Below are 57369 nucleotides of genomic sequence, written 5' to 3' on the forward strand. Positions count from 1 at the left end.
CAATACACGGGGCCGCCGGGGCTGCCCGGGTTCAGGTGCTCGCGTTGCAGCAGCGTCCACGGTTGGTACTCGGCCGGGCTCCAGTCCGGCAGTTCGCTGGCACCACCACCGAGTAGACCCAGCAACTGCTGCCAATGACGCAGCGCCGCCGGATCGGCGTTGTCGACTTCGATCGCATCGAACAGCGGGTGCGCGCCGTGCTGGCGCAGCCATTGGTCGAGCTGGTGGCCGAATCCGCAGAAGTGGCCATAGCTGCGATCACCCAGAGCCAGCACGCCGTAGTGCAGGTGCTGCAGCGGCGGCGGTATGGTCATCACCCCGCGCAGGAAGGGCAGGGCATGGTCGGGCGGGTCCCCTTCGCCGGTGGTACTGGCGATGAACAGCGCGCGCTGGCTGCTGGCCAGCAGCGCCGTGTCCACTTCGTGCAGGCCGCGCATGCGTACCGGCAGGCCGGCAGCGCGCAGGGCCTCGGCGCTTCGCTCGGCCAGCTCACGCGCGAAGCCGGTCTGGCTGGACCAGACCAGCAGGATCGGTGGGGTGTCTCCGGTTGCGGCATCGTCGCGCGGGCGCCCGCGCCACCACAGTGCCGCGCAGGCCAGCGCATACAGCACCGTGGCGAGCACCGCGATCTGCGACTGCCGCGCCGGTGGTGCGCCCCGCCACCACGCTTCGCCGAGATGCAGGCGCAGCAGCGCCCAGCCGATCACTGCCAGCAGGAGCAGAACCAGTGCGTTGCCGAGCCACGCGCGCGACGGACGGGTGCTCATGCGCCCTGCTCGTCGAGCAGTTGCTGGAAGGCGCTGCTGAGAAATTCCCGTGGACCATCCGCTGCGCGTTGCAGGTAGCGCGCAGCCAGTCCTTCGCGCTCGGCCAGTGCCATGCCCGCGTCACGGCCGAGCACGGTCAGTGCCGTGGCCCAGGCATCGGCGTGCATGGCGTCGTCGGCCACCACGGTTACTGCCGCGGCTACCTGGCGCACCGGCATGCCGGTACGCGGGTCGAGACTGTGGCTGTAGGCCTCGCCATCGGCCTGGTACTGGTGCCAGCGATCGCCGGAGGTGGCCACCGCCTTGCCGTCCAGCGCCAGCACCCGTGGCGGGGTATCGGTGTGCGCGTCTTCTTCGGGTGCGGACTCCACCAGCACCCGCCACGGCTGGCCGTCCGGCTTGCGGCCGTAGCCGGCCAGTTCGCCGCCGACTTCGATCAGCGCAGCAGAGATACCCTGTCCACGCAGCCAGGCAGCGACGTGATCGACGCCGAAGCCCTTGGCGATAGCAGAGAGATCCAGTTCCAGCCCGCCCGGTTGCAGCAGCGCATCGTCCTGCCACTGCAGGCGCTGCCAACCGCAGCGATCACGCGTGGCCTGCAGGGTAGCGTCGTCGGGCTGGCGGCGTTCACCGGCATGTGCACCGAAGCCCCACAGTGCGACCAGCGGACCGATGGTGGGATCGAAGGCGCCGCCACTGGCGGAAGCGATGGCCTGTGCGCAGGCCAGAACGTGGCGGGTCTCGGCCGGCAACGCGCACCATTGGCCAGCGTCGGCGCGGTTGTAGCGGCTCAGATCCGAACCGCGCTCCCAGGTGCTCATCTGCGCGACCACCTCATCCAGCCGCGCCTGGATGCCGGCATGCAGCGGATGCAGGTCGCGCTGGCGCGACGCGACCAGCGACACGTTCCAGGTGGTGCCCATGGTGGTGCCACCGAGGCGGGCGATGTCGAGCAGGGGATCGGTCATGGTGGTGTGCTGCAGATGCGATGCCGGGTCTGCCCGGCATCGCGGTCCACGTCATTACTGCGGCAGCACTTCCAGCGTGGCGACGTAGCTCAGGCGGCGCTTGGCGGCCTGCTTCACCGACGTCTTGTTGTCCTCGGTGCCGGTCTCCAGCCAGTACATGCCGGCTTCCGGCCAGGTCACCTTGATCTCGCCCTTGGCATCGCTGGTGACCTTCAGCTCGTCCTGCGCGTTGCGGTAGCGGGTGCCGCCGCGCACGATCTCGAACTCCAGGCCGGCGGCCGGCTTGCCGTCGATCAGTACGCGGAAGGTGGCTTCCTCGCCGGCGAACAGATCGTTCGGGTGGCCGACGGTAACCAGCTCGATGCCGCGGTTGGTCGGCTTAAGCGCAGTGTCGTTTGGTGCGCCGTTGGTTACAAATGTTTCCACGCGGCCCACCGACTGGCTCACTTCCAGCTTCTTCGCGTCCTTGGGAAGTTCGCCGAAGGTGGCGGCGGTACCACGCCAGCGCTTGCGCTCGCCGTTCTGCTCGTAGGTGGCAAACAGGCCGTCATTGACCGACGCGATGCGGTAAGTGCCCTGCTGCTTCAGCTCGACATCGAACACGCTGCGGTACTTGCCGGTGGCGGCGTTCTGCGCCTGCACGGTGCTGCCGTCCGGCGCGGTGATCACCACCGACTCCAGGCGCAGCGGCACGTGATTGAAATAGAACAGGTCATTGGAGACCGCACCGTCGACGGTGATCCACGGCGCGTTGCCGGCGATCACGGTCTGCGAGGGCAGCAGCCAGGCCTTGTGGGCCAGGGCCGAGAACGGAAGGGCAGCGGCCAGAGCGGCGGCGAGGACGAGCGTGCGCTTCATGCGGAAGACTCCAGGGGTGGTGGTGGGGTCGGATCCCTTCCGCAGGAAGGGCTCTGACCCCGGTCAGGCGGTTAAGGTTTGACGGCGAGGGTGACCTGGCCCAGTTCGGTGGCGCCCTGCGCGCGGCCGTTCTGTGCGGCGGTGGCCGGCCAGGTGAAGGGGATCTTCAGCAGTTCACGGCCGCCGACTTCGCGCACCGCTTCCACCACCAGGGTGTAGTTGCCCGGGGCCAGCTGCTTCAGGGCCGGCTGCTTGTCGTTGAACGACAGCGCGTGCTTGCCGGCCGGGCGGGTCGGGCCGGTCACGCCGTCCACCGGCACCTGCAGGGTGCGGCCGCTCTTGCGCCACCACTGGCGCAGGTCGGGCAGCCACTTGGTGCCATGGCCTTCGCTGTTGCTGGTCTGCTGGTACCAGACCGACAGGTTGGCCGCGACCTTCTGGTCGGCGCCTTCCAGCCACACCGCCACATACGGGCGGTGGTACTCGGCCACGTTGAGCTTGGGCACTTCGACGTTGATGTCGAGGGTGGTGGCGTAAGCCGGCGAGGTGGCCAGCAGGCCGCTGAGGGCGATGGTCAGGGTGACGCGCATGGGGCGGCTCCGGAAACGAAGGAAAGTCAGTGGATCAGCAGCAGGGCGATCAGCAGCGGGATCATCAGGCCGAGGCCGACCAGCGGCCAGGTCATGCGCCGCTGCCGCGCATGCAGGTGCAGCAGGAACAGGCCGGTGATGCAGAACACCAGGCAGGCCACGGCAAACAGGTCCAGGAACCAACCCCACGCCGGGCCGGCATTGCGGCCCTTGTGCAGGTCGTTGAGGTAGGACACCACGCCGCGCGACGTCGATTCGTACTCCACCGCGCCGGTCTCGCGATCGATGCTCAGCCAGGCGTCACCACCGGGGCGCGGCAATGACAGGTAGATCTCTTCGGCCGACCACTCGGCCGGACGCCCACCGATGGCGATGCCCAGCTGCGTGTCCAGCCATTGCCTGGCCGGGCGCGGAATCGGTGCGTTGCCGTCCTCGCGCGTGCCGAGCTGGCCCAGCAGATCAGCCGGCAGTTCCAGCTGCTGGTTCTGCACCTGCGGCTTGGCTTCGATCTTCGCCGCATGGTTGAGGGTCAGGCCGGTCACCGCGAACAGCAGCATGCCGATCAGGCACACCGCCGAGCTGATCCAGTGCCACTGGTGCAGCGTCCGCAGCCAGAAGCCACGGTTCTGTTGCTGCTGCACGGTGGAAGAGGCAGGACGGCTCACGGCACGGTTCGAGGCGGACGGGGACTGCCCATTACATCATTGATGAGAATAGCTCGCAATTGCGTGTCGTTCTGTATCCCACCGCCGGATCGACGGCGGGATACGGCAGATCCACACCATGCGTGGATGAAGTGGTGCCGACCAAGGTCGGCACCCACCGGGGCAATGCCGGCCAGCGACCGGCACTACCGGTGCGCGGCGATCAGAACTTCGCGTTCAACGAAATCCAGTAGCTGCGGCGCTGGTCCTTGGTCGCGTAGTCGTCCACGCAGCTGAACTCGCTGGGATTGAGCAGCAGGCACGACTGTGAAACGAAGTCCTTGTCGAACAAATTGTTGACACGTGCGTTGACCGTCAGCCACGGCGTGGCCTTCCAGCTGCCGCCCAGGTGGAAGATCGTGTAGTCCTCGTAATAGCGCACGTGGCGGGTGCCGGCACTGTCGATGAGGGTGTCGCGATAGCGGTCGTAGCGGCCCTCGCCGATCAGCGACAGGCTGACCGCTTCGTTGATCTGCCAGTTGAGGCTGGCGTTGGCCATGTGCTTTGCCGGCGTGGTGCCCGAGATCGGGCGTCCCTTGTCGGGGCCGCTGGTCTGCTCGCTCTTGGTCCAGGTGTAGTTGCCGCGCAGCTGCAGGGTGTCGAGCAGGTCGACATGCGCGGCCAGTTCGGTACCGCGGGTCTCGGCCTTGTCGATGTTCACGCTCTGGGTGAAGGTGCTGTAGCCCAGCGCCGCCCAGCCCGGGCCGATGTCTACGCAGTAGCCACTGCCGGCGCGGGCCACTTCGCAGTTCGGGAAGGTGCCGCCGCTGGCGATTTTGTCCTCGAACTTGTTGAAGAAGCCGGTCACGTTGAAGCCCCAGCGCTGGCCTTCGTAGTAGGCGGCCAGCTCATAGTTGGTGCTGGTTTCAGGCTTCAGGTTAGGCGAGCCCACCAGCGGCAGCACGCCCTGGCCACCGAAGCCGGTGATGCCCGGGAACAGCTGGTCCGGACGCGGGGTCTTGTAGCCGGTGCTGACGCCACCCTTGAAGGTCCACGCGTCGCTGGCGTTCCATACCAGGTAGCCGCGCGGACTGACGTGGCTGCCGAACACGTTGTGGTCGTCATAGCGCAGGCCGAAGGTAGTGGTGAGGGTATCGGTCAGCGACCAGTTGTCCTCGGCGAACAGGGCCCACATGCGGTGCTTCTGCTTGGTGTTGCTGCGGTAACCGGCGCCATCCATGCCGAACACGCCGTCGATCATGTCGGTGTCGTTGTACTGGCCGCCAACGGTCAGCTTGTGCGCGCCGAAGTCGAGGTCGAGCATGGTGTCGAGCACGTAGCCTTCCAGTTCCATGGTGCGCAGCGGACGCGGCAGGAACGCCTGCAGCCGTGCCATTTCACTTGGATTGAGGGCAGTCAGCGCATTGCCGCGGCCAGCCGCACAATTGTTGGCGGCACCGGTGCGGCGGCAGACGTCATTCCACAGCGTCTGCAGGTTGGCGCGTTCGTCCAGGGTCAGCGGCAGCGAACGGCCCAGGTTGCTGCTCTTGCTGTGGGTCAGCGAGGTCTGCCAGGTACCGAAGCTGTAGCGGCCCTGGTGGGTCAGCGACAACTGGTCGCGCTCGTAGCGCTGGTAGGCGGTGTAGCCCACGCGCGGCTGCACCACGCGGCGGGTGGCCGTGCCGCTGCCGTTCGGGTTGGGGATGACCGCATTACCGACGCGCCACAGGCTGGCCAGGCTGTCGAGGGTGCCGGTCTGGCCCTCGCTGTTGTCGTACTTCTGCCGCGACACGTCGTAGTCCAGCCACAGTTCGTGATCGTCGTTGACGTGGAAGTCCAGGCGTACGCCGGTGTTCCAGTTGGTGTTGGCCACCGACTTGCCGCCGCCACCGAAGCCGATGCTGCGTTCCCACAGGCTGCCGTCGGGCAGGGTCAGCGCCTCCCATTCCGGATTGGAGGCCTTGGCGTCGTAGTAGCTGCCGCGCACCGCCAGGCTCAGGCGGTCCTTCAGCAGCGGGCCACTGAGGTACAGGTCGGTGGTGCGTGCATCACCGAACTGGTCGTCCTGCTGCACGGTGAAGCCCTGGGTGATGGCGCCGTGCCAGCTGTCCTGGTTGCGCCGGGTGATGATGTTGATCACGCCACCCATTGCATCCGAACCGTACAGCGTGGACATCGGGCCGCGCACCACTTCAATGCGCTCGATGGCATCCAGCGGCGGCAGGTAGGCGAACTGGCCACCGCCGAAGTTGTTCGGATACAGCTGGCCGACATTGCTCTGGCGGCGGCCGTCGATCAGCACCAGGGTGTACTCGGAGGGCAGGCCGCGCATCGAGATGGTGGCACGACCGTTCTTGTCGCTGGCTTCCAGGCCGACGTCGATGCCTTCAACGTCGCGCAGCGCGTCGACCAGGTTGGTGTACGGGCGCTTGCTGAGTTCTTCGCGGCTGACCACGCTGATGCTGGCCGGTGCATCGACCACCTTCTGCTCGAAGCCGGAGGCGGTGACCACCACCTTGTCCAGCGTCTGTGGCGCGCCGGAAGCGTCACCGTAGGCGAGGGCAGGGGTGGCCATGGCCGCCAGCACGGCGCTGGTCAGCAGGGTACGGGACAGGGACGAACGGACACGATGGCGCTGGGCCATGGCAGTAACCTCGAAGGATGCAGGGTGGTGCGACGCCGTGCGCGAAGGGCGCGGCAGGCACGGAAGGCCCGGTCAGGGGCGGCAGGGATGAGGCAGGCAGCGGCGTGCAGGCGCGACCGCGCGGGCGGTCACGTCGGGCCGTGGATCAGGCGAGCGGCGGCGCCTGGCCGCGTTGCTGGCGACGCCCGGGCGCATCGGCCCAGGGCGTGTCCGGAGCGGCCAGCGGCCAGTCCGGGCGCACGCCGGGCATGGCCGGCGTGGCGGGTACGAGTTCCAGCTCAGTGCGCAGCCAGTGGCTGGCCAGCAGCAACGGCGGGCGTGCCTTCTCGGCTGATTTCACCGGAGCGGCAGCACAGCGGCGTAGCTTGGCCGGTGCCTCTTCCTGCAGCGGCGCTTCGCCACCGCGCTCTTCCAGCGGCATCTGCACGGCCATTCCGGCCTGGCCGTGTGGCAGCAGCGGCAGGGTGCCCAGCAGCAAGGCCAGCATCGCCACCCACGCCAGCAGGCTGGCCAGCGCGGGACGCTGGCCGCGCATGGCGGTGCCCATCTTGCGATGGATGAGTGGACGAGGGCGAAGCGGGCGCAGCAAGCGGGGGTCCCCAAGGGTCTGCCGGCAGCGGCCGGCATCAACGGGGCGTGATTGTAATGAGAGCTGTTAGCCGTTGCAAATGAGAATGATTGCCAAAATGTCGCAGGCCGGCCGGATCCGGCTCAGACCTCGCTCCAGCGCCGCAGCAGGTTGTGGTACACGCCGGTCAGCTGCAGCACCGCCTCGGCGTCGCCGCCGGTCTGCCGCAGGCGTTCGATCGAGCCGTCCATTTCCCACAACAGGCGCCGCTGCACGTCATCGCGGACCATGCTCTGAACCCAGAAGAACGAGGCCACGCGCGCGCCGCGGGTGACCGGGTTGACCCTGTGCAGGCTGCTGGATGGATACACGATCAGGTCGCCGGCCGGCAGCTTCACTTCGTGCTCGCCGTAGGTATCGCTGATGATCAGCTCGCCGCCTTCGTACTCGTCCGGCGCGGACAGGAACAGGGTGCAGGAGATATCCGAGCGCAGCTGTTCGCCGTTGGCCAGGTTCATCACCGCGCCATCGACGTGGAAGCCATAGGTGCCGCCGCCGCTGTAGCGGTTGAAGCGCGGCGGCAGGATCTTCAGGGGCAGCGCGGCAGCAAAGAACAAGGGGCTGCGGCTCAGCGCGGCCAGCACGTCCCTGCCCAGCTCCGCCTTCAGGGGAGATGCATCGGGTAGCTGCAGATTGTGCTTGACCATCGCGCCCTGTGCACCGACGGTCTCGCGACCGTCGGTCCAGTCTGCAGCGTCGAGTTGCCTGCGTGCCTGCGCCACGTCCTGGGGTGAAAGCACGTCGGGAATGTGCAGCAGCATGACGGTTCCTTCGTTGACGCGGGGGAGAGGGCTCCCCCGCGCGCTGCATCAGAAGCGGATGTCCGCGCTGAGCAGGAAGGTGCGCGGGGCACCCGGCGTGTAACGGTAGCCGCTCTTGTTGATGCTCGCCACGTACTGCTTGTCGAACAGGTTGTAGCCGTTCAAGCGCAGCGAGATGGTCTCATTGATTGCCCAGGACACGACCGCGTCGTACACCACATAGGACTTGGTGAACGACGGGGTGCCCACCGCGCCGTCGGTGCCGCGGTGCATGCCGGCGGCATAGCGCACGCCGCCGCCCACGGTGATGCCGTAGGGCAGGGTGTAGCTGGTCCAGCCGGTGAACGTGTCGTCCGGGGTATAGGTCAGGTTGGTGGTGCCATCGGCTGCCACCTTGGCACCTTCCTTTACGTCGGTATCCAGGTGGCTGTAGCCGGCGCTGACCGACCAGTTGTCGGTCAGCCGGCCGACTGCGGAGAGCTCCACGCCCTTGACCCGCTTGCTGCCGGTCTGGGTCGGGTTGCCGGCATCGTCGAGCACGGTGGTGTTGATCTCGTTGTCCACGTCGGTCTGGAACAACGCAAGGTTCACTGCCAAGGCGTCATCCAGGAACGCCCACTTGCTGCCCACTTCGAAGGTCTTGGCTTTCTGCGGGTCCAGCTTGGGGTTGTCGGCACTGCTGGCCGAGCTGCTCAGCTGGAAGTTGGCGCCACCCGGGGGTTGTTGCGAGATGGCGTAGTTGGCGTAGACGCTGACGGTATCGCCGACCTTGTAGAGGGCACCCAGCTTCCAGTTCAGCAGCGTATCGGACGCGTCCAGCGTCGGGTTGCGCAGCACCGTGCCGGTGGGATTGCTGCCACACGCCGGGCCGCCGCGGCCACCACACACCGATGCGCTGGCGTACTCGGTCTTGTAGTGGTCCGCACGCACGCCAGCGGTCAACAGGAAGCTTTCGCCGAAGGACAGGGTATCGAACAGGTACACCGAGGAGGTGGTGGTCTTGCCGTGTGCATCGGCGCCGTTGTGCGCCCAGGTCAGCCCGCCCACGATCCAGTCAGGATTGTAGAGATTCGCTGCGGCCCAGGTGGTACCACCGGTGGCGGCCTGGCCATGACTGTCCAGCTCTTCGCGGGTGAATTCCAGGCCGGTGCTCAGCGCATGGCCGACGCTGCCGGTGCTGAAGTCCGCACGCAGGTTCAACTGGTCGGTGAGGATGGTGTTGCGCTGGTCCTTGAAGGTCGGCAGGCTGCGCGCGATCGTGTAGGTCGAGAGATCGGCCGGATTGGTGTAGCTGATGTTGCCGGTAGGGCGGCCATTCGCTCCGCGAACGCCGGTGCCCATGAAGGCCGTCAGCAGGTAGTCCTGCTCGGTGCGGCCCCAGCGCGCGGTGTTGGTCAGGCGCAGGGTGTCGCTGAAATCATGTTCGAAGCGGAACGTGGCCATCTTCGCGGTCACGTCGTCATGGTCGGCGCGGGTGCCGTAGAAGTTTTCCGGATCGACCGGATGCCCGGCAAGCGCTTCCAGTGTCGGCTGCGGCGTCCAGCCCGGCAGGCCCAGCGTGGGCACGCCACCATCGGGCACGTTGTCCTGCTTCACGTACAGCAGGTTGAGGTAGTAACGGGTGGCGGTACCCAGGCCGAAGGCCAGCGACGGTGCGACGCCCCAGCGCTTGTTCTGCACGTGGTCGCGGCCCGGCTGGTCGCTGTCCTGCCACACGCCGTTGATGCGCAGCGCGCTGGTGGCGCCCAGCGACTGGTTCCAGTCGGCAGTTGCGCGGCGCTGCTGGTCGCTGCCCAGCGAAAGGCTGGCCGACGTCGCGTCCTGCAGGTTGGCCTGCTTGCTGACCAGGTTGATCGCGCCGGTAGGCGCCGAGCGGCCATTGTCGGTGCCGGCCGGCCCCTTGGTCACCTCAACCTGTTCGATGTTGAACACATCGCGCGAGATCGAGCCCAGGTCGCGCACGCCGTCCACATACAGGCTGTTGGAGGTGTCGAAGCCGCGCATGAACAGCGCATCGCCGGTGGTGGTGTTGCCGTTCTCGCCGGCATAGAAGGTGCTCACGCCCGGGCTGTTGCGCAGCGCTTCGGTCAGCGTGGTGGCGCCCTGCTGGTTGAACAGGTCGCTGGTAATCACCTGGATGGTCTGCGGCGTGTCCTGCAGGCGCTGGGTGAACTTCGGCGAGGCCACCTTGTCGGCCTTGTAGCCGCGAACGGCGTGCACGTCGACCTTGTCCAGTGTGCGGGCGGTGTCGGTGGCTTCGGCGTGGGCCAGCGCAGGCAGCGCGGCCATGCTGAGGCCGGCAGCGAGGCTGGCGGTGGCCAGCGGCAGGGTACGAAGCGGCGAAGCGTGCTTGCGGCTCTTGATCGGGTTCATGGGCGTCTGCAGAGAAGGAACAGGAAGGAGCCGCCGGCGCAGGCAGCGCGGCAACAGGACGGGAAAGAGGAATGCAGTTCAATGGCTGCGCAGCGCGCAGAAAAGCGTCAGACCAGCTGCGCAGGCGGTGCGTGCGAGGGAGGCTGGCGACGATCGGTCTCGGGCACCGGCGGATCAGGCATCGCCGGCGTAGGAGCGTATGCGGGGTCATGCTCCGGGCGCTGCAGGCACAGCTGCCGCAGTGCCGGCGGTTTGTCACCCCGGCTCCCTTCTGGCTCGGATTCCGCGCGCTGTATCGCGTGCTCGTGCGGCAACGCGTGGGGGGGCGAAGACGGCACTGCATTCTGGGCATAGGTGCCGGGAGCATCACCTGTCGACGTGCTTCGGCCTTCCTGCAATGCCGACCATCCCAGCAGCAGCGTCAGCAGCGCAGCCACGAGCAGCGGCCACCCTTGGCGGGCGAGCTGGCACAGCGTGGCGGTGGGCGCGGGCGAAGCCATGGCGCAGGCGGAGTCGTGACGAAGATGTTACTTAGCATAACATCAACGATAATGATTCGCATCTGCGTGACGGGCGCTCGATTTTGGATGGCCCTGAGTGCGCCTGGACGGCGCTTCAGGGCCGGTCGGTCGACCCGCCCCAAGGGTGGTCGCCCTGGATCTCAATCGCGGTCGTCGCGTGTCCAGATCGCGTCGTGCTCGCGCTTCACCGGGAACTTGGGCACCGGGCTATAGGCCGGTGCGCACAGGGCACGGCCATCGCGCACGTCGAAGCGCGCGCCGTGCAGCACGCACTCCACGCTGCCCTCGGTGGTGTTGAACTCGCCCGAGGAGAGCTCGAACTCTTCATGCGTGCACTGGTCTTCCAGGGCGTACAGCTCGCCGTCGAGGTTGAACACCACGATCGGCGTTCCGGTCACCTCGTCGAACACACTCTTCATTTCACCCGGCAACAGCTCGGCGCCGGCACAGACAAAGGTCCAGGCCTCGCTCACGTGGCGGCTCCGGCCAGCGGCTTTTCCAGGATCTCGAAGCGCAGGTCGTCGCGCTTGGGAATGCCGAAGCGTTCGTCGCCATACGGGAACGGCTTCTTGATGCCGGTACGCTGGTAGCCGCGGCGTTCATAGAAGGCGATCAGCTCGTCGCGCACGTCTATCACCGTCATCTGCATCACCGGCACGCTCCATTCGCGCGCGGCAAGCGCTTCGGCAGCCTCCATCATCTGCTTGCCGACACCGCCGCCCTGTTGGGCCGGGTCCACTGAGAACATGCCGAAGTAGCCCTTGCCATCGACATCGGCAACGTGGGCGCAGGCCACCAGCTTGCCCTCGCGCTCGGCCAGCAGGATGGTGGAGCGCGGGCGGTCGAGGTCGCCCTGGATGCCGTCGGCATCGATGCGGGCGCCGTCCAGCAGGTCGGCTTCGGTGGTCCAGCCAACGCGGCTGGCGTCACCACGGTAGGCCGAGGTGACCAGGGTGATCAGGGCGGGGATGTCGGCCGACGTGGCGGCGCGGAAGGTCAGGGTGCTCATTGCCCCATTCTAGGTGGGGCGTGGGCGGGCGCAAATGGGGGCGGGGTCAGATCCCTTTGTGCAGCAAAGGGCTCTGACCCCTCAGCCCCAGGAAACGCTCATGCCACGCCCCCGAAGGATCGATGCGCCCGGATACCCGCAACATGCCGTTCAACGTGGCAACAATCGCCGGCCCGTGTTCTTCACGGATGACGACCGCGTGGCCTACCTGCGTCTGCTGTGTCATCACGCAGGCCAGCAGCACTGCCGGGTCCACGCTTATGTGCTGATGGACAATCACGTCCATCTTCTGGCAACGCCTGATGTCTGCGGCGGGCTGTCACGGATGATGCAGGCCGTGAGCCGGACCTACGTACGTCGGGTGAATGATCGGCAGGGCCGCACCGGCACGTTATGGGAAGGGCGCTTCCCCTCCACGCTGGTGGATACGGATCGCTATCTGCTGGCCTGCCAGCGCTACATCGAGCTCAACCCGGTTCGGGCGGGGAAGGTGGCGCATCCTGGTGACTATCGCTGGTCGAGCTATCGCGCGAATGCGCAGGGCAGGGTGAACGCATTGCTCGTGCCGCATCCGGCCTTTGAGTTGATTGCCACCGATGCGGATGAGCGGTGCAGGTGCTACGCCGAGTTCATCGAGCAGGGTATCCCTGCGCAGGATCTCTCTTCGATACGGAAGGCGGTGCAATCGCAGCGGCGGATGGCGGCAACGTTGATGGGGTCAGAGCCCTTTCGCGAGGCGAAAGGGATCTGACCCCGGTCTGCGGGCTCAGCCCAACAGCTTGCGCACCTTGGTCAACGCGGTCATGAAGCGCTCGATCTCGGCGTGCGTGTTGTAGAACGCCAGCGAGGCACGGCAGGTGGCGGCGACGCCGAAGTACTGCAGCAGCGGGTGCGCGCAGTGCTGGCCCGAGCGCACGGCCACGCCTTCCAGGTCGAGCAGGGTCGCCAGGTCATGCGCATGCGCGCCGTCGATCAGGAACGAGACCACGGCGGCCTTCTCCGGCGCTTCGCCGATGATGCGCAGGCCGTCGACGCGGCGCAGCTCTTCGGTGAAGTGTGCCAGCAGTTCGGCTTCGCGCGATTCCACGTTCTCCTGGCCAAGCTGCTGCAGGTAGTCGGCGGCCACGCCCAGGCCGATGAAGCCGGCGATGTTGGGGGTGCCGGCTTCGAATTTGTGCGGGGCATCGTTGAACACGGTGCCGTCGAAGCTGACTTCCTTGATCATCTCACCGCCGCCGAGGAACGGCGGCATCGCGTCCAGGTGCTCGCGACGGGCCCACAGTGCGCCGGTACCGGTCGGTCCGCACATCTTGTGGCCGGTGATGGCGTAGAAGTCGCAGCCGATCGCGGCGACGTCGACCTTGCGGTGCGGCACCGCCTGCGAGCCATCGACCACGGTGATGATGCCGCGCTTGCGCGCTTCACGGCAGATCTCGCGCACCGGATTGACCGTGCCCAGCACGTTGGACACGTGGGTGACAGCGAGCAGCTTGACCTCGGGGGTCATCGCCACGCGCAGCGCGTCCAGGTCCAGCGCACCATCGGGGGTGATCTCGGCCACGCGGATGGTCGCGCCGGTGCGCTGCGCAACCAGCTGCCACGGCACGATGTTGGCGTGATGCTCCATGCGTGTGATCAGGATCACGTCACCGGCCTTCAGCCGTGGCAGTGCCCACGAGTACGCCACCAGGTTGATGGCGAAGGTGGTGCCGCTGCACAGCACCAGGTCGCTGGGGCGCACGTTGAGGAAGCGCGCCAGCTTGTTGCGTGCGCCTTCATAGGCATCGGTGGCTTCGCTGCCCAGTGCGTGCACTGCGCGGCTGACGTTGGCGTTGTAGCGGCGGTAGAACTCGTCCACCGCGCCGATCACCTGCACCGGCTTCTGGCCGGTGTTGGCATTGTCGAAATAGACCAGCGGCTTGCCGTGCACTTCGCGCATCAGCAGCGGGAAGTCGAGGCGGACGCGGTCCCAGTCGGGGCTGCCGGTGCGTTCTTCGATCGGTCGCGGCGAGGACAGGTTCATGCCACACCTGCCTCGGCCAGCGCCTTGTCCAGGCGGCGTGCCAACTGCGCGCGCAGCGCTTCGGGCAGCACCTTCAGCGGCTCGTGGCAGAACGCGGCGCTCAGCAGTGCCTGCGCCTGCGCCTGCGGCAGGCCGCGCGTGCGCAGGTAGAACAGCGCATTGGCATCGAGCTGGCCGACGGTCGCGCCGTGCGCTGCCTTCACCTCATCGGCGTCGATCACCAGCGTCGGCTGGGTGTCGATCTCGGCGTCGGGCGACAGCAGCAGGTTCTTGTTGGACAGGTTCGCATCGGTGCCGTCGGCGCCTTCGCGGATCTGGATGCCGCCATGGAACACAACGCGGCTGCGGTTGGCCGCAACACCGCGCCACAGCAGCTCGCAGTTGGTATCGCGCGCGATGTGGTCGATGCCCAGGCGGGTCTCGACGTGGCGGCGGCCATTGCCGAGCAGCACGCCATTGGCGGTCAGGTGGGCGTTGTCACCTTCCAGGCGCACGTTCAGTTCATGGCGGCTGAGCGCGGCACCCAGTTCCAGGTCGACGCGGTGGTACTGCGCGTCGCGGGCCAGCACCGCATCGGTGCGCAGGAAGCTGGTCTGGCGCGCGCTGCCGGCCTGGACGCGGGCATGCTGGAGTACCGCGTCGCGGGCGACGTGGGCATGCAGCACGGTGTTGTCCAGATGGGCGGCATCGCCGACGCTGAAGCGGTGCTCGACCACGCCCAGCTGTGCGCCGGCACGCAGTTCGATCAGGTGACGGTGATGCCAGGCCAGGTCGGTGTCGCCGGCCACGCTGGCGAACACCAGCTGCAGGGGGGCTTCGACCTGCACGCCTTCGTCCACGCGCAGCACCACGCCTTCATCGGCCAGGGCGGCGTTGAGCCGGGCGAAGATTTCTTCGCTGCGCTCGTAACGGCGGCCGAGGAAACGAACGGCATCCTCACCGTCCGCCAGCGCGGCCGACAGCGGCTGCAGCTGCACGCCGGCCGGCAACGCCTGCACGTCGCTCAGCGTGGCATCCAGGCGACCGTTGACGAACACCAGGCGCGGCGCCGGAATGTCTTCCAGCAGCGCGACGTCCAGGGCCGGGCCCTGCAGCGGTGCCGCGGCGAACGCGCGGCGCTCCAGCTGGCGCAGCGAGGTGTACTTCCAGGCTTCGTTGCGGGCGGCCGGCAGGCCATCGCGCAGGGCCGCATCCAGCACTTCGCGGCGCGCATCGCTGCCGCAGAAGGCCTGGGCCATCGAGTCGAGCAGGGCGCTCATCAGACCGCCGCCTCGCGCACCACGCGATCCTTCAGGAAGTCATAGCCGTGCGCTTCCAGCTCCAGCGCCAGTTCCGGGCCGCCGCTCTTGACGATGCGGCCGTCGGCCAGCACGTGCACCACGTCCGGCTTGATGTAGTCCAGCAGGCGCTGGTAGTGGGTGATGACCAGGAACGAGCGGTCGGCGCTGCGCAGTGCGTTGACGCCGTCGGCGACGCTCTTCAGCGCGTCGATGTCCAGGCCCGAATCGGTCTCGTCCAGGATCGCCAGCTTCGGCTCCAGCACGGCCAGCTGGAAGATCTCGTTGCGCTTCTTCTCGCCACCGGAGAAGCCTTCGTTGACGCCACGGTGCAGCAGTTCGTCCTTCAGGTGCAGCACGGCCAGCTTCTGGCGCACCAGCTTGAGGAACTGCATGGAATCGAGTTCTTCCTCACCGCGTGCCTTGCGCTGGGCGTTCAGTGCCGCGCGCAGGAAGTAGGTGTTGTTCACGCCCGGAATTTCCACCGGGTACTGGAACGCCAGGAACAGGCCGGCGGCGGCGCGCGCTTCCGGATCCTGGTCGAGCAGGTCGGTGCCTTCGAACTGCACGCTGCCTTCGGTCACGTCATAGCCGTCGCGGCCTGCCAGGACATTGCCCAGGGTGGACTTGCCGGCGCCGTTGGGGCCCATGATGGCGTGCACCTGGCCGGGCTTCACTTCCAGCGACAGGCCCTTGAGGATTTCCTTGTCGCCGATGCGGGCGTGGAGGTTTTCGATCTTCAGCATGGTGGGGGTTTCCGTGGTGCGGGCCGTGGCCCGCCGGTAAAGAGAATGCGTTGTGCGAGGGGCAGCAGGCGGTCAGCCCACCGAGCCTTCCAGCGAGACTTCCAGCAGCTTCTTGGCTTCCACCGCGAACTCCATCGGCAGCTCGCGGAACACCTGCTTGCAGAAGCCGTCGACGATCATCGACACCGCGTCTTCCTGGCTGATGCCACGAGCGCGGCAGTAGAACAGCTGGTCGTCGGAGATCTTGGAGGTGGTGGCCTCGTGCTCGACCGTGGCGCCGGGGTTCTTCACCTCGATGTAGGGGAAGGTGTGGGCACCGCACTGCTTGCCGATCAGCAGTGAATCGCACTGGGTGTAGTTGCGCGCGCCATCTGCGTTGCGGTCGACCCGGACCAGGCCGCGGTAGGTGTTCTGTCCGCGGCCGGCGCTGATGCCCTTGCTGATGATCTTGCTCTTGGTGCGCTTGCCGATGTGGATCATCTTGGTGCCGGTGTCGGCCTGCTGGCGGTGGTGGGTCAACGCCACCGAGTGGAACTCACCGACCGAGTCGTCGCCCAGCAGCACGCAGGACGGGTACTTCCAGGTGATCGCCGAGCCGGTCTCGACCTGGGTCCAGGTGACCTTGCTGCGTGCGCCGCGGCATTCGGCACGCTTGGTGACGAAGTTGTAGATGCCGCCGACGCCGTTCTCGTCGCCCGGGTACCAGTTCTGCACCGTGGAGTACTTGATTTCCGCATCTTCCAGCGCAACCAGCTCGACCACCGCCGCATGCAGCTGGTTCTCGTCGCGCATCGGCGCGGTGCAGCCTTCCAGGTAGGACACGTACGCCTTGTCCTCGCAGATGATCAGCGTGCGCTCGAACTGGCCGGTGTGGCCGGCGTTGATGCGGAAATAGGTGCTCAGCTCCATCGGGCAACGCACGCCCTTGGGGATGAACACGAAGCTGCCATCGGAGAACACCGCCGAATTGAGCGCGGCGAAATAGTTGTCGCCGACCGGCACCACGGTGCCGAGGTACTGCTTGACCAGCTCGGGATGTTCCTTGATCGCTTCGGACATCGAGCAGAACACGATGCCCTTCTCGGCCAGCTCCTTGCGGAAGGTGGTGCCGACGGACACCGAGTCGAACACCGCGTCCACCGCCACGCCGGCCAGCTTGGCGCGCTCGTGCAGCGGCACGCCCAGCTTGTCGTAGGTGTCGAGCAGTTCCTTGGGCACGTCATCCAGCGAGGCGTACTTCGGGCCCTTCGGCGCGGAGTAGTAGCTGAGCGCCTGCAGATCGATCGGGGCGATCTGCAGCTTGGCCCAGTTCGGCATCGGCATGGTCAGGAAGTGGCGGTAGGCGTCCAGGCGCCACTGCGTCATCCATTCCGGCTCTTCCTTCTTGGCCGACAGGGCACGGATGGTGTCCTCGTCCAGGCCGGCGGGAAGGGAGTCTGATTCGATGTCCGTGATGAAGCCGGCCGAATACTTGCGGCCGAGCTGCTCGTGGATCTCGCGGTTGGGGGTGTCGTCGTGGGCGACGTTTTCGATGGTTTCGGTGGCCATGGGGGGCTGCCTACGGATCAGGAGACGACGTCGACAGCGATGGTGCGGCGCTGTTCGTCATCGGCAAGGGGGAGAGGGGGGAGAATCTGGGCGAGGGTGACGTCGCGCAGGGCCTCGGAGACCACGTCGTTGATCAGCCGCCAGCTGCTGCGCGCGCCGCACTTGGGCGCCATGCCGCACTGGTGGTGGTCGTGGCTGCATTCGGTCAGGGCCAGCGGCCCCTCCATCGCTTCGACCACTTCGAACAGCGAGATCTCGATGGCCGCGCGGGTCAGCCGGTAGCCGCCACGGACGCCGCGCAGGCCCTCGACCAGGCCGGCCTGGGCCAGCGGCTTGAGTACCTTGCTGACGGTCGGCGGTTCCAGACCAGTGAATTCGGCCAGCTCGGTGGCACTGAGCACCTCGCCCGGGCGGGCGGCGAGTACGGTCAGTACCACGGTGGCGTAATCGGTGAGTTTGGTGACGCGCAACATGGGGATGCGAGCGGTTCTTAAAGCGGACTGAAATTGTACGCTTTTATTCGCCGCCATCCAAGCCGGGCATTCAGCCGGCGCCGGGGGCCGGGCCGGGAGCACTCACCGGGGCCGTTGCCAGGGCGCCAATGCTGAGCCAACGGGATGATTTTCGCAATCACCCGGAATGGGCGAGAATCAACGTTCCTTTCGCTGCAGACCTCCCTTGCCGATGCCCAAGAAGATCCAAGCCCGCAAGTCCGCCATCCACGGCAACGGTGTGTTTTCCGTGGCCCCGATCAAGCAGGGCGAGCGCGTGATCCAGTACAAGGGCCTGCTGCGCAGCCACGGCGACGTCGATGCCGATGACAGCGGCGATGTTGAAAGTGGCCATACCTTCCTGTTCACCCTCAACGACGACTGGGTGATCGATGCCAACTACAAGGGCAACGATGCGCGCTGGATCAACCACAGCTGCGACCCGAACTGCGAGGCGGTGATCGAGGAAGACGAAGACGGTGACAGCCGCGGCGACAAGGTCTTCATCGAAGCGCTGCGCGATATCAAGGCCGGCGAAGAGCTGACCTACAACTACGGCATCACCTTGGCCGAGCGCCATACGGCCAAGCTGAAGAAGATCTGGGAGTGCCGCTGCGGTTCGCCCAAGTGCACCGGCACCATGCTGCAGCCCAAGCGCTGATTGCGGTAGCGCCGGGCCATGCCCGGCGATCGCGGTGCGCGGGAGAATCAGAAGCCGCCAGGCATGGCCCGGCGCTGCCTTGTTTTATTTTCCGAGCACGCCTGCCGGTACCAGGTTGCCCAGGTTCTGGTTGAAGGTGACCACCAGCTTGCCGTTCTTCACCTGTGCCGACTGCACCTGCAGTGCACCGAGCACGCCGGCCATGGCCGGGTCCAGCTTGTAGATTGGCTCGCGCTGGGCGTAGTCGCTCAGCCAGGCATTGAGCAGGCCGCGGGTGCGCGAGTCGAGGCGACCGCCCTGGTTGGCCGGAGTGAAGTCATCGACGCTGGGCTGCTGCAGATGGAAGCCCTGGGTCTGTGCGTCGTAGCGCAGGCCGCTGCTGAGCTTCACCGTACCGAGCTTGGCCGGGTTGCCGCCAGCGGTCGCCAGTGCCACATCCATGCCCAGGTTCAGTCGTTCGCCGGCCGGCAGGCTCAGCTGCGGATGGCTCATGGTCAGCGCGATCAGGCCACCCAGCGCGTCCTGGGTACGGGGGAAACTGCCATCGAGGTACTGCTGCACATCGCTGGCGCCGACCGACAGTTCGCGGCCGGAAATGGAAGGGGCGGCCTGCGCGCCGATCGCCGCGGCGATCAGTACGGTGGAGGCGGCAAGGCGGGTCATCAGGGAACGCAGGCGCATGGCGGTGACCGGTGAATGCGGAATGGATGGATCAAAGAGTAGCCTTGCCGGCTGAATCGTGCGTGCATGCCGCTGCAACGGTTCAGTCCAGCGTTGGCCGCAGTTGCGCCGACTGGATCTGCCAGGCGCGGCCATCGCTGCTGGGGTGCACCCGGTACCAGCCGCCGAAGCGGAACGTGCCCTGGGGGGTCGCTGCACGGATCTGTACCGGGATCTCCAGCAGCTGTGGTGGCTGGTGGCCGTCGCGGGCTATCGGCGACCCGGTCGTCAGGCGCAGGCTGCGGACGTCCTCCAGCTGGCGCAACGCGGCGTCGTCCGCGCGTCGTGCATCGCTGGGCGGGAAGGTCCAGGCGGCATCGGCGCCTTTGCGGTCCCGGTTGAGCAGTGCCATGACATAGCGATTGAGCATTGCGGCCGGGAGCTCGGCTTCGGCCGCGACGGCGGCAAACAGCGGGTCGACCGCGGTGGCTTGCAGTGCGGGCGCTTCGCCCTCTGCACTGGCAGCGGCCGGAGCCGGCGGCGGCGCAGGAGCGCTGGTTGGATCCGGTTGCGCCTCCGGCCGCGAACAGCCGAACAGCACCAGCGGCGCGATCAACAACAGGAACCTGCGCATGCCTGCCTCCTCCCCGGGGCGACGTGAAGGAGGGCAGTGTATCGACTGCGTCGGTCTCAGCGGGAGGACGGCAGCTGTTCCAGCGCGTCCAGCGCCGGCAGCACCTGCGTGGCGATCGCGCCCAGTGCGTGGCCTTCGGTTTCGGCATGGCGCTGCACGATATCGCGCAGCAGCTGGGTGGCGATCACGACTGTCGCACGCTCGTCGCCGCTGAGCCCAGCGGTGCGCGGTGCAGCTTCCAGCAGGCGCATCAGGTCGCGGCTGGCGCGGTGCTCCAGTTCGATGGTGCAGCGCCCGGTGCACTGCACCCCGTCCTTTTCGATGGGGGTCACCGAGATCCGGTAGCGGGTGGAGGGGCTGGCCATGAGGGTGTGCTCGCCGTAGCTGTGGAGGATGTGCCCACGATAGGCAAGGCCACGGCCGGCGGCGATGGCCGGCGCTGCACGCAGTGTTCCACCCGGTAGGTTCCGTGCCGGCAGGTAACACGCTCATCCAATGGCGGCGGGCCTGTGCGGGCAATCCGCTGGCTGCGGCAACGCTGTGTTGCGGCCTGCGGTTCGGACAAAAAAAACGGGACGGCCTGAGCCGTCCCGTCGGAATCCGCGTTGGGGCGCGCGCTTACAGCGCAGCGTCCTTCAGCTTCTTCAGCGGACGCACCTTCAGCTTGGTGGTGGCCGGCTTGGCGGCGAACCACTGTTCTTCCTTGGTGAACGGGTTGATGCCCTTGCGCTTCGGCTTGGCCGGCACATTGACGGTGCTGATCTTCAGCAGGCCCGGCAGGGTGAACGAGCCAGCGCCCTTCTTGTGCACCGAGGAGGCGACAGCGCTTTCCAGCGAGGCCAGCACAGCGCGGACGTCCTTGGCGATGACGCCGGAGGCTTCAGCGATGTGTGCAACCAGGCCGGACTTGGTCAGCACTTCCTTGATCGGCTTCGGAGCGGCCGGCTTGGCGGCTGCCTTCGTCGCGACTTTCTTCACTGCCTTCTTCGGGGCAGCCTTCTTAGCGGTCTTTGCCATGGTTTCCTGTTCCGTGAACGGTTGGTTGTTTGGTCGGCGCCGAACCCCGTCGGCAAGCGCAATGTAGGGCAACTCTCGGGCGCCGCCAATAGCCTGGAGTGCGGAAAGTGCATGTTTTTTTCATATCCAGGCCGATTCAGTACATGGCCGGTGGTGGGGGCTGGGGGTACCGCGGTGCGGCCGGCAATGCTCGTCCCGGTCGCACGGGGATGCGCGAAATTACTGAAAACAAGGGAAAAATGCGCGTTCTCATGGCGAGGAAGTGTCCACGTGCCTGCGTCCAGGGTGACGTCCGGCGTGCAGCGGAGCGACGCAGGGCTAACGCATGCCGTGCGAGGGTAAACGTTCATCACCGCCACGCAGGAGCAGCACATGGGAATCTCGCGACACGCCACCGCGCACTGGGAAGGCGATCTGAAGTCCGGCAAGGGACAGTTGAGCACGCCGCAGAGTGGCCTGCTGGACAAGACGCGCTATGGCTTCAACAGCCGTTTCGGCGACGAAAAAGGCACCAATCCGGAAGAGCTGATCGCTGCTGCACATGCAGGCTGTTTCACCATGGCGCTGTCGGCCAAGCTCGGCGAAGCCGGCTTCACCCCGACCTCGCTGGATACCGAGGCCAAGGTCGATCTGTCACTGGAAGGCGGCCCGCAGCTGTCGCAGATCCGGCTGAAAGTGAAGGCCGTGGTGCCCGGCATCGATGCGGCGCAGTTCCGTGCCATTGCCGATGACGCCAAGCAGAACTGCCCGGTGTCCAAGGCGCTGAGCGCGGTGCCGATCAGCCTGGAAGCCGAGCTGGGTTGAGGTCGGTAGCGCCGGGCATGGCCCGGCGCCACCACGCCGTACGGGATCACCAATCAATGGTGCCGCTGATCACCGTCTGAACCTGCCCACCGGACCAGACTTCCCCGTCTTCATCGACGAAAAGGGTCAAGCGCGCATCGTGACCGACTTCGCGACCCTGGCTGACTTCAAACGGTGCGCGGCCCTTGGGCAAGGCGTCGCGCAGGTCCAGCCATGCGGCGAGCACGGCGTTGGCGGCGCCGGAAGCGGCGTCTTCGAAGCGACGGCCGTTGCCGACGAAGGCGCGCACCGCCAGGTCGAACCCCTCGCTGCCATCGCTGAAGGCATAGGCGAACACGCCCATGCTGTCGGTGGACTCAGCCAGTGCGGCCACCGCATCCCAGTCCGGCTGCAGCGCGCGCAACGCGGCCTCATCGGCTACCTGCACCACCCACCAGCTGCGCCCGCCCTGCATGCGTGCCGGCGGCAGCGTGCCCAGCGGCCAGCCTTCCAGGACTGCCTGCAGGCGTGGATCGGTGGCGTCGGCGGTCTCGGCCAGCTGCGCGCGCGGGGTGCGTATGGCGATGCGCTGCTGCGCAGCCTCGCCACTGACGCGTAGCGGCAGCGCGCCGGCAATGCCGTCCTGCACAAGGACGCCGTCGACCGGCGCGGCCAGGCCTGCCTGCAGTACCGCGTGCGCGGTGCCGACGCTGGGGTGGCCGGCGAACGATACTTCCTTCTGCGGGCTGAACATGCGCAGCCGATAGCTGGCGCCGGCGGCCTGCGGCGGGAACACGAAGGTGGTTTCCGGCAGGCGCGTCCAGCGCGCGACGGCCTGCATGCTGGCGTCGTCCAGGCCTTCGGCATCGAGTACCACGGCCAGCGGATTACCCGCGCCGGGGCGCGGCGAGAACACATCCAGCTGCAGGAAACGGCGGGTGGTCATCGGGTTGAAACTCCAGGAATGAAGGGGAATACGGTAGCGCGGGGCCATGCCCCGCGAGTGCGCAGCGCGGCAAGGCCGCCGGGCATGGCCCGGCGCTACCAGCGGATGTTGCCGTCGATGACCGGCTGCACCTGGCCGCCGATCCAGACCGTGCCCTCTGCATCGACTTTTACCTGTACGCGGCCATCGCGGCCGACTTCGCGGCCCTGGCTGGCCTCGTAGCGGCCCTCGCGGCCGGGCAGGGCGTTGCGCTGCCGCAGCCAGGCGCCGATCAGGGCATTGGCGCTGCCGGTCACCGGATCCTCGGGCACGCTGGCCGCATCCGCAGGGCAGAACGCGCGCACCACGCGGGAATGGTCGGTACCGGCTTCGTCAGCGAACACGGCCACGCCGGTTGCGTCGGTGGCCAGGCTCCAGTCACGCAGGGCGGCCATGTCCGGCACCAGGTTGCGTACGGTGGTGGCATCGCGCAGCGGCAGAAGCCACCAGCGCGCGCCGTTGTCCCATAGTTCCGGCGCATGCCCGTTGGCGGCGAGGGCCAGCAGCGCTTCGGGCACCCCGTCGGCTGTCGTCGCCCGTTGCCGCGCCGGCGGACTGGCCAGCTGGATCTGCAGCGCCTCGGCCGGGCCGCTCACCCGTACCGGCAGCAACCCTGCGGCGCACTGCTGTACCAGCGCACCCTCGCGCGGTTGGGCCAGGCCGCAGGTCACCGCCGTCCAGGCCGCGCCAACACTGGGGTGGCCGGCGAAAGCCAGCTCACGGGTCGGGGTGAAGATGCGGATGTGGTAGTCGGCGCCGGGCGCGCTGGGGCGCAGGAAGAACACCGTCTCGGACAGGTTCAGCCAGGCCGCCAGAGCCTGCATCTGCTCGCCGGAGAGATCGTCGGCGTCCAGCACGGCGCCCAGGGGGTTGCCGGTACCGGGGCGGGGGGCGAAGACATCGAGCTGCAGGTAACGGAGGACGGCCATCTACGGGGATATTGCGCTTAGAATCAAAGGTTCCGCCCCCGAGGGCGGCTTCCCCACATTCTACATAGCCAATCCATGTCAGCTTCCCCCCTTGTCGATCGTTGGATCGTACTGAAGTTCGGCGGCACCTCGGTGTCGCGTCGTCACCGCTGGGACACGATCGGGAAGCTGGCGAAAAAACGCGCGGAAGAGACCGGCTCGCGCGTGCTGGTGGTGGTGTCGGCGCTGTCCGGGGTCACCAACGAACTGACCGCGATTGCCGATGGCGCGCCGGACAGCCGTGATCGCGTGGCCGCGCTGGTCGAGCGCCACCAGGGCTTCCTGCAGGAACTGGAGCTGGGCGCCGAGGTGCTGGCCGAACGACTGGCCGTGCTGCAGGGCCTGCTCGATGACCCGCGCGCCGCTGCTCGTCCGCTGGACTGGCAGGCCGAGGTACTGGGCCAGGGCGAGTTGTTGTCGTCCAGCCTGGGTGCGGCCTACCTGCGTGCCAGCGGCCTGGATTTCGGCTGGATGGATGCCCGCCAGTGGCTGGATGCACTGCCGCCACAGCCGAACCAGAGCGACTGGTCGCAGCGCCTGTCGGTGAATTGCCAGTGGCGTGCGGACGCAGCCTGGGCGCAGCGCTTCCGCGCGCAGCCGACCCGGCTGCTGATCACCCAGGGCTTCATCTCGCGCCACGCCGACGGCGGCACCGCCATCCTCGGTCGTGGTGGTTCGGATACCTCGGCGGCGTACTTCGGTGCGCTGCTCGGCGCCAGCCGCGTGGAGATCTGGACCGACGTGCCGGGCATGTTCAGCGCCAATCCCAAGGACGTTCCGGATGCGCGGCTGCTGACCCGGCTGGACTATTACGAAGCGCAGGAAATCGCCACCACCGGTGCCAAGGTGCTGCACCCGCGTTCGATCAAGCCGTGCCGCGATGCTGGCGTGCCGATGGCCATTCTCGATACCGAGCGTCCCGAACTGCCGGGTACCAGCATCGACGGCAATGCCGCACCGGTGCCGGGGGTGAAGGCGATCAGCCGCCGCAACGGCATCGTGCTGGTGTCGATGGAAGGCATCGGCATGTGGCAGCAGGTCGGCTTCCTGGCCGACGTGTTCAATCTGTTCAAGAAGCATGGCCTGTCGGTAGACCTGATCGGCTCGGCCGAGACCAATGTCACCGTGTCGCTGGATCCGTCCGAGAACCTGGTCAACACCGATGTGCTGGCCGCGCTGTCGGCCGATCTGTCGCAGATCTGCAAGGTGAAGGTGATCGTGCCGTGCGCGGCGATCACCCTGGTCGGTCTCGGCATGCGCTCGCTGCTGCACAAGCTGTCGGACGTGTGGGCGACCTTCGGCCGCGAACGCGTGCACATGATCTCGCAGTCGTCCAACGACCTGAACCTGACCTTCGTCATCGACGAAGCCGATGCCGATGGCCTGCTGCCGATCCTGCACGCCGAACTGATCGACAGCGGCGCGATGCCGGTGGAAGAGACCGAAGTGTTCGGCCCGCGCTGGCGCGAGATTGCCGGTACGGTGCGCCCGCGTGGTACGCCTTGGTGGCGTGGCCAGCGTGCGCACCTGCTGCAGCTGGCCGATGCCGGTACGCCGCGCTACGTCTACCATCTGCCGACCGTACGTGCCCGTGCCCGCGCGCTGGCGGCGATCAAGCCGATCGACCAGCGCTACTACGCGATCAAGGCAAACAGCCATCCGGCCATCCTGCAGCTGCTGGAAGCCGAGGGCTTTGGACTGGAGTGCGTATCGCATGGCGAACTGAAGCATGTGTTCCAGCATCTGCCGGAACTGTCGCCCAAGCGCGTGCTGTTCACCCCCAGCTTCTGCCCGCGCGAGGAATACGAAGCGGCATTCGCGCTGGGCGTGACCGTCACCGTCGACAATGTCGAGGCGCTGCAGCGCTGGCCGGACCTGTTCCGCAACCGCGAGCTGTGGCTGCGCGTTGATCTGGGTCGTGGCGAGGGCCACCACGCCAAGGTGCGTACCGGTGGCAAGGATTCCAAGTTCGGCCTGCCGATCGCCCGCGTCGACGAGTTCGTGCGCGCGGCTACCGAACTGGGCACCCGCGTGGTCGGCCTGCATGCGCACTTGGGCAGCGGTGTGGAAACCGCGCAGCACTGGCGCCTGATGTGCGATGAGCTGGCCGGTTTCGCCCGCCGCATCGGCAGCGTACAGACCATCGACATCGGTGGTGGCCTTCCGATTCCGTACAGCGACGAAGACGAGCCGTTCGACCTGGAGGCGTGGGCCGAGGGCCTGGCCGAGGTCAAGGCGCTGCATCCGGCGTTCCGTCTGGCGATCGAACCGGGCCGCTTCCTGGTGGCCGAATCGGGCGTGCTGCTGACCCATGCCACCCAGGTGGTGGAGAAGGATGGCGTGCGCCGGGTCGGCCTGGATGCGGGCATGAACACCCTGATGCGCCCGGCGCTGTACGACGCCTGGCATGACATCGAGAACCTCAGCCGCCAGGGCGGTTATGCCGAAGCGGCGTTTGATGTGGTCGGCCCGATCTGCGAATCCAGCGATGTGTTCGGCAAGCGCCGCAAGCTGCCGGTGTCAACCGCGCCGGACGATGTGATGCTGATCGCCGATGCCGGTGCCTACGGCTACGTGATGTCCAACACCTACAACCAGCGGGCGATGCCGCGCGAAGACGTGATCGAGTGATCGCTGCCTTCCGCGCCCTGCACCCGCCCACCGACACCTCCCGCGCCTGCGCGCGGGCAGGTGCCTGACCGGATACACCATGACTGCTTTCGATAAACACCAGGTTTCCCGCTTCCGCTTCGTCCGCTGCGAATTCGCCGCGGACACTGGCGTGGCCAAGCTGGTCTACGCCTTCGACGACGGCCCGGAAATGGTGGAAACCATCACCGTTCCCGGCGCGCCGTTCGTACTGGACCAGGCGCGTGCCGCCGCCGTGCAGCGAGCGCTGCAGCTGCTGCACCTGATTGCCGGTGTCAGCTACTACAAGGCGGGCGTGCCGGAGACGGTCAGCATCGACAGCTACAACATTGATGCCGAAACCGCTGCGCTGGTGGAGACGGTCTACCTCAATGGCCTGGGCGAATTTGCCTACCGCAACGGCCTGAACCTGCGCGGGCGCTTCCGCCTGCCGGTACAGGGCGAAGCGGTGCAGGCACCGGTGCTGGGCCTGCAGCCGCACGCGCTGGTGGCAATTGGCGGCGGCAAGGATTCGCTGGTCAGCATCGAAGCGCTGCGCCGTGCCGGCGTGGACGAGACGGTGACCTGGATCGGTGGCTCGCAGCTGATCCGCGCCTGTGCCGAGCGCACCGGCCTGCCGACGCTGAACCTGGGCCGCGCGCTGGCGCCGGAACTGTTCGAGCTCAACCGCCAGGGCGCCTGGAACGGGCATATCCCGGTTACCGCGGTGAACTCGGCGATCATGGTGCTGGCCGCGCTGCTGCAGGGCGTGGACCAGGTGGTGTTCTCGAACGAACGTTCGGCCAGCTACGGCAGCCAGATTCCGGGCACCGGTGAAGTCAACCATCAGTGGTCCAAGGGCTGGGCGTTCGAGCAGGCGTTCGGCAGCCATGTGCAGAAGCAGCTGGCCGCCGATCTGCAGTACTACTCGCTGCTGCGGCCGATGTCCGAGTTGGCGGTTGCGCGCCAGTTCGCCAAGACCGATTTCTACGACGCGCACTTCTCCAGCTGCAACCGCAACTTCCACATCCTCGGCGAGCGCCCGGTGAACCGCTGGTGCGGTGTCTGCCCGAAGTGCCATTTCGTGTTCCTGGCGCTGGCCCCGTTCATGCCCAAGACGCGCCTGGTACGCATCTTCGGTCGCAACCTGCTGGATGACATCGAGCAGGCTGGCGGCTTCGACGCACTGCTGGAATTCCAGGACCACAAGCCGTTCGAGTGCGTGGGCGAAGGCCGCGAGTCGCGCGCAGCGATGGCAACCTTGGCGCAGCGCGCCGAGTGGAAGGAAGACGTGCTGGTGAAGCGCTTCTGCAATGAGATCCAGCCGCAGTTGGATGCCGCCGAACTGGAACTGGCACCGCTGTTGCAGCTGCAGGGCGAACACCGTATTCCGGCTGCGCTGTGGGAACGGGTACGTGAAGATTTCGAAGCTTGAAGGAAAGCGCGTTGCGCTGTGGGGCTGGGGCCGTGAGGGCCGCGCCGCGTTTGCGGTGCTGCGTTCGCGCCTGCCCGGGCTTGGCCTGAGCCTGTTCTGTCCAGCTGCCGAAGTCGAGGCAGCGCGTGCGGAAACACACGGTGCGCTGGACGTCCGTGGTGAGCCGTCGGCCGAGGCGCTGGCTGCCTTCGATGTGGTGATCAAGTCGCCGGGCATCAGCCCTTACCAGCCAATCGCGCTGGCCGCCGCCGCGCAGGGCACCACTTTCATCGGTGGCACTGCTCTGTGGTTTGCCGAGCATGCGGGTGCTGATGGCATCGTGCACGACACCGTGTGCGTGACCGGTACCAAGGGCAAGAGCACCACCACCGCGCTGGTCGCGCACCTGCTGCGTGCCGCCGGCCACCGCACCGGCCTGGTCGGCAACATCGGCCTGCCGCTGCTGGAAGTGCTGGACCCGCAACCCGCGCCCGAGTACTGGGCGGTGGAACTGTCCAGTTACCAGACCGGCGAAGTGGCCCGCAGTGGCGCCCGCCCGCAGGTGGCGGTGGTGCTGAACCTGTTCCCGGAACACCTGGACTGGCACGGCAGCGAGCAGCGTTACATCGACGACAAGCTGCGGCTGGTGACTGAAGCCGCACCGCGCATCGCCGTGCTCAACGCCGCCGATCCGCATCTGGCCGCGCTGTCTCTGCCTGACAGCGAAGTGGTCTGGTTCAACCAGCCGCAGGGTTGGCATATGCGCGGTGACATCGTGCATCGCGGTGAGCAGGCGGTGTTCGACACCCGCAACACGCCACTGCCGGGCCGCCACAACCGTGGCAACCTATGCGCGGTACTGGCCGCTCTGGAAGCGCTGGGGCTGGATGCCGTGGCGCTGGCGCCGGCGGTGCAGGACTTCCGTCCGTTGCCGAATCGCCTGCAGCGCATCGGCGTGGCCGATGGCCTGACCTACGTCAACGATTCAATCAGCACCACGCCGCATGCCAGCCTGGCAGCGCTGGAGTGCTTCGCCGGCCAGCGCATCGCGCTGCTGGTGGGCGGACATGATCGCGGCCTGGACTGGAGCGATTTCATGCAGCACATGGCCCACGACGTGCCGCCGGTGGAGATCGTGACCATGGGCAGCAACGGCCCGCGCATCCACGCGATGCTGCAGCCGCTGGCCGATGCCGGCCGCTTCGGCCTGCACGCGGCCGGTGACCTGCCCGAAGCGATGGCGCTGGCACGCGCGGCGCTGGGTACGCAGGGCGGGGTGGTGCTGCTGTCGCCGGGCGCGCCGAGTTTTGGTGCCTACCGCGATTACGTGGCTCGTGGTCGCCATTTCGCCGAGCTGGCCGGCTTCGACCCGGACAGCAACAGTGCGATTCCGGGGTTGGGCATCGTTTGAGCCACCGGTCCGGGGTCGGATCCCTTTCCGCAGGAAAGGGCTCTGACCCCAGCGGGATCCTGTGCATCCCATCCACGCATGGCGTGGATCTACTGTAGAGCCACGCCCACGCTCGGCTGGATTTCAGTCGTCCTGATCGATGAACGCGTAATCGCCATCAATCAACTGCTGCAGGTACGCATCGAAGCTCGGCGCGATGACTGCATAGCTGTCCGGATCGTGCAGGTAGCGCACCACCTGGCCGACGGTGCCGCCTGGTGCCGGGTCGAAATCCAGGTAGAGCATCGAGGTGCCGCCGTTGTTCATGCAGTGCGAGAAGCACAGGCGACGGTCCATCGGCAGATCGGGGTCGATGCCATCGCCGAGGATCTCCGGCTCGTCGTCCAGCCACTCTTCGTAGATCGAGCGGATGTTGTCGTCCCACTGCTGCTGGTCTTCGAAGACCTGCGCCACCGAACGCAGGTAGTACGGATAGCCACCTTCCTCCACGTCCGAGCCGAGCATCAGCACGCAGACCTCGCCGCCGGGGTACTCGCGGAAGTGCGTGCCATCCACGCGCGACAGCAACGCGACCAGACTGTCCGGAACCTGCGGCCACTGCGCACGCAGGCGCTGCAGGTCTTCGGCGTTGGCGCCCTGCACGTGGCCCCACTGAGGGGTATCGTCGGCAGGCAGGCGTGGAATCAGGCCAGACAGAAAGCGATCAACCAGGTTCATGCGAAAAAGGGGACGGAGGGGATTAAGTCGTATCCAACCACACCTGCGTCACGTCGCCAATGCAGAATGCGACGCGGGAGGGGCAAATACGGCTTAATCCCCTCCGTCCCCTTTTTCTTGCGGAGCAGGCGCATGAATCGTTGGCGATGCGGTGTAGCGGTGATGCTGGGGCTGGCGGCGATGCCGGCGTGGGCGGCAATGAAGACGCAACCGGTGGAGTGGAAACACCAGGGCACGACCTTCAGTGGCGTGCTGGTCTATGACGACGGCGACAACGACAAGCGTCCCGGTCTGGTGATGGTGCCGAACTGGAAGGGCGTGAACGAATCGGCGGTCGAGAAGGCCAAACAGCTGGCTGGCGATGACTACGTGGTGCTGGTGGCCGATGTGTACGGCAAGGGCGTGCGGCCGAAGACCGATGCCGAGGCCGGGCCGGTGGCGACCAAGCTGCGCAATGACCGGTCGCTGCTGCGCGCACGCGCGCTGGAGGCGGTGAACGTGCTCAAGGCCCAGGCCGGCAAGACGCCGCTCGATGCGAGCCGGATCGGCGCGGTGGGCTTCTGTTTCGGCGGCACCACGGTGCTGGAGCTGGCCCGTGCCGGTGCGCCGCTGGCCGGTGTGGTCAGCCTGCACGGCGGGCTGGGTTCGCCGCTGCCGGCGCAGGCCGGTGGCACGCACCCATCGGTGCTGGTGCTCAATGGCGCCGATGACAAGAGCGTGAGCGCCGAGGACATCGCCGGTTTCCAGAAGGAAATGAACGCGGCCAAGGTCGACTGGGAATTCACCAACTACAGCGGGGCAGTGCACTGCTTCGCCGAGCGCGATGCCAACAGCCCGCCGGACTGCCAGTACAACGAACGGGCGGCCAAGCGCGCGTGGAAGGCGCTGGATGAGTTCTTCGAGGAGCGCTTCGAGAAACGCTGAAGAGATATGCCGACCAACGGTCGGCACCTACCGGTCATTGTGGGTGCCGACCGTTGCTCGGCACACCTCCGCTGGTCAATGCGAACGCTGCACCGCGTAGCGGGCCAGGCCGCGCAGGGCGGCCACGGCATCGTTGTCGCCCAGGCCATCGAGCGCGCGCTCGGCGGCTTCGGCATACTCCTCGGCACGCGCACGGCTGTACTCGAGTCCGCCGGTGGCGCGGATCGCGGCCAGCACTTCCGGCATCGCCGAGGCGTCGCCGTCCTGCACGATGGTGCGCAGGCGCTCGCGGGTGGCGTCGTCGGAGTGGGCCATCGCGTGGATCAGCGGCAGCGTCGCCTTGCCCTCGGCGAGGTCGTCGCCCAGGTTCTTGCCCAGCTCCTCGGCATTGGCCGAGTAGTCCAGCACGTCGTCGGCGATCTGGAACGCGTAGCCCAGGTGCATGCCGTAGTCGAACAGGGCCTGCTGGGTGGCTTCGTCCACGCCGCTGGCCAGCGCGCCCAGGCGGGTACCGGCAGCGAACAGGACCGCGGTCTTGCGCTCGATCACGCGCAGGTAGGCCGCTTCGTCGGTATCCGGGTTGTGCACGTGCAGCAGCTGCAGCACTTCACCCTCGGCGATGCGGTTGGTGGCATCGGCCAGGATCTGCATCACCGACATGCGCTCCAGCTCGACCATCAGCTGGAAGCTGCGCGAGTACAGGAAGTCGCCGACCAGCACGCTGGGTGCGTTGCCCCACAGCGCGTTGGCGGTGCTGCGGCCGCGGCGCAGGCTGGATTCGTCCACCACGTCGTCGTGCAGCAGGGTGGAGGTGTGGATGAACTCGATGATCGCCGCCAGCTGGTGGTGATCCGGGCCGGCCTGGCCGACCGCATGGCCGGCCAGCATCACCAGCATCGGGCGCAGGCGCTTGCCGCCGGCGGAAATGATGTGATCGGCGATCTGGTTGATCAGCACGACGTCCGAGGACAGCCGGCGCCGGATCAGGGCGTCGACGGCGGCCATGTCGGCCGCGGCAAGCGACTGGATCTGGGGCAGGCCCAGGGCGGGACGGGTGTCTTCGGTGATGGTCATGCGATCAGGCTTTCAGGCTCATCGCTGATTATAGGCGTTGCCTGTGAATTCGGGCGCAAACCGGGCTGGCCGACGTCCTTGGCCCGGCCACGGCTGCCGCCCGCGTGAATACGTATGCAGGTTGCGCCAAGCCCGGGGCCCACCGCTAAGCTTGCGGCATCAGGATTTCGGCCCGCTCCCGGCGGGTCCCGCATGCCCGGAGGGGGGCTGTCGATGTCGCACTATCCATGGTGGCGCGGAGCCGTCATCTACCAGATCTATCCGCGCAGTTTCCTCGACGCCAACGGCGACGGGGTAGGCGACCTGCCCGGCATCATCCAGCGCCTGGACCACATCGCCGCGCTGGGTGTGGACGCGATCTGGATCTCGCCGTTCTTCAAATCGCCGATGGCCGACTTCGGCTATGACATCGCCGATTACCGCGACGTCGACCCGCTGTTCGGCAGCCTGGAGGACTTCGACCGCCTGCTGGCCAAGGCCCACGGGTTGGGCCTGAAGGTGATGATCGACCAGGTGCTGAGCCACACCTCGATCGAGCATGCCTGGTTCCGCGAGAGCCGCCAGGACCGCACCAACCCGAAGGCGGACTGGTACGTCTGGGCCGATCCGCGCGAGGACGGTACCCCACCCAACAACTGGCTGTCGCTGTTCGGCGGCGGCGCCTGGCAGTGGGAGCCGCGCCGCGAGCAGTACTACCTGCACAACTTCCTGGTCGACCAGCCGGACCTGAACTTCCATCACCCGGACGTGCAGCAGGCGACCCTGGACAACGTGCGCTTCTGGCTGGACCGTGGCGTGGATGGCTTCCGCCTGGACGCGATCAACTTCTGCTTCCACGATGCGCAGCTGCGCGACAACCCGGCCAAGCCGGCCGAAAAGCGGGTAGGGCGTGGCTTCAGCGCGGACAATCCGTACGCCTACCAGTACCACTACTACAACAACACCCAGCCGGAAAACCTGCCGTTCCTGGAGCAGCTGCGCGCGCTGCTGGACGAGTACCCGGGCGCGGTGAGCCTGGGCGAGATCTCCTCGGAGGACTCGCTGGCGACCACGGCCGAGTACACCCGCGATGGCCGCCTGCACATGGGCTACAGCTTCGAGCTGCTGGTGGACGATTACAGCGGGGCCTACATCCGCGACACGGTCTCGCGGCTGGAAGCGGCAATGACCGAAGGCTGGCCGTGCTGGGCGGTTTCGAATCACGACGTGGAGCGGGCGGTCAGCCGCTGGGGCGGCCACCCGGCCGATCCCCGCCTGGCGCGGATGCTTGTGGCGATGCTGTGCTCGCTGCGCGGTTCGGTCTGTCTGTACCAGGGCGAGGAACTGGGCCTGGCCGAGGCCGAGGTGCCGTTCGAGGCCCTGCAGGACCCGTATGGCATCACCTTCTGGCCGAACTTCAAGGGCCGTGATGGCTGCCGCACCCCGCTGCCGTGGACCGATGCGCCGCTGGCGGGTTTCACCACGGGCCAGCCGTGGCTGCCGATCCCGGCCGAGCACCGGGCGGCGGCGGTGGCCGTGCAGGAGCGGGATCCGCACTCGGTGCTGGCCGCGTTCCGGGCATTCCTGGGCTGGCGGCATAGCCAGCCTGCGCTACTGCATGGCAGCATCCGATTCATCGAAAGCGCCGAGCCAGTGCTGCTGTTCGAGCGTATGCTTGCAGATGAAACCCTCCTGCTGGCGTTCAACCTGTCGGCCGAGGCGGTGAGCCATCCGCTGCCGCCGGGCAACTGGCAGCAGGTGGCGGTACCGGGCCCGGATGCGGGCACGGTGCAGGGCAATGAACTCCAGCTGCCGCCGCGCGCGGTGTATTGCGCCCGACGCAGCTGACCGTTTTCTCCGGTGGCGGTACTTGCGGGGACGGGGCCGAAGCGCCCCGTCCCTTTTTTGTGGCCGGGATTCCGGCGAAACGCATCCACGCATGGCGTGGATCTACTGCCGGCATTCGCGCAAAAGAAAACCCGCTGCCTGCGCAGCGGGTTTCCGATGGGTCGTTGCCGGCCAGCGGCCGGCACTACCCGGTCGTGGTCAGAACTTGTAGTTCACGCCCAGCATGTAGGTGCGGCCCCATTCGATGTATTCCAGCGGGCGGTCCTTGCTGCCGGCGTAGGTGCGGTACGGCTCGTTGGTCAGGTTGCTTCCCTGCAGCAGCAGGGTCAGGCCGCGCAGGGTGCTGCTGTCGCTGAAGGTGTAGCTGACCTGGGCATCGGTCACGTTCTCGCCCACCACGTAGCGCAGGGTTCGGTTGCCGTTGAAGTTGCCGATTTCACCAATGAAGTCCGAACGGCGGCGCTGGCTCACGCGTGCTTCAAAGCCACTGCGCTCGTAGTAGGCAGTGAAGTTGTAGACACGTTTGGACAGGCCGGGAAGGCTGATCGGGTCGCTGCCCACGCTGGAGGCGCTTTCCGGATCCAGGATGGTGATGTCGCTCTTGTTGAAGGTCGCGCTGGCCTGCACGCCGAAGCCGCGCAGGCTGTCGGTCAGCATCTCCAGCGGGAACGACCCGGTCAGCTCCAGCCCCTTCAAGGTGCCGCCCTTGCCGTTCTGTGGCGTGGAGAAGGTGCCGGTGGTCAGCACCGGTGCGGTCATGCCCGGCGGCGGCACATAGTTGCCGAGCAGGCCACTGAAGTCGTAGTTGTCCACCGACTGGGTGTAGACGTAGCTCTTCAGGTCCTTGTAGAAGATCGCGGCAGCCACGTAGGCCTTTTCCCCGAAGTATTTTTCGTAGGACAGGTCGAGCGCGGTCGCGCGCCACGGATCCAGCAGCGGGTTGCCACCGCTGCCACCGGGGCGGCCGTTGTTGGTATCCACGCCGAATTCCAAGCCGGCCCGCATCTGGTCCACACGCGGGCGTGCAACCTGCTTGGCGGCGGCGAAGCGCAGCGTCTGCTGGTGCGGGAACATGAACACCAGGTTCAAGCTCGGCAGCCAATCCTTGTAGGTCTTGCCGGCAGAGAAGGGCTGGATGTTGCTGCCCGCCGGCTGCGAGCTGTCCCAGTAGCGCGAATCCGAGCTCTGGTCGGTGTGCTGCATCTGCACGCCGATGTTGCCGCGCACGCCGACCACGCCGATGTCGGTGTTGATGTTCAGGCGTGCCCACGCAGTGGTGATTTTCTCCTCGACCGTCCAGGATTTCGGAATCAGGTAGTCCAGGTTGTCGACCGGGTTGAAGGTCATGTAGCGACCCACGGCTGCCGGCACATTCCACGACGGGATGTGGCCGATGCCGGCGAAACCGAGGTTGACCGGGCGGTACTGCAGGTCCGGAGCGATGGTGGATTCGCCTTGGGCGCCGAGCAGGATGTTGCCTTCGGCCTGGGCCTTCTGCTTGCGACGGTCGGCATAGTTCACGCCCACGTCCACATCCGAGAACCAACTGGACATGGCCTCGGGAACCGGCAGCGTCGCCGCCAGCTTGGCGCCCTTCAAGCGATCTTCCACCTCCGGCACCTTGCCGTAGCCGGAACCATAGATCGTGTTGGTCAGGAACAGGCTGTCCGGATTGGAATAGTCGCGCCCCGGTGTGATCTGCGAGAAGCTGTTGTTGTTCACCACCAGGCCGATCGTGTCGAACTGCGGGCGCGGCACCAGTTGCAGGTTGTTTTCCAGGTTGATCTCGCGGCGGGTCGCCTTCGAGTAGTTCAGGTCGGCGACCAGTTTCACGCCGCCGACGTTGAACTCGTTGTTCCAGCCGAATGCATCGATCTTGTCCTTGCGCTTGTTGTACATGCCGCGCACCAGCGGGTACGCATTGCTGATCGTGCCGCCGGTGAAGCTGCCATCGGCATTGCGGCCGACATTGCTGAACACCGGCAGGATCGCGTTGGGATTGTTGCCGTCTTCGCCATTGCCACTGAGGCTCAGCTCGAACTGGTTGGCGGTATCGATCTGCTCGGCTTCGGTGTGGAACGCATCGAAGGTGCTGGTCCAGCTGTTGTTCGGGCGGAACTGGATCGTTGCCATCACGCCGTCGCGCTTGTTGTTGCCGGTACGGCGCAGCGCCTTGATGCCATCGGTGAAGTAGGTGCCTGGCGCGATTCCGCGACGCTCGCCCTTATCGGTGTGCTCGGTGGTCCAGGGCTCGTACAGGCCGACCTGGTTCTCCTGGATCGGCATGTCGCTGTGCGCATAACCGATGGCGATGCCCAGGGTGTTGTCGAAGAACTGGTCGATGTAGCTGGCGCTGAAACGGTTGCCGTACGGATCGACGTTGGCGGCGCGGCCCAGGGAGCTCTTCTGGTAGCGGCCGCTGACCGCGATCACGCGCTCGCCGAAGCTGAGCGGGCGTGCGGTCTGCATGTCGATGGTGCCCGACAGGCCCTGGCCGACCAGCGCCGCGTCGGGGGTCTTGTAGACGGTCACGCCGTTGACCAGCTCGGATGGGTACTGGTCGAACTCGACACCGCGGTTGTCGCCGGTGCTGACCACTTCGCGACCATTGAGCAGCGTGGTGGCGAAGTCGGGTGACAGGCCACGCACGCTGATCACCTGCGCACGGCCGGCAACGCGCTGGGCGGCCAGGCCTGGCAGGCGCGAGATCGATTCGGCGATGCTGACGTCGGGCAGTTTGCCGATGTCTTCGGCGGAGATCGCTTCGACCACCGAGGTGGCGTCCTGCTTGATCGCGATCGCGTTCTCGATGCCGCGGCGGATGCCGGTGACCTGCACCGTATCCAGGTTGGTGGCGGCGGTGGCGGCCGGCGTGGTGGTGTTCTGCGTGGACTGTGCCGACGCCAGCGTCGGCGCCAGGACAACGGCCAGCGCGATGCTCAGCGCGCTGCGCTTGTGGTTCAACATTTTCCCCTCCCAGGCAATGTTGCAGATCGATTCGTGAACGTCCCGGAGTGACCGTGGACGTGCGACGCGGTGGCCGCTGTCGTCGCCGCTATGGTAGGCAGCGCATTCTTCGCGGGAATCACCCTGCATACGTATTCAATGGCGTTTGCAGGGTTGTAATCGCTTTCAGGTCCTGTTTGCGGTAATGCCGGCCGCTGGCCGGCACTAGCGTTCCATTCAGAGCGGCGTGAACCGGATCGCCTGGCCACCGCCCGGCGCCAGCACCAGGGTCAGTGCATCGGCGCTGGTCACCTCGCGTGTTTCGCGCTTGAACGCGAACGGATTGCTGCGGAAATCAGCGCCGTCGCCATCGCGGTAGATTTCGGCGCGGTAGCGCACGCCCGGTTCCAGGAAGCCCAGCGATACCGGCAGCACGCGGCCGTGCTCGTCGGTGATGCTGCCGAGGAACCAGTCACGGCTGTTGCGGTCGCGGCGCACGATCGTCACGTAGTCGCCCACTTCGCCATCGAGCACGCGGCTCTGCTCCCAGTCCACTGCCACGTCCTCGATGAAGCGGAACGCCTCGCGGTGCTGCAGGTAGTGCTCGGGCAGGTCGGCGGCCATCTGGATCGGGCTGTACAGCACCACGTACAGGGCCAATTGACGGGCCAGCGTGCTGGGAATGGCCTGGCCGTGGCGGCCCTTCAGGCTGAGGACGCCGGGGGTGTAATCCATCGGCCCGGCCAGCATGCGGGTGAACACCAGGTTGACCTCATGCTCGGGCGGGTTCGGTGGCTGGCCCCAGGCGTTGTACTCCATCCCGCGTGCGCCTTCGCGCGAGATCCAGTTCGGGTAGGTGCGGCGCAGGCCGGTGTCCTTGATCGGCTCGTGCGGATTCACCGACAGGTGCCGGCGCGCGGCCTCCTGCACCACCTTCAGGTGATGACGGGCCATGAACTGCCCATCGTGCCACTCGCGCCACAGCGGGCCACCGGCCGGATTGCGGCGATCAACCTGGCCGTCGTCGCAGACGTAGCCGGTCTTGAACTGGTCCACCCCCAGCCGCGCATACAGGTCCAACGCAGCATCGAGCTGTTCTTCGTAGTGCTCGATGGCGCAGCCGGTTTCATGGTGGCCGATCAGGTGCACGCCCTTCTTCAGGCCGTAGGCGGACAGCGCCTCGATATCGAAATCGGGCGTGGCGCGGGTGAAGTCGAAGTCGTAGCCGTTGCCCACCCACATACCGTCCCAGCCGGGATTCCAGCCTTCCACCAGCACGCCGCGGAAGCCGTGTGCGGCGGCGAAGTCGATCACCTTCTTCGTCTTGGCGGTGGTGGCGGCATGCTTCGGGCCGGTCGCCCAGCTCTCGTTGTCCAGGTGCATCGACCACCACACGCCCAGATACTTGGCCGGCTTCACCCAGCTCACGTCGCCCAGCGCATTGGGCTCATTGAGGTTGAGGATCAGGTCCGACTCGACCAGGCCACCTGCACGGTCGGCGATCTGCAGGGTGCGCCACGGTGTGGCGAAGGGCAGGCCGCGGCGCACCTTCCAGCCTTCGGCCGAGGGCGAAAGCTGGGCGCGCAGGCGCTGGCCCTCGGTGCGGCGCAGCCACATGCCCGCGTAGTCGACCAGTGCCGCCTCATGGATGGCCACGTGCAGGCCGTCGTGGCTGCGCAGGGTCATCGGCGTGTGCACCAGCGGTACCTCGTTCAACGGCGTGCGCTGGTACAGGTATTCATAGTGGATCGGTTCCCCGGCAGGGATCCACCACGCGGTGGAATCCTGTGCGATGGCGAACTCGGTCAGCTCGTCATCGATGGTCGCCTCGCGCAGGTTCGGCTGCTCGGGGAATACGTAGCGGAAGCCGAGGCCATCGTCGTACACGCGGAACACCACATCCAGCCGGCGCTTGCTGCCGGTGGTCTCGGCCAGCTGCACGGTCAGCTCGTTGAAGTGGTTGCGGGTGGCCCGGCGTTCGCCCCAAGGCTGCTCCCAGGTGTCATCGAGGCTGCGCCGCTGCTGGCCGAGCAGTGCGAAATCACGGTCCAGCCGGCCGTCGCGCAGGGCGAAGCCAAGCTTCGAATCCTCCACCACGACCTCACCGAAGCGCTCGACGCGATAGCGCGCGGTGCCACCGTCCAGCACCAGACTGACCTTGAGCACCTTTCCCGGTGATTCGACGCTGGCCACCTGCGGCGCGGCATGTGCCAGCGCGGCGTGTGCCAGCGCGGCCAGGCCCAGCAGGGCCAGTCCGAGCACATGCGCGAACACCGCGCGTACAGCAGTGGGTGACATCGGCATTTCCCCTCCCAAGGCGCCGTTGGCAGACCGGGACCATAAGCCAGCACGGCAGGCCCGCTACCGCGCAACGCCATGAATACGTATGCAGCTGGACGCAGCCGACAGCCCCGCGTCTACCATGGGGCCAGGGCACCTTGAGGGAGGTGCCGCGCCCGCACGCCGGCAACGGCAGTGCGGACCCACAACGGTGCAGAGAGGGAGGGAGGTCGACGGGCGCAAGCCGGTCTGCCGCTTCGATGCTGAAGATCATTTGCCTGACCGCTGCCCTGGGGGCAGCGCTGGGGACGACCGCGCACGCGGCCGACCTGACATTCGACGGCCGCCAGGCGCGCGCCGAAGCCGCTGCCAACGGCAGCTTCGTGCTGCACGCGCCCAAGAGTGAGGTGCGCATTGCGCCCATGCCGATGCGCAGCCAGACCGGCAGCGTGATGTTCGATGCGTTGTTCGCGCTGGCCCAGCAGGAGATGGACCAGGACCGCGTGGATGCGATCCGCGATCCTGCATTCGATGAGGGCAGGCCGGTGCCGTGCGAGTGCTTCCAGACTGGTGCGCGCTGGCCCTATGTGTGGACCCGTGATGTCAGCTTCGCCGCAGATCTGGCGCTGGCGCGGCTGGACCCGCAGCGCACGCGGCAGTCGCTGCAGTTCAAGCTGTCGGCAGCGCGCGACGGGCATACGCCCGGCCTGTTCGTGGCCCAGGACACCGGCTCCGGCGGCAGCTGGCCGATCAGCAGCGACCGCGTGGTGTGGTTCCTGGCCGCACGCCACCTGCTCGATGATCCTGTGTTTGCCGAGCAGGTCTGGCAGGCGCTGCAGGGCACGCTGGCGCAGGATCGGGCGATGGTCTTCGATGCGCAGATGGGCCTGTATCGCGGCGAGACCTCGTTCCTCGACTGGCGTGAGCAGACCTACCCGGACTGGACGCGCGAGGACGTGCGCTTCATCGGTGATTCCTACGCGCTGTCCACCAACGTGCTGCATTACCAGGCGCTGCGCCTGGCCGAACGCCTGGCCGGCCAGCATGGCGATGGCCGAGCGGCAGACTACAAGGCGTGGGCCGATGCGTTGGCGCAGCAGATCGATGCGCGCTTCTGGCGCGAGGACATGGGCCAGTACATGAGCTACATCGGTGAAGCCGCGCACCCGGTGCCCTATGCCAAGGTTGATCTGCTCGGCCTGTCGCTGGGCATCCTCGCCGAGGTGTTGCCGGGCGAGCGTGCGCGCCGTGCGCTGGCGGCCTACCCGGTGGGGCCGGCCGGCAGCCCGGTGGTCTGGCCGCAGGAGGCGCAGCAGCCGATCTACCACAATCGCGCGATCTGGCCGTTCGTCAGCGCTTACTCTCTGCGTGCGGCGCGGCAACTGGATGATGCACCACGCATCGCCGCCGAGATCCGCTCGTTGATGCAGGGCGCAGCGCTCGCCGGTTCCAACATGGAGAACTACGAGCTGGTCAGCCAGGCCGTGCATGTCGAGGAAGGGGGGCTGAGCGGCCCGGTGGTCAACTCCGAACGCCAGCTGTGGTCGGTGGCCGGCTATCTGTCGATGGTGCTCGAAGGTGTGTTTGGCGTGCAGGACGATGGCCACGTGCGGCCCAAGCTGCCGGCCGTGCTGGTGCCGGAGCTGTTCGGCACGCAGCGTCGCATCAGCCTGGACGCCGGTGGCAAGCACTACGTGCTGGAGCGCCCGCAGCAGCTGGGTGATGGCCTGCTGGTGGCGGGCAGGACGCTGACCCAAGGCAACACGACCACGGTGCAGCTGATGGCTGCCCCGTCCGCGACCGGCTTCGGTGGCACAACCGCCGACGCCAATGCGCGTGCGCCGGCCACGCCGACTGCACCGCAGGCCATACGCAATGGCGCTGGCTGGAGCGTGCCGGTCACGACTGGGCAGGTTCTGTGGAAGGACGGCAGGGCCGTCGCCGCCAGCAATGGCCAGGTGCACATCAGCGACGATGGCCTGCAGCACTGCTTCAGCCTGACCCGGCGCGAGGGTGCATTGGAATCACTGCACAGCCCGATGCTCTGCGTCGGTCCGCAGCAGGTGCTGAAGGGCGAGGGACGCTGGCAGTTCACCGCGGCCCAGGCCGGGCAGGTGCGCCTGCGCCTGCAGTACCGCAACGCGAACGGGCCGATCAACACCGGCGTGACCGCAGCGGTGAAGCAGTTGGTGCTGCAGTGCCCGGGCCAGCCGCTGCAGCGGCATACGGTCACCCTGCCGCACAGCGTAGCGGTGCAGGATTCGACCTCGGCAACGTTCGCGGTGCCCAAGGGGCGGTGCACGGTCACGCTTGAAGAGGGCTTCAACATGAGCGCGCTGCAGCACTTCGCGCACTACACCGGCGGCAAGGGCGGGCGTGATGGTGTGCTCAACCAGGCCCAGGTGCAGGCGCTGAAGGTGGCGCCGGTGGCGATGGAAGAGGGCGCACGATGAGTCGTCCCGCCAAACCGCAGCTGTCGTTCTGGCAGATCTGGAACATGTGTTTCGGTTTCCTCGGCATCCAGTTCGGCTTCGCCCTGCAGAACGCCAATGCCAGCCGCATCTTCGAGACCCTGGGCGCGGACATGGACGCGGTGCCGGGGCTGTGGATCGCTGCGCCGTTGACCGGCCTGCTGGTGCAGCCGGTGATCGGCTACCTGTCCGACCGCACCTGGACGCGCTGGGGCCGCCGCCGTCCGTTCTTCATGATCGGCGCGGTGCTGACCACACTGGCCCTGCTGGTGATGCCGAACTCGCCAACGCTGTGGATTGCCGCTGGCACGCTGTGGGTGCTGGACGCCTCGATCAATGTGTCGATGGAACCGTTCCGCGCCTTCGTCGGTGACCAGCTGGCACCGCGCCAGCGACCGGTCGGCTACGCGATGCAGAGCTTTTTCATCGGTATCGGTGCCATCGTTGCCAGCTTCCTGCCGTTCATCCTCGCCCATTTTGGTGTGGCCAATACCGCAGCTGCCGGAGAAGTGCCCGATACCGTGCGCTATGCGTTCTACTTCGGTGCAGTGGTGCTGCTGGCGGCGATCACCTGGACGGTGGTCAGCACCCGCGAGTACTCACCGACGGAGCTGGCTGGCTTTGATGATGCCGAGCCGCCGGCGCACCACGCGGGGACTGCCATCAGTGGCCCGGCGCCGTGGACGCAGGTGGCGCTGTGGCTGGGGCTCGGCGTGGTGCTGGCGCTGCTGATCGCCTGGCGGCAGGGCGACAAGATGCTATACGTGCTGGCGGGCCTGTGCGCGGGCTACGGCGCACTGCTGGCGGCGGCGCGGGTACTGCCGGGCACGCACATGCTGGCAGCCATCGTCGGTGACCTGCGCGCGATGCCGGTCACCATGCGCCGTCTGGCCTGGGTGCAGTTCTTCTCGTGGTTCGCCCTGTTCGCGATGTGGATCTTCACCACGCGCGCGGTGGCTGGCATGCATTTCGGTTCCACCGACGTCGAATCGGCGGCCTACAACGAAGGCGCCAACTGGGTGGGCGTGCTGTTTGGTGCCTACAACGGCTTCGCTGCACTGGCTGCGCTGCTGATCCCGCCGATGGTGCGGGCGATCGGCCTGCGGTGGAGCCACCTGGTCAACCTGTGGCTGGGCGGGGCAGGGCTGATCTCGATGATGTTCATCGACGATCCGCAGTGGCTGCTGCTGTCGATGGTCGGCGTCGGCTTTGCCTGGGCCTCGATCCTGTCGCTGCCCTATGCGCTGCTGTCGGACAGCGTGCCGGCGGCGAAGATGGGTGTGTACATGGGCATCTTCAATTTCTTCATCGTGATCCCGCAGCTGGTCGCGGCCAGCGCGCTCGGTTTCGCCCTGCGCGCATGGTTGGGTGGCCAGCCGATGCATGTACTGGTGCTGGGTGGCTGCAGTCTGTTGATTGCCGGTCTGTGCGTGTTGCGGGTTCCATCCCGTCCGGAGGTGGTGTGATGCGTGGTGCTCTGTCTGTTGCTGTATCCCTTGTGCTGTTCGCTGGCCACGCTGCGGCTGCGCCACGTCCGTCCTATGTCGGTACCACCGAACCGTTCGCCAGCGACGCGGTGTACTTCGTGGTTACCGACCGCTTCGTCAACGGCGACCCGTCCAACGACCATCGCGACCAGGGCGGCACGCATCGCACCTTCGATATCCCGGTGCCGTGTCCGGACAAGGTGGACGGCAACATCGGCTATCTCGGCGGCGACTTCCGCGGCGTGCTCGACAATGCGCAGTACATCCGCAACCTTGGCTTCGGTGCGGTGTGGATCACCCCCATCGTCGACAACCCGGACGAGGCGTTCACCGGCAGCAAGCCGATCAGCTGCACCAGCACGCTGACCGATCGCGGAAAAACCGGCTACCACGGCTACTGGGGCATCAACTTCTACAAACTTGATGAGCACCTGTCCAGCAAGGACCTGGACTTCGCCGGGCTGACCAAAGGCCTGCACGGTGCTGGCCTGAAGGTTGTGCTGGACATTGTCGGCAACCACGGTTCGCCGGCCTGGACCATGCCGATGCGGCAGCCGCAGTTCGGCCAGATCTTCGACAAGGACGGAACGCTGATCGCCGACCACCAGAACCTGCCACCGCAGAAGCTGGATCCGAAGCACAACCCGCTGCACGCGTTCTACAACAACATCGGTCCGGTCGACGGCAAGAACGGCTCGATCTTCGACGGCAACCTCGCCGAGCTGTCCGATTTCAACCAGGACAATCCGGCGGTGATGGACTACCTGGTGGGTGCCTACCTGCAGTGGACCGCGCAGGGCGTGGATGCATTGCGCATCGACACCATCGGCTGGTTGCCGCACCCGTGGTGGCATGCCTTCGTCAAACGCATCCGCGCCGAGCACCCGGGCATGTTCATGTTCGGCGAAGCGTTCGATTACGATGCCGCGCGCATTGCCGAGCACACCTGGCCGGCCAACGCCAACGTCAGCGTGCTCGATTTCCCGTTGCGCGGTGCGCTGGAACAGGCTTTCGGCACGGCCGGCAAGGGCTTTGAAACCCTGGCCGAGCCGCTGCACCTGAGCGGTGGCCCGTACGCCAATCCGTACGAGCTGATGAGCTTCTACGACAACCACGACATGCCGCGCCTGCAGGCCAGCGACAGTGGCTTCATCGATGCGCACAACTGGCTGTTCACCGCGCGTGGCATTCCGGTGGTCTATTACGGCTCGGAAACCGGCTTCATGCGGGGTCGCGCCGAGCATGCCGGCAATCGTGCCTACTTCGGCCAGCCGCGTGTGGACGCTGCGCCGCAGAGCCCGATCTTCGCGCCGCTGCAGCGCATCGCCAGGCTGCGCGCAGCCACCCCGGCGCTGCAGCGCGGCCTGCAGGTGAACGAGCGCCTGCAGGGTGACGAGGCGGCGTTCTTCCGCGTGCTGCAGCACGGCGACGTGGCGCAGACCGCGCTGGTGCTGCTGAACAAAGGTGACCAGGCGAGGACCTTCACCGTGGCGCGTTTCGTCCAGAACGGCCACTGGCGCGACGCGCTGGAGGGCGGTTCATTGCGGGTGGACGGCTCGCTGAAGGCGGAAGTGCCGGCGCACGGGGTGAAGGTCTACGTGCTGGATGCCGCCGTGCAGCAGCCGGCGCTGCAGGCCGAGCTGGACAAGGCGATGGCCGACCAGCAGGCTCGGGACCTGCGGCTGGGGCGGTAGTGCCGGCCGCTGGCCGGCAACCCCGGATTCCTGGCACCTGCCTACCGCTCTGGTGGGTGCCAACCTTGGTTGGCACGCTTTTCGAGCAGTAGAGCAAGCTCGACTCTACAATAGGCGCTCCTCACGCCCCGCCGTATCGCCATGACCGACCTCGCCCCGCAGACCCCGATTGAAACCCTGCTGAAGGCGGCGATGGACGGGGCGGTGCCGATCCGCGCCTTCATGGCGGCCTTCGTCGCCTCCGAGGTGGTGCTGCTGACCGGCAGCCTGATCACCCCTGACGGCAGTGGCTTCGACCCGCTGCTGTTCGACAAGCAGGGCACCCTGCATGTGGCCGTGTTCACTGATCCGTCGCGGGTGGGCATCTACAGCCAGCAGGCCGAACACCAGATCCGCTGGCTGACGCTGGACGTGCTGCGCCGGGTGCCCAGCGGCTACGGTGTCGTGATCAACCCGGGTACGCCTCTGGGCTTCGAGATCTCGCCCAGTGGCGTTGGCGAGATCCTGAAGGACTTCGCCCAGGGCTGAGCCGTCGCCGTGCTGTTTGCAGAGTCGAGCATGGCTCGACGCTGCAGAAGGCTTCCCTTCGAGCGCCGTCCGTGATCCCCTTGGATGACATTGGGATAGAGGCATTGCCATGGAATTCAGAGTATTAACCGCCGACGCACCGGAACGGCAGCAGTTGGCCCGGTGGTACCACGCGGAATGGGGCCAGGACGCCGGTCTGTCGCTTGAACAGGAACTGGAGCGGCTGAATCCACCGCAGGATGCCGAAGGCTTTCCGCACCTGATCGCCGCCTTCGATGACGGTCAGGTGGTCGGCGCGGTGCAGCTCAAGCGCAGGGAGATGCCGGCTTTCCCGCAATACGAGCATTGGCTGGGCAGCGTGTTCGTGGCCGATAGTCATCGCGGGCGTGGGCTGGCTGGCGCGCTGGTGGAACAGGCCGCGGCGCAGGCGGTGCGGATGGGCGTTTCCGACCTGTATCTGCAGACCGAAGCGCTGGATGGCGGCCTGTACGCTCGGTTGGGCTGGAAGCCCCTGCAGGAAGCTGACAGCCATGGCCATCGCGTGCTGGTGATGGTGCGCAGGGTGGCTGCATGAATGCCCCCGCACCTCGCCATTCCCGGTCGGCCCTGATCTTCCTGATTGCAGCCATCATCGTCGCGCTGGTGGCCATGCCCTTGCTGCGCGCGGTGGGCATTGTGCAGTGGCCGGTGTTCGTCATCGCCTGGCTGATCAACCTGGGCGCGGCGTGGCATCTGGCGCAGTGGGCGCGCCAGCAGGGCCGTTCGGCCTGGGCCTTCGGGCTGCCGGCGGTGCTCGGCACCGTCGCTTCGATCGTGGTCTATGTACTGCTGGCGTTGCTGGGGCCGAAGGCCACGGTGCGTTGAAAGCGCTGTGCCGAGCATGGCTCGGCACTACATGCGCCATGCGGAGCGCCGACGCAACCACCGGCGCTCCATTACTTCACAGCGTCACCTTGCGCCGGTTGTCATCGCTCACCCGGTCGATCAGCTTGTTGTACGGATCGAAGCCCGCTTCATCCGGCTTTTCATCCACGGTCACCGTGATCTTCGGCGCGGCGCTGGTGATGTGGTGGCGCTGCAGATACAGCACCTTCTGGTCGCGTTCCTTGCCCGAAGGCCCGTTGGCAAACACGCCGATCTCGACCCAGTCATCCATCTTCCCGTCGCTCTCCTTGCCCTTACCATCGGCGTACTGCTTTGCGGCGTGCAGGTCCAGGATCACGTCGTAGCGGCCGTCATCGCGCTTGCGCGCGCTGGCGGCCAGCACCCGGTTGTCATAGAAGCTGATCTTCTCGAACAGGTCGGTGACCAGCTGCTGGCGATCAGCCGGGGTCTCGGCACGGATGTAGCCCAGCAGTTCGCGTGAGGTGGTGTACGGGGGTTGCTGGTAGCCCTTGTCCTGCAGGAAGCGCTTCAGGGCGCGGTTCAGGGCCTGCTCGCCGATCTCCTCGCGCAGCCGGTAGAACACCAGCGAACCCTTCTGGTAGTGGATGTACTGCTGGTTTTCCACGCGCTCCAGCGGCTGCTCCTCAATGGCCTCGCCACCGCGGCCAGACAGGTAGCCGTCCAGCTCGCGCTTGAGGAACTGGCGCATGTGCTGGCGGCCGTACTCCTGCTCCATCACCATCAGCGCAGAGTACTGCGACAACGATTCGGAGAGCACCGTCGCGCCCTGCACGTTGGCACCGATCACCTGGTGCGCCCACCACTGGTGTGCGATCTCGTGCGCGGTCACGTAGAACACGTAGTCCACCTTGTCCGGATCGCGCAGGTCGGCGATGAAGCCGATGGCCTCGGAGTAGGGGATGGTGTTGGCGAACGACTGCGCGAAGCGGGCATAACCCGGGAACTCGATGATGCGCACCTGGCGATGCTGGTACGGGGTGAAGTTCGCCTCGTAGTAGGCCAGCGACTTCTGCACCGCTTCGATCATCCGGTCCACGTTGTAGCCGTGCGCCGGATCGAAGTAGACCTCGATCGGGATGTCCTTGTACTTCGCCTTGCGTACCTCCCAGCGTGCCGACAGGTAGGCGTAGAAGTTCAGCATCGGGCGGTCCATCGCGTAGCTGAAGCAACGCCGGCCGTTCACCGTGGTCTCGTGCTGCAGGTAGCCCGGGGCAAGCGCCACCTGGTCCGGCGCCGTGCAGACCGTAGTACGGAAGTCGAGCCAGTCGGCATCGTTGGAGATGTAGGTGTTGGCACGCGCGGCTTCGTCTTCCAGCTTGGGCATGCGCCGCGGCTCACCCAGGTCACGCTTGCGCCGCTCGTTGCGGTCGCTGATCTCCGCACCTTCGTTGTAGCCGAAGGAGGGCAGCACGCGGCTGTTGAAGAACGTGCCGTTGTCCACGATGTTGCTCGGTGCCTGGCCGGCGGTAATGCCGTTGGGCTTCTGCACCACCCGGAAATGGACGTTGCGGCTTTCACCCGGCTGCAGTGGCGTGGCCAGACGGTAGATGCGGTAGCCGAGGTCTGCGTCGTGCATCGCCAGGGTCTGCCCGCCCAGATCGACCGCGACCAGCTGCTTGTCATCCCCCATCGATACATGCACGTCCTGGATCGGCGTGGCGTGGGTGTTGCGCACCGTCCAGTTCGCATCGATCACCATCGACTGCGATTCCGGGAACAGGTCCACGCGGTTGTCCACCGCCACGATGCGTGGTTGCGGCAGATTGCGGTACTTCGACAGCTCGCGCTCGTAGCGGGCCTGCAGGTCCAGCTGCTGGTCGGGCGAGAGGAACTCGTTGCGGATGTTGGTGCTCCAGTACAGCCAGCCACCCACACCGATGAAGGCCAGTGCCGCCAGTGCTGCGAAGGCGCCGGTCGGACCGCGCAGGCGACGACCGGCCAGGGCCAGACGCTGGCGCAAGCCCTGGCTGACACCGCGTACCCAGAACGCCGAGGCCAGGCACATCAATGTCAGCAGGAACAGCGCCCAGTAACCCTGGAACGCCAGCTGTCCGGTCAGGAAGTGGCCGTAGCCGTTCATGTCCGAATAGGGCGCGTTGGGCCAACTGCCAAAGTTGTACAGGTTCTGCGTGTAGTCGAGCAGGCCGAGCACACCCTGGCCGATCATCACCACGATCAGCAATGCGTAACCGACGAACTTGTTGTTGGTGAGCACCTGCAGCACCAGCGCCAGGCCGCCCATCAGGATGTAGACCACCGAATCCAGCGCCAGGCTGCGCAGGTACAGCAGCGGCTCCAGATGCGTGTAGCCCTTGGCCAGCTGCACGCTCATCGCGGCCAGCGCGCCGGCTGCCTGGAAGCAGACGATCACTGCCAGCAGGGCAGTGAACTTGGCCAGCAGCGGCACCCAGTTAGGTACCGGCATGGCATCGGTCACCTCGTTGATGCGCGCGCTGCGTTCCTTCCAGACCAGTTCACCGGCGAAGAACAGCACGATGATCACCAGCAGCCAGCTGAAGGCACCCTGCAGGCCCATGATCATCTGCGAGGTGACCGGCCAGATCGTGGTGCCGTACAGCGTCTGACGGAACAGCGCGCTGGGCAGGAAGTTGGCCAGGCCCAGTACCAGCAGCACGATGAACGGCACGCTGCGCAACACGCCACGTGTATCGAAGCGGACCTGGCGCAGGAACTGCTGCCACGCCGTGGTGGCGGTGAACGCAGGTACCACGCGCGGCAGTGTTGCACGGGTCGGGCGGACCGCACTGGCATCGGCAACCGGCTGCGCCTGCCTGCGGCCCCATCGACGACGGCCACTGCCGCTGCGTTCGGTGCGGAACAGTGCGAAGGTGGCGGCGAACAGCGCGGCGGCCACACCCAGCCACAGAGCGCGGTTGGCCAGCAGGTAGCCGGCCAACTCGGGAATTCCGCTGTTGCGTTCGGCGGTGGACCAGTAGCGGATCGTGCGGCTGAGCGCACGCATGCCCAGCGGCTCGCTCAGCACTGCGATCCACGTGTTGTCGATGTCGCGCAGCAGGGCCGCGCTGGCGCCGTACAGCACCAGGTAGGCCACCAGCCCGATGTACACCCACAGGATCGAACGGGTCAGCGCTGCCAGCAGCGACAGCAGTGCGGTGGTGAACAACAGGTTCGGGATGACGATGACCGCGAAGGTCCAGGCATAGCCCTGCCAGCTGATCGGGCCCATGCGTTCGGGATCGATCCACGGCATGAACGGCGCCAGCCACAGGCCAAACGCAATCACGATGTAGACCAGCAAGCCGGCGGCCAGGGCGGCAGCGATGCGCCCAGCCAGGTAGTCGCGGCGCTTCACCGGGCTGGCGAAGATCAGCTCGGCTGTGCCGAGCTCGAAGTCACGCAGCAGCGCGTTGCTGACGAACAGGGCGGTGACCAGCATGCCGAGCAGGGTGAAGATGCCCAGCATCTGCGCGATCACGGTGGGCGCGTTGCTGTGTACGTTGCCGCTGCCGCCACCGATCTGCACGGCGTCGCTGGAGGCAGCGGCGAAGGCGAGCAGGGCGAACAGGCCGGCCAGCAGCCACAGCAGGGGAGAACGCAGCTGCTCGCGCAGCTCGAAGCGGAAAAAGTTGAGGATCATGGCGTGCTCCGCTCAGGCTGCCGCGCGGGCACGGGCCTGCAGGCGCAGGCGCTGGAAGTACACGTCCTCAAGGTCGGGAGCCACCGCCGCGAAGCCATCGCCGGGATCGTTGGCACTGTGCACGTGGATCACCGGGCGGCCACCGACCAGACGGGTCGACAGCACTACGTAGCGTGCTTCATGGTCGGCCAGTTCCGAAGGATCGACCTGCTTGCGCCAGACCTGCTGCTGCAGAGCATCGATGGCTTCGGCGGGGCGCCCGGTCAGCAGCACCTGGCCCTTGTTCATGATCGCCATGGTGGGGCACAGGTCGGTCACGTCCTCGACGATGTGGGTGGACAGGATCACCGCCACGTTCTCGCCAATGGCTGCCAGCAGGTTGAGGAAGCGATTGCGTTCCTCGGGGTCGAGGCCGGCGGTGGGCTCGTCGACGATCACCAGCCGCGGGTCGCCGAGCAGTGCCTGGGCAATGCCGAAGCGCTGGCGCATGCCGCCGGAGTACGTGCCGAGCTTGCGCTTGCGCGCGTCCCACAGATTCACCTGCTGCAGAAGACCATCGACCACCTCGCGGCGCTGCGCGCGCTGGGTCAGCCCCTTGAGCACCGCGAAATGTTCCAGCAGGTCCAGCGCGCTGACCTTCGGGTACACGCCGAAATCCTGCGGCAGGTAGCCCAGCCGGCGGCGCACCGCGTCCTTGTCGCGCAGTACGTCGATCGGCGCTTCGCCGGGAATGGTGAGGATGGCCGAACCGCTGTCGGCCTCCTGCAGGGTGGACAGCGTACGCATCAGCGAAGACTTGCCGGCGCCGTTCGGCCCGAGCAGGCCGAACATGCCGCGCGGGATGTCCAGGCTGACATTGTTGAGAGCGTGCACGCCGTTGGCGTACGTCTTGGACAGCGAATCTATCTTCAGCATGCGACGTACACCTTTCCGTGTGTGATCGCGCTGTTTATCACCCGCAACCGGGCTGGCGTCATGCGCCGTTGGTCATGGTGCCGTGCGGGTAGCAGGTGAGGGCACCCCACCGTTGAAGGGCGCGGCAGGGGCGGCTTCCAGTGCGTGGGGCTTCGCCAGGGCGGCAGGGGGCCAGCCTGTGAAGTCTTCCTGAATGCGTTGGGGAAGGTCGGCCGGATCACACAGGACGTCGACAGGGGCACCGATAGTCTTTGCGCCTCTCAGGGCCATTGCCATGCAGGCGTACATGCGGACTGTTACCGGAGTAGAGGGACTGGACAGCATTCTTGGTGGCGGACTTCCGCAGGCGCGGCTGTATCTGCTGGAAGGACCACCGGGTTCCGGCAAGACCACGTTGTCGCTTCAGTTCCTGCTGGAAGGCCTGCGGCGGGGCGAACGCTGCCTGTACATCACGTTGTCCGAGACCGCCGAGGAACTGCGCGAAGTCGCCGCTGCCCATGGCTGGTCGCTGGATGGCCTGCACCTGTTCGAACTGGGATCGGCTGAAGGCGCAATGGGCAACGGTCGCCTGCAGTCGGTGCTGCATTCGTGGGAAATGGAGCTGGACGAGACGGTCAATCTGATCATGTCCAAGGTGGACAGCATCGGGCCCACCCGCGTGGTGTTCGATTCGTTGTCCGAACTGCGCCTGCTGGCCCAGGACTCTCTGCGCTACCGGCGCCAGATCCTTGCGTTGAAGCAGTTCTTCGCGCCCAAGAGCGCTACGGTAATCCTGGTCGATGACCTGACCTCTACCGGCGAAGAGCGCGATGGGCAGTTGCACAGCCTGTGCCACGGCGTGCTGTCGCTGGAACGCCTGACCCTGGATTTCGGCCCGGCCCGGCGCCGCATGCAGGTACAGAAGCTGCGCGGCGTGGATTTCATTGCGGGCTACCACGATATGGTGATCCGTCGTGGAGGACTCGAGATTTTCCCCCGCTTGATCGCCTCCGAGCACCACGACCGGTTCGTGGGTTCGCCGGTGAGCAGTGGCGTCGACGAGATCGATCGCCTGCTGGGCGGGGGCCCCCTGCGCGGAACCTCGACCCTGTTGACCGGTCCCGCTGGTAGCGGCAAGACCAACGTCGCCCTGCAGTACGTGTGGGCGGCCTGCGAGCGTGGCGAACGCTGCTGCATCTTCGAGTTCGACGAGCGGGTTGGTACCTTGCTGGCGCGTGCATCGGCACTGGACATCGACCTGGACAAGCATCTGCACTCGGGCCTGCTGGAGATCCTGCAGATGGATCCGGCCGAGGTGTCGCCGGGTGAGTTTTCCTGGAACCTGCGCAAGGCGGTCGAGCAGCGCAACTGCAGCGTGCTGGTGATCGACAGCCTGAATGGCTATGTCACGGCAATGCCACAGGAAAAGCAGCTGATGCTGCAGCTGCACGAGATGTTGTCCTATCTCAACCAGAAGGGTGTAGCGACGTTCCTGATCAATCCGCAGCATGGCCTGGTGGGCACCATGTCCACCGGCAGCCTCAATGTGTCCTACATCGCCGATGCGGTGGTGCTGTTCCGTTTCTTCGAGGCCAAGGGGCGCATCCGCAAAGCCGTTTCGGTAATCAAGAACCGCGGCGGTGCGCACGAAGACACCATCCGTGAGCTGAAGATCGACGGGCGTGGCATCACCGTCAGTGCGCCATTGGCAGACTTTCAGGGCATCCTGACCGGCACGCCCGAATTCGTGGGTGACAGCGCAGCGCTGCTGGGCCAGTCCGATGTCCGATAGGGACGAAGGCTGCACGGTCGTCCGCATCGTGGCGCCCTTCGGACGCGATGCCGACAGCATTGCCGCGGTACTGGAGGGGGTAGGGCTGGCAACGCGCATCGCCGGCAACCTGGAGGAGCTGGCCGAGCATCTGGATGATCGCACCGGCCTGGTGGTGGTGACCCAGGAAGCGTTGGTGCGCGGTGCCGACGGCATGCTGCCTGCATTGCAGCAGCAACCGGCCTGGTCGGATATTCCATTCATCCTGCTGCGCTCGGCGCGGTCGTACCGCCGTTCCACCCGCGAGGCACTGTTGCCAGCTTCGATCAACGTGGTGGAGATGGACCGGCCGCTTGGCAGCATGTCCCTGATCAGTGCCGTCCAGGGCGCACTGCGGGCCCGTGACAAGCAGTTCCTCGTGCGTGATCAGATGGCGGCATTGGCGGACGGGCGGGCCGCACTGTCCCGCAGTGAAACCGAGTTGCGCCTGATCGCCGATGCGATGCCGGTCCTGATCGCCTTTGTTGATCGTTCGATGTGCTTCCGTTTCGCCAACCGAGCCTATGAGACCTGGTTCGATCTCGCCACCGGCGAGGTGGTCGGCAGGCACGTTCGCGAGGTGATCGGCGAATCCGTATGGCAGCAGCGCAGGGCGGCGATGGAGCGCGCCCTGGACGGGCAAGCTGCGCTCTTCGAGATCACCTGGCCGCATCCGCAACGCGGCCGGCGCGACTGCGAAGTGCGTTACTCGCCACGTACCGATACCGAGGGCCGGGTCGACGGATTCCACGTCTTCGTTACCGATATCACCGCCGCCAAGCTGGCCCTGAGCAACAGCCAGCAGCACGCACATGCACTGGAGGCCATGGTGGCCGAGCGCACGCGTGAGCTGGAAGCGCAGATGGCTGCACGCGAGGCCAGCGAGGCCGCCCTGCGGCAGTCGCAGAAGATGGAAGCGATCGGCCAGTTGACCGGTGGCATCGCGCACGATTTCAACAACATGCTGACTGGCATCCTGTCCGCGCTGGACATCGTGCGCCTGCGCCTGGACATGGGGCGGGTGGATGATCTGGAGCGTTTCCTGGATACGGCCACCACCTCGGCGCAGCGTGCCGCCGCATTGACCCAGCGCCTGCTCGCGTTCTCGCGCAGGCAGTCTCTGGACGCGCGGCCGGTGGAGATCAACACGTTGCTGGTATCGGTGCAGCACCTGTTGCACAGCACGATTGGGGAAACGGTGCGGCTGCGTACCGAAACCTGCCCGGTGCCGCTGCACGCCACGCTGGATGCCAACCAGTTCGAAAGCGCGGTGCTGAACCTGGCCATCAATGCGCGCGACGCGATGCCTGATGGCGGCGAGCTGATCCTGCGCACTGCGGAAGCAGATGTGCATGCAGGCCAGTATCCGGCAGTTCCGGCAGGGCACTATGCGGTGGTGGCAGTCGCCGACACGGGCGCCGGCATGGCGCCGGAAGTGGTCGAGCGCGCATTCGAGCCTTTCTTCACCACCAAGCCCATCGGCAAGGGAACCGGGCTGGGCATGTCGATGGTGTACGGCTTCATGCAACAGTCCGGTGGCCACATCGCCATCGAATCGCGCCTGGGTGAGGGCACCACCATTTCCCTGTTCATTCCACTGGTGGAGGCCGCGACCAGCGAAGCGGTGGCCGCTCAGGCCAAAGCCATCCGGCTCGGTGCTGGCCAGTCGATCCTGGTGGTCGAGGATGATGAGCAGGTACGCATGCTGGTCACGGTGGTGCTCGAGGACCTGGGGTACCAGGCCCAGGTGGTGGGCGATGCGGACGCCGCGCTTCCGATCCTGTCTTCGGACCAGTGCATCGATCTGTTGATCACTGACGTCGGCCTGCCTGGGCTCAATGGCCGCCAGCTCGCCGAAATAGCCCGTCACTCGCGGCCGACTTTGCCAGTGCTGTTCATGACCGGCTACGCGGAGAAGGCGCAGGAGCGCTCGTCCTTCCTCGATGCGGGCATGGCGATGATCGCCAAGCCGTTCCTGCTTGACGAGTTCAGCGCAGCGGTTCGCACCGCGATGCCTGAAACGGCAGGCGGCAATCCGTAGAGTCGGGCCTGCTCGACTGTTTTTGTGCAGCGCCGAGCCATGCTCGGCTGATCTTTCCCGACTGGAGTCGCATCCGCTGGTCGAGCGAGCTCGACACTACCCGCGCTGCGATGATTCCCGCACCACCAGCTTTACCGGGATGCTCTGGCTGTCCACTGCCTGCCGGCCGATCAGTGCCAGCAGGCGCTCCACCAGCAGTTGCCCGGCCTGCTTGGTGTCCTGCTGCACGGTGGTCAGCGCGGGAGATACCGATGCTGCCAAGGGGATGTCGTCGAAGCCGGTCACCGCCACGTCCTGCGGCACCCGCAGGCCGGCTTCGCGCAGGGCCCGCATCGCGCCGATGGCGATCAGGTCGCTGGCCGCGCAGATCGCATCGATCGGCTCGCCGCGCGCCAGCAGTGCCTGGCAGGCCTCCTGGCCGGAGGCTTCGGTGGTGATCGCATCGTGCTGCAGCGCCGCCTCGGCAGCCAGGCCGTGTTCCCGCAGGGCCGCGACATGGCCGCGGTAGCGCTCCTGGAATTCGGGGTAGTGGCTGGAGGCATGGCCCAGGAAGGCGATGCGGCGGCAGCCCTGCAGCAGCAGGTGGGTGGTGATGTCATGCCCGCCCTGGAAGTTGTCGCTGCCGATCGACACGCCGGGTTGGCCGGGCAGGGCGGCGCCCCAGCGCACGAAGTGCGTACCTTGTTCGACCAGCCGCTGCAGGCGGTCGCGCGATTCGTGGTAGTCGCCGTAGCCGAGCAGGATGATGCCATCGGCCTTGTTGCTGTCCTCGTAATCGGCCTGCCAGTCGGTGGAAAGCTGCTGGAACGAGACCAGCAGGTCCTGCCCGTGCAGGGCGCAGGCGCGGGTGATCGAGCCCAGCATCGAATGGAAGAACGGGTTGATCAGCGAGTCGTCGTTGGTCGGGTCTTCGAAGAACAGCAGGGCCAGGGTGCCGGCATTGCGCAGGCGCAGGCTGGAGGCGTTCTTGTCGACCTTGTAGTTCAGCTCGCGGGCGATGCGCAGGATGCGCTCGCGGGTCTCGGCATTGACCATCGGGCTGCCACGCAGGGCCCGCGACACGGTGGGCTGGGAGACCCCGGCCAGGTGGGCGATGTCCAGGGAGGTGGCTTTGCCTTTGATTGTCATGGGAACTGATAGGGAACGTGCAGCGATCATGATGCCATGAGGCTGGCCCCCCGCTTGCAGGTGCGCTCCTGTCTGAATGAACGGGGTTGATGTTAAAAAATGTGACCAATTTGTCACTTTGACCTGATTTGGACAAAAGCGCATTCAGCAGATGGACAGCTGCCATGGCATGGCCCTAGAGTCCGCGCACCAGGGGACAACAAGGCAGTTGACGTGGGCAGCAACGGATCAGGGATCGATCTGCAGGAGTCGCTGTGCGTGGACGATGGAGGCGCGCTGGCGTGCTTCGTCGCCCTGTTGGGGTTTCTGGATCGGCCTGCCGACCCCGACCAGCTCCGGCACCAGCTGGGCCACCCCGAAGGCCGTATCGATACACAGGATCTGTTGCGCCTGGCCAAGCGGATGGACGTCAAAGCACGCGTGGTACAGGCGCGGGTTACCGCGCTGCGCGATCATCCGCTGCCCGCCATCGCCTGCCTGGCCGACGGACGCTATACGCTCGTGCTCAAGGCCGACGCCGAGAACGTGTTGTGCTTCGACGCGGCGGCCGACGGACGCCCGGTCACGCTGTCCCTTGGCGAGTTCTCGCAGGAGTTCGATGGCCGCCTGTTGCTGATGACCACGCGTGAAAGCGTGGCCGGCGCCGCGAGGCGCTTCGATGTCGGTTGGTTCATTCCTGCCCTGGTGAAGTATCGCCGCCTGCTGCGTGACGTGCTGGTAGCCTCGTTCTTCCTGCAGTTGATGGCACTGATCACGCCGCTGTTCTTCCAGGTGGTAATCGACAAGGTACTGGTGCACAAGGGCATCACCACCCTGGAAGTGCTCGCCCTCGGCCTGCTGGTGGTTTCGGTGTTTGAAGTGGTGATGGGCGGGCTGCGCACTTACCTGTTCTCGCATACGACCAGCCGTGTGGATGCTGAGCTGGGCTCGAAGCTGTTTTCGCACCTCACCCATCTGCCGCTGGCCTACTTCCAGGCGCGCCGTGTCGGTGATTCGGTGGCGCGCGTGCGCGAACTGGAGACCATCCGCGAGTTCCTCACATCTTCGGCGCAGACCGTGGTGCTGGACCTGTTCTTTGCCATCGTGTTCCTGGCCGTGATGTGGCTGTACAGCCCTGCATTGCTGTTGATCGTGCTGATCACGCTGCCGCTGTACGCCGTGGTGGTGATGGTGGTCGGGCCGATGCTGCGGCGCCGCCTGGATGAGAAGTTCGTGCGCGGTGCCGAGAATCAGTCGTTCCTGGTCGAAGCAGTAACCGGTGTGGAAACCATCAAGGCGCTGGCGGTCGAGCCGCAGGCGCAGAACCGCTGGGACAAGCAGCTGGCGGGCTACATCCAGGCCAGCTTCCGCGCCAGCATGCTGGCCAACTGGGGTTCGCAGGCGGTGCAGCTGATCCACAAGCTGGCCACGGTGGCGCTGCTGTTCTTCGGCGCGCGGCTGGTGATTGACGGCAAGCTGACCGTGGGCGAGCTGGTGGCGTTCAACATGCTTGCCGGGCAGGTTGCCGGACCGGTGCTGCGCCTGGCGCAGTTGGCGCAGGACTTCCAGCAGGCGCGCATTGCCGTGGAGCGGCTGGGCGACATCCTCAACTCCCCTACCGAACCGGCCAGCTCACCCTCGCGTGCCAGCCTGCCGGCAGTAGATGGCCGCATCGCGCTGGAGCATGTGTCGTTCCGCTATCGGCCTGAGGGACAGGAAGTGTTGTCGTCGGTCAGTCTGGAGATCGCTCCGGGTGAGATCCTCGGCGTGGTCGGCCCCTCGGGGTCCGGCAAGTCGACCCTGACCAAGCTGATCCAGCGCCTGCACACCCCGGAGCGTGGCCGTGTGCTGGTGGATGGTGTCGATCTGTCCATGGTGGATCCGGCGTGGCTGCGGCGGCAGGTGGGTGTGGTACTGCAGGAAAACCTGCTGTTCAACCGCAGCGTGCGCGAGAACATCGCCATGGCAGACCCGGCGATGCCGATGAGCCGGGTGGTGGAAGTGGCCAAGCTGGCTGGTGCGCACGATTTCATCC

The 57369-nt window shown here is 66.5% G+C and carries 46 protein-coding genes (2 of these 46 running past the window's edge); 17 read left to right on the forward strand and 29 right to left on the reverse strand.

The features are described 5' to 3' along the window. The 11 genes from AC13GA_RS03760 to AC13GA_RS03810 all read right to left on the reverse strand — a co-directional run. Positions 1 to 767: the start of a sulfite reductase subunit alpha gene (locus tag AC13GA_RS03760; RefSeq protein WP_482997545.1), read on the reverse strand. Its footprint begins 838 nt before the window's first position; 767 of the gene's 1605 nt are visible here — the first part of the coding sequence; it begins with the start codon at positions 765 to 767; its stop codon lies beyond the left edge, outside the window. Continuing rightward, entirely contained in the window at positions 764 to 1735 is a 972-nt protein-coding gene (locus AC13GA_RS03765) for an FAD:protein FMN transferase (RefSeq protein ID WP_482997546.1), read from the reverse strand. Before AC13GA_RS03765 ends, AC13GA_RS03760 begins: the two co-directional genes overlap by 4 nt. A 54-nt stretch (positions 1736 to 1789) precedes the next feature. Next, positions 1790 to 2593: a DUF4198 domain-containing protein gene (locus AC13GA_RS03770; RefSeq protein WP_482997547.1), complete on the reverse strand. Its 804-nt coding sequence runs from the start codon at positions 2591 to 2593 to the stop codon at positions 1790 to 1792. 71 nt (positions 2594 to 2664) lie between these two features. Next, entirely contained in the window at positions 2665 to 3183 is a 519-nt protein-coding gene (locus AC13GA_RS03775) for a DUF2271 domain-containing protein (RefSeq protein ID WP_032975835.1), read from the reverse strand. A 26-nt stretch (positions 3184 to 3209) separates the two neighbouring features. Next, complete coding sequence (locus AC13GA_RS03780) at positions 3210 to 3848, reverse strand: PepSY-associated TM helix domain-containing protein (RefSeq protein ID WP_014036268.1); 639 nt, start codon at positions 3846 to 3848, stop codon at positions 3210 to 3212. 202 nt (positions 3849 to 4050) lie between these two features. Further along, the gene (locus tag AC13GA_RS03785; protein WP_482997548.1) at positions 4051 to 6471 is read right to left on the reverse strand and encodes a TonB-dependent receptor domain-containing protein; all 2421 of its coding nucleotides are present in this window, start codon (positions 6469 to 6471) and stop codon (positions 4051 to 4053) included. Between the two features lie 145 nt (positions 6472 to 6616). Next, positions 6617 to 7018, reverse strand: coding sequence for a hypothetical protein (locus AC13GA_RS03790; RefSeq protein ID WP_426354111.1), 402 nt, complete (start codon positions 7016 to 7018; stop codon positions 6617 to 6619). Positions 7019 to 7182: 164 nt separating this feature from the next. After that, positions 7183 to 7860 carry a Fe2+-dependent dioxygenase gene (locus AC13GA_RS03795; RefSeq protein WP_426354109.1) on the reverse strand — a complete coding sequence of 226 codons (678 nt, stop codon included), beginning with the start codon at positions 7858 to 7860 and terminating at the stop codon, positions 7183 to 7185. A 48-nt stretch (positions 7861 to 7908) separates the two neighbouring features. Then, positions 7909 to 10233, reverse strand: coding sequence for a catecholate siderophore receptor Fiu (locus tag AC13GA_RS03800; protein ID WP_482997549.1), 2325 nt, complete (start codon positions 10231 to 10233; stop codon positions 7909 to 7911). A gap of 661 nt (positions 10234 to 10894) precedes the next feature. Further along, positions 10895 to 11227, reverse strand: coding sequence for a non-heme iron oxygenase ferredoxin subunit (locus tag AC13GA_RS03805; protein WP_010483575.1), 333 nt, complete (start codon positions 11225 to 11227; stop codon positions 10895 to 10897). Beyond that, on the reverse strand, positions 11224 to 11763 hold the full coding sequence (locus AC13GA_RS03810) for a GNAT family N-acetyltransferase (RefSeq protein ID WP_482997550.1): 540 nt from the start codon (positions 11761 to 11763) through the stop codon (positions 11224 to 11226). The genes AC13GA_RS03805 and AC13GA_RS03810 overlap by 4 nt, the downstream gene beginning before the upstream one ends. 100 nt (positions 11764 to 11863) lie before the next feature. On the opposite strand from AC13GA_RS03810, the gene AC13GA_RS03815 reads away from it, so the two are divergent. Further along, positions 11864 to 12514, forward strand: a complete 651-nt coding sequence (locus AC13GA_RS03815) for a transposase (RefSeq protein WP_482997551.1) — start codon at positions 11864 to 11866, stop codon at positions 12512 to 12514. A 15-nt stretch (positions 12515 to 12529) separates the two neighbouring features. On the opposite strand, the gene AC13GA_RS03820 is transcribed toward AC13GA_RS03815, so the two are convergent. The 5 genes from AC13GA_RS03820 to AC13GA_RS03840 form a co-directional block, all read right to left on the reverse strand. Continuing rightward, on the reverse strand, positions 12530 to 13786 hold the full coding sequence (locus AC13GA_RS03820; protein WP_136638378.1) for a cysteine desulfurase: 1257 nt from the start codon (positions 13784 to 13786) through the stop codon (positions 12530 to 12532). Further along, entirely contained in the window at positions 13783 to 15045 is a 1263-nt protein-coding gene (sufD, locus tag AC13GA_RS03825) for a Fe-S cluster assembly protein SufD (RefSeq protein WP_136638379.1), read from the reverse strand. Before sufD ends, AC13GA_RS03820 begins: the two co-directional genes overlap by 4 nt. Continuing rightward, the gene (gene sufC, locus AC13GA_RS03830; protein WP_004147524.1) at positions 15045 to 15809 is read right to left on the reverse strand and encodes a Fe-S cluster assembly ATPase SufC; all 765 of its coding nucleotides are present in this window, start codon (positions 15807 to 15809) and stop codon (positions 15045 to 15047) included. Before sufC ends, sufD begins: the two co-directional genes overlap by 1 nt. 72 nt (positions 15810 to 15881) lie before the next feature. Then, on the reverse strand, positions 15882 to 17357 hold the full coding sequence (gene sufB / locus AC13GA_RS03835; protein WP_046985678.1) for a Fe-S cluster assembly protein SufB: 1476 nt from the start codon (positions 17355 to 17357) through the stop codon (positions 15882 to 15884). A 17-nt stretch (positions 17358 to 17374) separates the two neighbouring features. After that, entirely contained in the window at positions 17375 to 17830 is a 456-nt protein-coding gene (locus AC13GA_RS03840; protein WP_012510324.1) for an SUF system Fe-S cluster assembly regulator, read from the reverse strand. A 211-nt stretch (positions 17831 to 18041) separates the two neighbouring features. Here AC13GA_RS03840 and AC13GA_RS03845 point away from each other — a divergent pair, with 211 nt between their 5' ends. After that, the gene (locus AC13GA_RS03845) at positions 18042 to 18509 is read left to right on the forward strand and encodes an SET domain-containing protein (protein ID WP_010483549.1); all 468 of its coding nucleotides are present in this window, start codon (positions 18042 to 18044) and stop codon (positions 18507 to 18509) included. 84 nt (positions 18510 to 18593) lie between these two features. Here AC13GA_RS03845 and AC13GA_RS03850 read toward each other — a convergent pair whose 3' ends face one another. The 4 genes from AC13GA_RS03850 to AC13GA_RS03865 all read right to left on the reverse strand — a co-directional run bounded on the left by AC13GA_RS03850 (position 18594) and on the right by AC13GA_RS03865 (position 20820). Continuing rightward, positions 18594 to 19190, reverse strand: a complete 597-nt coding sequence (locus AC13GA_RS03850) for a YceB family lipoprotein (RefSeq protein WP_046985680.1) — start codon at positions 19188 to 19190, stop codon at positions 18594 to 18596. Between the two features lie 82 nt (positions 19191 to 19272). Further along, positions 19273 to 19803, reverse strand: a complete 531-nt coding sequence (locus tag AC13GA_RS03855; RefSeq protein ID WP_046985681.1) for a hypothetical protein — start codon at positions 19801 to 19803, stop codon at positions 19273 to 19275. A 56-nt stretch (positions 19804 to 19859) separates the two neighbouring features. Continuing rightward, on the reverse strand, positions 19860 to 20168 hold the full coding sequence (locus tag AC13GA_RS03860; RefSeq protein WP_046985682.1) for a DUF3861 family protein: 309 nt from the start codon (positions 20166 to 20168) through the stop codon (positions 19860 to 19862). Positions 20169 to 20421: 253 nt separating this feature from the next. Beyond that, entirely contained in the window at positions 20422 to 20820 is a 399-nt protein-coding gene (locus AC13GA_RS03865; protein WP_012510328.1) for an HU family DNA-binding protein, read from the reverse strand. A 372-nt stretch (positions 20821 to 21192) separates the two neighbouring features. Between AC13GA_RS03865 and AC13GA_RS03870 the strand changes: the two genes are divergently transcribed. Continuing rightward, entirely contained in the window at positions 21193 to 21624 is a 432-nt protein-coding gene (locus AC13GA_RS03870) for an OsmC family protein (protein ID WP_014646276.1), read from the forward strand. A 46-nt stretch (positions 21625 to 21670) separates the two neighbouring features. Here AC13GA_RS03870 and AC13GA_RS03875 read toward each other — a convergent pair whose 3' ends face one another. Further along, a complete protein-coding gene (locus tag AC13GA_RS03875; RefSeq protein ID WP_482997552.1) occupies positions 21671 to 22549 on the reverse strand; it encodes a PhzF family phenazine biosynthesis protein in 879 nt (292 codons plus the stop codon). Positions 22550 to 22644: 95 nt separating this feature from the next. Then, positions 22645 to 23517: a PhzF family phenazine biosynthesis protein gene (locus AC13GA_RS03880; RefSeq protein WP_426354091.1), complete on the reverse strand. Its 873-nt coding sequence runs from the start codon at positions 23515 to 23517 to the stop codon at positions 22645 to 22647. A 75-nt stretch (positions 23518 to 23592) separates the two neighbouring features. Here AC13GA_RS03880 and AC13GA_RS03885 point away from each other — a divergent pair, with 75 nt between their 5' ends. The 3 genes from AC13GA_RS03885 to murD all read left to right on the forward strand — a co-directional run bounded on the left by AC13GA_RS03885 (position 23593) and on the right by murD (position 29009). Further along, positions 23593 to 26187 (forward strand): bifunctional aspartate kinase/diaminopimelate decarboxylase, encoded by a 2595-nt coding sequence (locus AC13GA_RS03885; protein ID WP_046985685.1) that lies wholly within the window; start codon positions 23593 to 23595, stop codon positions 26185 to 26187. A 79-nt stretch (positions 26188 to 26266) separates the two neighbouring features. Beyond that, a complete protein-coding gene (murL, locus tag AC13GA_RS03890; RefSeq protein WP_046985686.1) occupies positions 26267 to 27619 on the forward strand; it encodes a UDP-N-acetyl-alpha-D-muramoyl-L-alanyl-L-glutamate epimerase in 1353 nt (450 codons plus the stop codon). Then, the gene (murD, locus tag AC13GA_RS03895; RefSeq protein WP_482997553.1) at positions 27600 to 29009 is read left to right on the forward strand and encodes a UDP-N-acetylmuramoyl-L-alanine--D-glutamate ligase; all 1410 of its coding nucleotides are present in this window, start codon (positions 27600 to 27602) and stop codon (positions 29007 to 29009) included. Before murL ends, murD begins: the two co-directional genes overlap by 20 nt. Positions 29010 to 29132: 123 nt before the next feature. Here murD and AC13GA_RS03900 read toward each other — a convergent pair whose 3' ends face one another. Then, complete coding sequence (locus tag AC13GA_RS03900) at positions 29133 to 29726, reverse strand: SMI1/KNR4 family protein (RefSeq protein WP_482997554.1); 594 nt, start codon at positions 29724 to 29726, stop codon at positions 29133 to 29135. A gap of 132 nt (positions 29727 to 29858) precedes the next feature. Here AC13GA_RS03900 and AC13GA_RS03905 point away from each other — a divergent pair, with 132 nt between their 5' ends. Beyond that, positions 29859 to 30650, forward strand: a complete 792-nt coding sequence (locus tag AC13GA_RS03905) for a dienelactone hydrolase family protein (RefSeq protein WP_482997555.1) — start codon at positions 29859 to 29861, stop codon at positions 30648 to 30650. A 75-nt stretch (positions 30651 to 30725) separates the two neighbouring features. Here AC13GA_RS03905 and AC13GA_RS03910 read toward each other — a convergent pair whose 3' ends face one another. Then, positions 30726 to 31724 (reverse strand): polyprenyl synthetase family protein, encoded by a 999-nt coding sequence (locus AC13GA_RS03910; RefSeq protein WP_004147673.1) that lies wholly within the window; start codon positions 31722 to 31724, stop codon positions 30726 to 30728. Between the two features lie 213 nt (positions 31725 to 31937). Here AC13GA_RS03910 and AC13GA_RS03915 point away from each other — a divergent pair, with 213 nt between their 5' ends. Further along, positions 31938 to 33551, forward strand: coding sequence for an alpha-glucosidase family protein (locus tag AC13GA_RS03915; protein ID WP_482997556.1), 1614 nt, complete (start codon positions 31938 to 31940; stop codon positions 33549 to 33551). Between the two features lie 198 nt (positions 33552 to 33749). Here the strand turns inward: AC13GA_RS03915 and AC13GA_RS03920 are convergent, their stop codons facing one another. Together AC13GA_RS03920 and AC13GA_RS03925 are read right to left on the reverse strand one after the other, a co-directional pair. Continuing rightward, positions 33750 to 36518, reverse strand: a complete 2769-nt coding sequence (locus AC13GA_RS03920) for a TonB-dependent receptor (protein ID WP_482997557.1) — start codon at positions 36516 to 36518, stop codon at positions 33750 to 33752. A gap of 216 nt (positions 36519 to 36734) precedes the next feature. Continuing rightward, on the reverse strand, positions 36735 to 38801 hold the full coding sequence (locus AC13GA_RS03925; protein WP_482997558.1) for a glycoside hydrolase family 97 protein: 2067 nt from the start codon (positions 38799 to 38801) through the stop codon (positions 36735 to 36737). 236 nt (positions 38802 to 39037) lie between these two features. On the opposite strand from AC13GA_RS03925, the gene AC13GA_RS03930 reads away from it, so the two are divergent. The 6 genes from AC13GA_RS03930 to AC13GA_RS03955 all read left to right on the forward strand — a co-directional run bounded on the left by AC13GA_RS03930 (position 39038) and on the right by AC13GA_RS03955 (position 45821). After that, entirely contained in the window at positions 39038 to 41230 is a 2193-nt protein-coding gene (locus AC13GA_RS03930; RefSeq protein ID WP_482997559.1) for a glucosidase family protein, read from the forward strand. After that, a complete protein-coding gene (locus AC13GA_RS03935) occupies positions 41227 to 42714 on the forward strand; it encodes an MFS transporter (RefSeq protein WP_482997560.1) in 1488 nt (495 codons plus the stop codon). Before AC13GA_RS03930 ends, AC13GA_RS03935 begins: the two co-directional genes overlap by 4 nt. Then, positions 42714 to 44429 carry an alpha-amylase family glycosyl hydrolase gene (locus AC13GA_RS03940; protein ID WP_482997561.1) on the forward strand — a complete coding sequence of 572 codons (1716 nt, stop codon included), beginning with the start codon at positions 42714 to 42716 and terminating at the stop codon, positions 44427 to 44429. Before AC13GA_RS03935 ends, AC13GA_RS03940 begins: the two co-directional genes overlap by 1 nt. A gap of 141 nt (positions 44430 to 44570) precedes the next feature. After that, positions 44571 to 44957, forward strand: a complete 387-nt coding sequence (locus AC13GA_RS03945; RefSeq protein WP_046985696.1) for an SseB family protein — start codon at positions 44571 to 44573, stop codon at positions 44955 to 44957. Between the two features lie 109 nt (positions 44958 to 45066). Beyond that, positions 45067 to 45531 carry a GNAT family N-acetyltransferase gene (locus AC13GA_RS03950; protein ID WP_046985697.1) on the forward strand — a complete coding sequence of 155 codons (465 nt, stop codon included), beginning with the start codon at positions 45067 to 45069 and terminating at the stop codon, positions 45529 to 45531. Beyond that, positions 45528 to 45821 carry a hypothetical protein gene (locus AC13GA_RS03955; RefSeq protein ID WP_430766488.1) on the forward strand — a complete coding sequence of 98 codons (294 nt, stop codon included), beginning with the start codon at positions 45528 to 45530 and terminating at the stop codon, positions 45819 to 45821. The genes AC13GA_RS03950 and AC13GA_RS03955 overlap by 4 nt, the downstream gene beginning before the upstream one ends. 76 nt (positions 45822 to 45897) lie before the next feature. Here AC13GA_RS03955 and AC13GA_RS03960 read toward each other — a convergent pair whose 3' ends face one another. Together AC13GA_RS03960 and AC13GA_RS03965 are read right to left on the reverse strand one after the other, a co-directional pair. Next, entirely contained in the window at positions 45898 to 49482 is a 3585-nt protein-coding gene (locus AC13GA_RS03960) for an ABC transporter permease/M1 family aminopeptidase (protein WP_482997562.1), read from the reverse strand. 12 nt (positions 49483 to 49494) lie between these two features. Further along, positions 49495 to 50397 (reverse strand): ABC transporter ATP-binding protein, encoded by a 903-nt coding sequence (locus tag AC13GA_RS03965; protein ID WP_004147722.1) that lies wholly within the window; start codon positions 50395 to 50397, stop codon positions 49495 to 49497. Between the two features lie 274 nt (positions 50398 to 50671). Between AC13GA_RS03965 and AC13GA_RS03970 the strand changes: the two genes are divergently transcribed. Then, positions 50672 to 52168 (forward strand): ATPase domain-containing protein, encoded by a 1497-nt coding sequence (locus AC13GA_RS03970; RefSeq protein ID WP_046985701.1) that lies wholly within the window; start codon positions 50672 to 50674, stop codon positions 52166 to 52168. Next, entirely contained in the window at positions 52158 to 54227 is a 2070-nt protein-coding gene (locus AC13GA_RS03975) for a PAS domain-containing protein (protein WP_426354067.1), read from the forward strand. The genes AC13GA_RS03970 and AC13GA_RS03975 overlap by 11 nt, the downstream gene beginning before the upstream one ends. Positions 54228 to 54323: 96 nt before the next feature. Here AC13GA_RS03975 and AC13GA_RS03980 read toward each other — a convergent pair whose 3' ends face one another. Further along, entirely contained in the window at positions 54324 to 55355 is a 1032-nt protein-coding gene (locus AC13GA_RS03980) for a LacI family DNA-binding transcriptional regulator (protein WP_482997563.1), read from the reverse strand. 213 nt (positions 55356 to 55568) lie between these two features. On the opposite strand from AC13GA_RS03980, the gene AC13GA_RS03985 reads away from it, so the two are divergent. Further along, positions 55569 to 57369: the 5' portion of a type I secretion system permease/ATPase gene (locus AC13GA_RS03985; protein ID WP_426354065.1), read on the forward strand. The gene runs 383 nt beyond the window's last position; only the first 1801 of its 2184 coding nucleotides appear in the window; the start codon lies at positions 55569 to 55571; its stop codon lies off the right edge, out of view.

It is taken from the genome of Stenotrophomonas sp. 22DLJC03, from assembly GCF_056861405.1.

What these genes read in the sequence shown, in the direction of transcription:
- sufB (WP_046985678.1), bottom strand. Translation starts at nt 17,357, where the DNA reads ATGGCCACCGAAACCATCGAAAACGTCGCCCACGACGACACCCCCAAC.
- AC13GA_RS03930 (WP_482997559.1), top strand. Translation starts at nt 39,038, where the DNA reads ATGCTGAAGATCATTTGCCTGACCGCTGCCCTGGGGGCAGCGCTGGGG.
- murL (WP_046985686.1), top strand. Translation starts at nt 26,267, where the DNA reads ATGACTGCTTTCGATAAACACCAGGTTTCCCGCTTCCGCTTCGTCCGC.
- AC13GA_RS03940 (WP_482997561.1), top strand. Translation starts at nt 42,714, where the DNA reads ATGCGTGGTGCTCTGTCTGTTGCTGTATCCCTTGTGCTGTTCGCTGGC.
- AC13GA_RS03885 (WP_046985685.1), top strand. Translation starts at nt 23,593, where the DNA reads ATGTCAGCTTCCCCCCTTGTCGATCGTTGGATCGTACTGAAGTTCGGC.
- AC13GA_RS03965 (WP_004147722.1), bottom strand. Translation starts at nt 50,397, where the DNA reads ATGCTGAAGATAGATTCGCTGTCCAAGACGTACGCCAACGGCGTGCAC.
- AC13GA_RS03960 (WP_482997562.1), bottom strand. Translation starts at nt 49,482, where the DNA reads ATGATCCTCAACTTTTTCCGCTTCGAGCTGCGCGAGCAGCTGCGTTCT.
- AC13GA_RS03865 (WP_012510328.1), bottom strand. Translation starts at nt 20,820, where the DNA reads ATGGCAAAGACCGCTAAGAAGGCTGCCCCGAAGAAGGCAGTGAAGAAA.
- AC13GA_RS03980 (WP_482997563.1), bottom strand. Translation starts at nt 55,355, where the DNA reads ATGACAATCAAAGGCAAAGCCACCTCCCTGGACATCGCCCACCTGGCC.
- AC13GA_RS03765 (WP_482997546.1), bottom strand. Translation starts at nt 1,735, where the DNA reads ATGACCGATCCCCTGCTCGACATCGCCCGCCTCGGTGGCACCACCATG.
- AC13GA_RS03905 (WP_482997555.1), top strand. Translation starts at nt 29,859, where the DNA reads ATGAATCGTTGGCGATGCGGTGTAGCGGTGATGCTGGGGCTGGCGGCG.
- AC13GA_RS03840 (WP_012510324.1), bottom strand. Translation starts at nt 17,830, where the DNA reads ATGTTGCGCGTCACCAAACTCACCGATTACGCCACCGTGGTACTGACC.
- AC13GA_RS03815 (WP_482997551.1), top strand. Translation starts at nt 11,864, where the DNA reads ATGCCACGCCCCCGAAGGATCGATGCGCCCGGATACCCGCAACATGCC.
- AC13GA_RS03855 (WP_046985681.1), bottom strand. Translation starts at nt 19,803, where the DNA reads ATGCGCAGGTTCCTGTTGTTGATCGCGCCGCTGGTGCTGTTCGGCTGT.
- AC13GA_RS03900 (WP_482997554.1), bottom strand. Translation starts at nt 29,726, where the DNA reads ATGAACCTGGTTGATCGCTTTCTGTCTGGCCTGATTCCACGCCTGCCT.
- AC13GA_RS03945 (WP_046985696.1), top strand. Translation starts at nt 44,571, where the DNA reads ATGACCGACCTCGCCCCGCAGACCCCGATTGAAACCCTGCTGAAGGCG.
- AC13GA_RS03970 (WP_046985701.1), top strand. Translation starts at nt 50,672, where the DNA reads ATGCAGGCGTACATGCGGACTGTTACCGGAGTAGAGGGACTGGACAGC.
- AC13GA_RS03950 (WP_046985697.1), top strand. Translation starts at nt 45,067, where the DNA reads ATGGAATTCAGAGTATTAACCGCCGACGCACCGGAACGGCAGCAGTTG.
- AC13GA_RS03850 (WP_046985680.1), bottom strand. Translation starts at nt 19,190, where the DNA reads ATGCGCCTGCGTTCCCTGATGACCCGCCTTGCCGCCTCCACCGTACTG.
- AC13GA_RS03925 (WP_482997558.1), bottom strand. Translation starts at nt 38,801, where the DNA reads ATGCCGATGTCACCCACTGCTGTACGCGCGGTGTTCGCGCATGTGCTC.
- AC13GA_RS03910 (WP_004147673.1), bottom strand. Translation starts at nt 31,724, where the DNA reads ATGACCATCACCGAAGACACCCGTCCCGCCCTGGGCCTGCCCCAGATC.
- AC13GA_RS03790 (WP_426354111.1), bottom strand. Translation starts at nt 7,018, where the DNA reads ATGGGCACCGCCATGCGCGGCCAGCGTCCCGCGCTGGCCAGCCTGCTG.
- AC13GA_RS03870 (WP_014646276.1), top strand. Translation starts at nt 21,193, where the DNA reads ATGGGAATCTCGCGACACGCCACCGCGCACTGGGAAGGCGATCTGAAG.
- AC13GA_RS03955 (WP_430766488.1), top strand. Translation starts at nt 45,528, where the DNA reads ATGAATGCCCCCGCACCTCGCCATTCCCGGTCGGCCCTGATCTTCCTG.
- AC13GA_RS03920 (WP_482997557.1), bottom strand. Translation starts at nt 36,518, where the DNA reads ATGTTGAACCACAAGCGCAGCGCGCTGAGCATCGCGCTGGCCGTTGTC.
- AC13GA_RS03935 (WP_482997560.1), top strand. Translation starts at nt 41,227, where the DNA reads ATGAGTCGTCCCGCCAAACCGCAGCTGTCGTTCTGGCAGATCTGGAAC.
- AC13GA_RS03810 (WP_482997550.1), bottom strand. Translation starts at nt 11,763, where the DNA reads ATGAGCACCCTGACCTTCCGCGCCGCCACGTCGGCCGACATCCCCGCC.
- AC13GA_RS03860 (WP_046985682.1), bottom strand. Translation starts at nt 20,168, where the DNA reads ATGGCCAGCCCCTCCACCCGCTACCGGATCTCGGTGACCCCCATCGAA.
- AC13GA_RS03975 (WP_426354067.1), top strand. Translation starts at nt 52,158, where the DNA reads ATGTCCGATAGGGACGAAGGCTGCACGGTCGTCCGCATCGTGGCGCCC.
- AC13GA_RS03800 (WP_482997549.1), bottom strand. Translation starts at nt 10,233, where the DNA reads ATGAACCCGATCAAGAGCCGCAAGCACGCTTCGCCGCTTCGTACCCTG.
- AC13GA_RS03845 (WP_010483549.1), top strand. Translation starts at nt 18,042, where the DNA reads ATGCCCAAGAAGATCCAAGCCCGCAAGTCCGCCATCCACGGCAACGGT.
- AC13GA_RS03915 (WP_482997556.1), top strand. Translation starts at nt 31,938, where the DNA reads ATGTCGCACTATCCATGGTGGCGCGGAGCCGTCATCTACCAGATCTAT.
- AC13GA_RS03880 (WP_426354091.1), bottom strand. Translation starts at nt 23,517, where the DNA reads ATGGCCGTCCTCCGTTACCTGCAGCTCGATGTCTTCGCCCCCCGCCCC.
- sufD (WP_136638379.1), bottom strand. Translation starts at nt 15,045, where the DNA reads ATGAGCGCCCTGCTCGACTCGATGGCCCAGGCCTTCTGCGGCAGCGAT.
- AC13GA_RS03820 (WP_136638378.1), bottom strand. Translation starts at nt 13,786, where the DNA reads ATGAACCTGTCCTCGCCGCGACCGATCGAAGAACGCACCGGCAGCCCC.
- AC13GA_RS03875 (WP_482997552.1), bottom strand. Translation starts at nt 22,549, where the DNA reads ATGACCACCCGCCGTTTCCTGCAGCTGGATGTGTTCTCGCCGCGCCCC.
- AC13GA_RS03785 (WP_482997548.1), bottom strand. Translation starts at nt 6,471, where the DNA reads ATGGCCCAGCGCCATCGTGTCCGTTCGTCCCTGTCCCGTACCCTGCTG.
- AC13GA_RS03795 (WP_426354109.1), bottom strand. Translation starts at nt 7,860, where the DNA reads ATGCTGCTGCACATTCCCGACGTGCTTTCACCCCAGGACGTGGCGCAG.
- AC13GA_RS03770 (WP_482997547.1), bottom strand. Translation starts at nt 2,593, where the DNA reads ATGAAGCGCACGCTCGTCCTCGCCGCCGCTCTGGCCGCTGCCCTTCCG.
- AC13GA_RS03775 (WP_032975835.1), bottom strand. Translation starts at nt 3,183, where the DNA reads ATGCGCGTCACCCTGACCATCGCCCTCAGCGGCCTGCTGGCCACCTCG.
- sufC (WP_004147524.1), bottom strand. Translation starts at nt 15,809, where the DNA reads ATGCTGAAGATCGAAAACCTCCACGCCCGCATCGGCGACAAGGAAATC.